Below are 57,671 nucleotides of genomic sequence, written 5' to 3'. Positions count from 1 at the left end.
TTCCGCTCGCACCGATCCGCGGGCATCCATCGCGGTAAAAGTTGCGCGCGCATCGAGGTGCCGCGCACGACACGCGCTCTTTCGCGTCGCCGTGACGCCGGCAAAAAACCAATAACACCGCCACGCGGGTCAACGATCGAACGTCGTGGCCTACAATAAACGCAACCCCTCGGGCAGCTTGCAGCCGCGCCGCGCGCAACCCTGCAAGCCCGCTTCGGCTCGCGATACCCGCCGGCTTCGCGTGCTTCACCTGCCGCCGCGAGTGGCCGAAGCCGGACGAGCCGAGCCCTGAATCACCACGTTTCGACGCGATCTCTTCTGGAGCGCAGCATGCCCTTTCCGGCACAAGATTACGGTTGCGCCGGCTGGCGCGGCGAGATGGCCCGCCGCATCAGCGAGTTCGACTGGCGCGCGACCAGCCTCGGCGAGATCGGACACTGGCAACGCAGTCTGACTTCGACGGTGCAGATGATGCTCGCGTCGCCGGTCCCGCTCGTGCTGTTGTGGGACGTGCCCGGCTACATGATCTACAACGACGCGTACGCGGTGTTCGCCGGCGGCCGCCACCCTTACCTGCTCGGCTGTCCCGTCGAAGGCGGCTGGCCCGAAGTCGCCGAGTTCAATCGCAACGTGATGACGACCTGCCTCGCGGGCGGCACGCTGTCGTATCGCGACAAGGAACTCGTGCTGCTGCGCGACGGCAAGCCCGAAGAAGTGTGGATGGATCTGTACTACAGTCCCGTCGCCGGCGACGGCGGCGCGCCGGCCGGCGTGATCGCGATGGTCATCGAGACCACCGGCCGCGTGCTCACCGAGCGCAGCCGCCAGCGCGCCGAAACGGAACTGCACGAAACCAACGAGCGTTTGCAGCTCGCGCTGAACACCGGCGCGGTGCTCGGCACCTGGGTGCTCGACGTGCATAGCGGCAAGGTCAGCGGCGACGAACGCTTCGCGCGCACCTTTTCGTTCCCGCTCGAAGAAACCACGAAAGGCGTGTCGCGCGGCGCCGCCACCTCGATGATTCATCCCGACGACCAGGCGCTCAACGACCAGCTGACCGCCGAGGCGATCCGCACCGGCGAGCCGTTTCGCGCCGAGTACCGGATTCGCCGCCCGAGCGGCGGCTACGTGTGGGTGCAGGCGAACGGCCGCTGCGAATTCGACGCCCAGGGCCGGCCGACCCGTTTTCCCGGCGTGCTGATCGATATTCACGAGCGCAAGATCGCCGAACAGTCGCTTGTTCAGTTGACCGAAACGCTCGAACAACGGGTCGCCGATTCGATCGCGGCGCGCGCGCTCGCCGAGGAACAGTTGCGTCAGGCGCAGAAGATGGAAGCGATCGGCAGTTTGACCGGCGGCGTCGCGCACGACTTCAACAACGTGCTGCAGGTGATCAACGGCAATCTGCAGATGCTGGCCGCCGACGCCGGCGACCAGCCGGTCACGCGGCGGCGTCTGGCGGCCGCGACCGAAGCGGTCAAGCGCGGCGCCAGGCTCGCCGCGCATCTGCTCGCGTTCGCGCGGCGCCAGCCGCTGTCGCCGACCGTGCTCAATCCGCGCCGCCTGTTGAACGGGATGAGCGAGATGCTGCACCGCTCGCTGGGCGAGACGGTGCGCATCGATACGGTGGTCAGCGACGATCTGTGGAACGTGCAGGTCGACCGCAATCAGCTCGAAAACGCGCTGCTCAATCTCGCCATCAACGCGCGCGACGCGATGCGCGCCGACGGCGTGCTGACGGTGCGCGCGACCAACCGCCGGCTCGACGCCGCGTTCTGCCACGACAAGCCGGAACTGTCGCCGGGCGAATACGTGGAGTTCTCGGTCGCCGATACCGGTTCGGGGATGCCACCCGAGATCCTGCAACACGTGTTCGAGCCGTTCTTCACGACCAAGCCGGACGGCCACGGCACCGGGCTCGGTCTGTCGATGGTGTTCGGCTTCGCGCGCCAGAGCGGCGGCTATGTCGCGATCGAAAGCGAAGTGGGCCACGGCACCACGGTGTCGCTGTTTTTTCCGCGCTGCCGCGAAGCGGAGACGCCGGAGCCGGTCGACGGCCCGGCGACCTCGGTCGGCGGCGGCGAAACGATCCTCGTGGTCGAGGACGACGCCGACGTGCGGCTGACCGCGGTCGAAATGCTCGCGCAACTCGGCTACAAGGTGCTGACCGCGTCGAACGGCGACGCGGCGCTCGAATTCATCGACAGCGACGTGCCGATCGATCTGCTGTTCACCGACGTGGTGATGCCCGGCAAGCTCAAAAGCGTCGAGCTCGCGCAGCGCGCGGCCGTACGCACGCCGCCGGTGCCGACGCTGTTCACGTCCGGCTATACGCGCGACGAAATCGTGCACCACGGCAAGCTCGACGCGGGCATTACGCTGCTGTCGAAACCGTACCGGCGCGACGATCTCGCGCGGCTGGTGCGCAACGTGCTGCGCGCGAGCCCCGCGCATGCGGCCCCGGCCGCCGGGGTGCGCGACGCGCGCATCGCCGCGTGCGTGCCGCCCGCCGCTTACGACGGCACGCGGGAACCGGCGACGGCAGCGGCCGCGCCCGCGCAGCGCAGCGAGCCGGCGCCGCGCGAAACCGCGCGCGTGCTGCTGGTCGAAGACGATACCGAATCGCGCGAGGCGCTCGCCGAACTGCTCGGCGCGCTCGGCCTCGTGTGCGACGCGGCCGGCAGCGCCGAGGAAGCGCTGCCGCTCGCGGCCGCGCAGCATTACGACGTACTGCTTACCGACCTGACGCTGCCCGGCATGTCCGGTGCCGAACTCGCCCGCGCCGTGCGCCGCGAGCAGCCGTCGATACGCGTGCTGCTGGTGTCGGGCTACGGTCGCAGCGCGGAGATCGGCGAGACGATTCCTGGTGCCCGGCTGCTGGGCAAGCCGCTCGATCTTGGCCAGTTGCGCCGCGAACTCGCGCAATGGCTCGACCGCCTCGAAGCGGCTTCGTAGGTCTGCTTAACAGACGCAGGGTCAGCCGGCGCGTTTTCATGGTTCACGCAGCACGGTTCGGAAACCGATGTGAACGGTGCCGAGCGTCGGGTCCTGCGGCTGCCGCGACGACGGCCGGTAGCGCACGCAGAAGTTCGGCGCGCACAGGAACGAGCCGCCCTTGATCACGCGCGCCGGACGCTCGAGCGTGTCGACCGGTTGCGATACGGTCACCACCAGCGGGTTCTCCGCCTCGTCCTTCGGATGGCGGTCCTGATACGCGTCCCGGGTCCACTGCCAGACGTTGCCGACCGGATCGAACATCCCGTAGCCGTTGGCCGGAAAGCAGCCGACCGGCGCGGTGCCCTTGTAGCCGTCGCGCACCAGATTGCGCGCCGGAAAATCGCCCTGCCACGTGTTCGCCATATAGCGGCCCTGCCCGCCCGGCGTATTGCCCCACGGATAGGTGTCGCCGTCGAGGCCTCCGCGCGCCGCGTATTCGTACTCGGCCTCGCTCGGCAGATCGCGGCCGAGCCACTTCGCGTACGCCTGCGCGTCGGCGTAGCTGACCTGCACGACCGGATGGTTGTCCTTGCCGGCGATCGAACTGCCGGGACCGAACGGATGACGCCAGTTCGCGCCCGGCTGGAATTTCCACCAACGATACGCGTCGTCGAACTGCTCGGTGCCCTTCGGCCACACGAACACGACTGAGCCCGCCACCAGTTGCTCCTTCGGCACGCCCGGGAATTGCGCGGGATCGCGCGCGCGTTCGGCATCGGTCACGTAGCCGGTCGCCTTCACGAAGCGCGCGAATTGCGCATTGGTCACTTCGTGCCGGTCGATCAGGAAGCTGTCGAGCCGCACGCTGCGCACGTTGCGCTCTTCCGGATAGCCGTCGTTCGAGCCCATCTGGAAACGGCCCGCCGGAATGCGGATCAGGCCCGCGCGATTCGCGGCGCCGTTGCGCGCGGGGCCGAAGCCGGCGGGCACGCCGTTGTACGCGGTGCATAGGCGGGGGCCGGCGGTGGGGTCTTCTGCGGCGGTGGCGGATGCGGTGGCCGTCGCCGCCGTATTGGCCGCAACAGGAACCGCTGTCGCGGTCCCCGCGTCAGCGGCGCCGGCCGAAGCCGGCAGCCACGCCGCCAGCAGCAGCGCAGGCATCAAACTCGACACCCGCGCCACCGCCGCCATAGCACCCGGCGCGCGAGCGCGCCGCCGCTTACCGGTTGGTTTCGAGTTCATCTTCGTAGTAATGCGTAGCGTTGCTGTAGCCCGGACGCTCGCCGAGATGCGGGATGTCCTGCACGCCGTTCTCCGTCTGATACGCGTTGTAGTCGGCGAGCAGTTCCTTCATCTTGGCCGGATAACGCTTCGCGACATCATGCAGTTCGGACCGGTCGGCGCTGACATGGAACAGCTGCCACTCGCCGGTGCCCCACGGCTTGTTCGCGTACGAGATCTTCCAGTCGCCCTTGCGCATCGCGCGACGGCCGTTCAGCTCCCAGCCCTCGGTGAACTCCCCCTTATGCACGGTTTTGCGCTGACCGCTGAGGAAATCGAGCATCGACGTGCCCTGCATCCGGAACACCGGCCGGCCGTTGTACTCGCCGCCCGGTTGCGCGACGCCGGCCAGTTGCAGGATGGTCGGCGCGACGTCGGTCACGTGCGCGGGCACCCGGCTGATCTGGCCGTCGTGCGCGCCGTGCGGCAACACGATGATGTTCGGCACCGCGATCCCGCCTTCATACGCGAACGCCTTGTAGAGCCGCAACGGCGTCATGCTGACCTGCGCCCAGCCCGGCCCGTATTCGACGAACGAACCCGCGCGGCCGGTATTGGCGATGCTGTTGTCCGCGTGACGCTTGATCCACTCGCGATTCGCGGCTTCGTCGAGAATGCTGTTGCCGTCCGCGCCGTTATCCGACATGAAGAAGATCAGCGTGTTGTCGTACTGGCCGGTTTCCTTCAGATGATCGACAAGGCGGCCGATCTGCGTGTCCATCACATCGATCATCGCCGCATAGACCGCCATCCGCTTCGACTCGATCTGCTTTTGCACCAGCGACAGGCTGTTCCATTGCGGCCACACTTCGTCGCCGGTGTAGGCCTCCATATCCTTCGGCACGAGGCCCATCGCCTTCATTTTCGCGAGACGCTGCGCGCGGATCGCGTCGTAGCCGGCGTCGTATTTTCCTTCGTACTTCTTGATAGCTTCGTCCGGTGCCTGCAGCGGCCAGTGCGGCGCGGTGTACGCGACGTACGCGAAGAACGGCTTGCCGTCGTCCTTATGACTGTCGATATACGACAGCATCTTGTCGGTATAGCCGATCGTCGAATAGAAACCTTCCGGCAGATCGATCAGCTTGCCGTTCTCGCGATACATCGCTTTCGGCGTCTTGTCCGCGTCGTTGGTGATGATGCCGACCTGGCCGAAATGGCTCGCGCCGCCCTGCACCATCGCAAACGACTGTTCGAAACCGCGCGACGCGGGGCCGTATTCCTCGGTCAAGCCGAGGTGCCATTTGCCGACCATGTAGGTGTGGTAACCGGCGTCGCGCAGCAGTTGCGGAAAGGTCACCACGCTATGCGTCATATACCCTTCATAGCCGGCCGCGCTGCGCTGCGCCGGCGTCAGCAGTTCGGCCATTCCACCGAGCCCGACGCGGTGATTGTCGACACCCGACATCAGCATCGCGCGGGTCGGCGAACAGAACGGCGATGCGTAGAAGTCGGCCATCCGCACGCCTTCGTGCGCGAGTTTGTCGAGATTCGGCGTTTGAACTTCGCCGCCGAATGCGCCGATATCCGAATAGCCGAGGTCGTCGGCGACGATCAGCAGAATGTTCGGACGTTTGCCTTGGTTTGCCGTCGCGTTGTGCGCGGCGTTCGTGCTGGTGCTGTTTGTACTATTGCCTGCCGCGAGAGCGGATCCCGTCAGCGCGACCGCGCAGGCGAGCGCGCAACGGGTGAGTAGTGTCTTCATCTCCATCTCCTTGCTTTTTCGATTTATCTGCTTGTTATAGGTAATGCTGTACGAATTTTGCGGTGAAGCCGCGGCACCGTCCAACACCGATTCAGACTGATTTCATACCGTACGGGTATGCCGGATCATGACGGTTGAAGGTGCCGCCGGCCGGCGCGAATTGCGCCGCTTAGATCGACCTGAATAACGGGCTTTTCGCGAGCGCGTCGGCGCCGTCGGCGTTGCTCAAAAACTTCTCCGTGTAGATATCGCGTTCGAACAGTTGGCCCTGCATCAATGCGCGAATCGACGCTTCGATCATCACCGGCGGTCCGCACAAATACGCTTTGTGGCCGCGAAAATCGCAGCCGAAATGCGCTTTCGCCGCGTCGTGAACGAAGCCGCGAAAGCCGTCCCAAGTACTCCCCTCGGCTTCGTTCGACAGCGCCGGCACATAGGCGAAATTCGCGTGGCGTTGCTCCAGTTCGAGAAACTCGTCGTGGTAGTACAGTTCCGCGCGATCGCGCGCGCCGTACACCAGCGTGATCGGCCGCGTGTCGCCCTGTTCGAGCAGATCGAGCAGCATCGAACGCGGACTCGACAGACCCGAACCGCCGGCAATCAGGATCACCGGTTGCGGGTCCGACGCCCGCACGAAGAAGCGCCCGAACGGGCCGGTAAAACGCAGCGCGTCGCCCGGCTTCAGCGCTTCGTGCAGATAGCCGGTGCCCTTGCCGCCGGGCACGCGCCGCACGTTCAACTCGATCAGCGTCGCCGAACCGGGCTTGCCGGCCAGCGAAAACGCGCGCGGCATGTCCTCGCCGGGAATCCGCACGTTCACGTACTGGCCCGCCTGAAACTCGATGCCCGCGCCGTCCAGTTCGACGAAGATGCCCTTGATCGTCGGCGTCAGGTCGACGCTGTCCTTCACGCGGCCGGTGAAGTCCTGCACCGGATAGTGACGCGCGTCCGGGTCTTCGTCGATATCGGCTTCGATCGTCAGATCGGATTGCGCGGTCGCGCAGCACGCGAGGCACTTGCGTTCGTCGCGCTCGAAATCCATCAGCGCGAACGGCGACGCATTGCCGTGCTCGATTTCGCCGTCGACCACCTGCACCTTGCAGGTCGCGCACAGCCCGTGGCAGCACGCGTGCGGCAGCCACACGCCGGCGCGCAGGCAGGCGTCGAGAATGGTCTGATCGTCGCCGATCTCGATGCTGTGACCGAGCGGCTCGATGGTCAGCTGATAACTCATGTCAGCGTCTCCGTTTCTAGTTCCGTTTCCAATTCCGTTTCTATTTCCGTTTCTGTTTCGTCATTACTTCAAGCCGGGCCTAGCTGCACGAGCCGCCAATGCCGGTCAGCCCCGGCGTGCGAAAACGCAGCACCGCTTTGTGGCCGAGGCCGTTTTCGCCGAGCGTGCGTTCGAACGCCGGCGTGAAACGCTGGTTCGAACTGAACCATTCGATCTCGTCGAGCTTGACCTTGTTCCAGTCCGGATGCGCGGCGTAAATGCCCGGCAGCACGTCGTTCGCGAAGGTCGCGAACGTCATCGACGGCGGTACCGGAATGCAATGCGGCGCGCAGAACATCAGGTGATCTTCCCAGCCGACGAACAGCAGCCGGTTGCCGTGAAAATTTTCTTCGCGGTCCTTCATTTCACCTGTGTAGCCGTCTTTCAGCGCGATAACTGACATGTCGTGTCTCCTTCTGTATTGGGTCGGCGCGGGCGTGACGCTCACGCGGGCTGAGCGGCGGGCGTGGCGGGTGGCGTGGTAGGCGGCGTGGTCGCGGCCTGCGTTTGCGCTGCCTGCTGCGCCGCCTGCTCCGCGATTGCCTCGGTAGTGCCCTCGCCGCCGTGGCTCGGCTTGCCGGTCCAGCGCAGCCAGTTCTTGCGGTCCGGCGAATCCTCGAACTCGTGGCCGTCTTCACCGACGTTGATGTGGTAGTAGCGCAGCACTTCGGCGAGCGGGTTGAAATCCGCCGCGCTCGGGTCCGCATCTTTCTCGAAGCAGTTGCCCTGGTAGATCTGATGCACCGGCAACCACGCCTGCACGTATTTCTCCGGCTCGTTGTCGAAGATGTCCTTGCAGCCGTCCGAGCAGAAATGGAATTTGTTGCCGAGATAATCGCTTTCGCGGTAGCAGGTTTTGGTCGGGTCGTCCGGTTCGGTGAAAGCCATCGGAATCTGGCAGATCTGGCACAGCATCGGCAGCGTGTTGTTGTAGAAGCGCTTGCCCTCTTTCTGCTGCTCGCGCCAGTACTCGAAACGCGGGCGGTACAGCCGGTCGAACGTGGCCGGATATTTTTCGGCGAGCCAGTTCATTTCGTCGTCGGACGGGATCCACGTGTGCATCGCGGCCGCGTGCGTGTAGTTGTAGAAAATGCCCCACGCCTCGTGCGAAATGCGGTCTTTCTCTTTCGATGCGACTTCGTGATACTTCGGCATCCTGATGCCGTAGCGCTCCAGGTCATGGAACAGCGCGCCGCCGTTCTTCTCGAAGTAGGTTTCCCACGCTTCCTGCCACGACATGATCCGCTTCGGCAGCATGTAGTCCATCATCATCGCGACCAGCGTCAACAGCCGGTAGCCGCGCCAGAACCATTTGTCGATCCACTTCTGGATGATCGGCACGTTGCCCGGATCCTGTTCGAGCAGGAACTTGACCACTTCGAGGCCGAGCGTCATATGACGCGATTCGTCGGACTGCGCGGAAAAACCGAACGTGACCGTCGCCATGTCGCCGTTGAACGCGGCGCCCGACATGAACGGCATGAACAGCAGATTGGTCAGCACGTATTCGAACGAGAACGAGATCGCGGTCACGAACTCGAACGGGCCGGCGCTCATCGCGTCCTCGAAATACGACTTCGGCACCGACAGATACCAGACCCGGTCGTGCATGTGCTTGAAGTCGTGAAAGCCGTTGAAGAACTTGTTGTAGTGGCTGATTGTGTGAACCTGGGTCTGCGCGTGGCGCAGTTCGTCGATCGCCTGCATCTGGCACGCGATGCGCGCGCCGGCGCCGCGGAAGTTGCGCCCGGCCAGCGCGAAGCCGCGATGCGCCGCGTATTCGAGCGGGCTCACGCCGGTCAAGAACAGCTTCAGCGCGTTGATATAGCGCGGGTCGGTCACGTTGAACTGGCCGTTGTTCTGCTGGAACGCGTCGATGATCGCGTACAGCTTGCGTTCCTTTTCGCCCTGGTACTTCCAGTAAGCGTCCATCGTCAGACGGAACGGGTCTTCCCATTTATCCCAGTCGTGGACCTTGATCCCTTCGAAGCGGTCGTACGGGAACACTTCGTCCATCGGCTGATAGGTGGTCTCCCAGCCGAGACCGCGAGTCAGCATCGCGTAGTTTTCCTTGATGCTGAGTTTTTTCGGCGTTGCGTTCGGGGTGCTCATTTTTTGGTTCCTCGTCGGGGGCCGCTCAGGCCTTCCATTCCAGAATGAATTCGTCGTCGGTCTCGTCGATGTTGCCGCCGAGCGAGATCAGATTCAGTTGCAGTTCGCGCAGGTCGAAATCGCGGCCGATGCGCTCCTCGATCGACTCGCGCCGGATCACCAGCCGGCCGACCGCGTCGATCTTCACCATCGCCGGAAACGCATTGACGACCGCGTGCGGGTTGTCGGCCTCGATTGCCTCGATGATCGGACGCGAATCGTCGTTGGTCTGGAATGCGATGAATACGGAATCAGCCATGATTGGTCTCCTGGTTTTGCGGCTGCGCTTGCGGCTGCATTTGCGGCTGCACCGTCTCAATCGAAACGCCCTGCTTCTGCACCCGCGCAGCGAAACTCGCGGCCGTTTCCTGCAACGCGGCATCGCCGTCCTGCGCGCCGAGCGCCTCCACCGCGAGCGGCCGCAATGCGTCGAGCACCCGCGCGCGCCACTTCGCGATCCATTGCGCGAGCAACGCCGCGTTCTCCGCCGACTCCGCCGCCGCGGTCTTCAAAGTCGCATCGACCCAGCGGCTCGTTTCGTCGAACCAGCTGCTCGCGAACTCGTTCACCATGCCGAGGGCCGCGCCGTATTCCTTCGACAGCCGCTGATCGATATGGCGATATACGAGCGGATACAGCAGCCCGTCGAGCACGACGTTCTGCGCGACGTAGGTCTCGAACCAGTCCTTCACGACCATCGTGTCCTCGACCACGCGGCGCAGCCCCTGCCACATCGGCTCATCGAGCCACTGCGCTTTGCCGTCGACCAGCGAGCTGCCCGAATTGCCGTCCAGCAGCAGCCCGAGCCGCGACAGGTACTGCGCGATGCCGAGCCGGTCCATCGAATGAAACATCGTCGCCTGAGTAATCGCGGTACCCCAGCCATAGCCGGTCACGAAGCAGTTATTCGTATTGGCCGCCCATTCGACGTGGCGCAGCGGCACCATCAACGCGGCGATGCGCGCTTTCGCGTCGTCCGGCAGATCGGCCAGCAGGCGCCGCCGCGTGACGAACTCGAGGTTCTTTTCCATCGCGTCCTGCTGACGCGCGCGGGTGATCGTGTACGCGCCGTAGTAGTACTGGCGCGGATCCTTGAACGCGTACCAGTCGTTCATCCGGATCGCCGTGCGGCCCTTGTCGTACAGCGCGAATTCCGGTTGCCACAGCGGCCGGTAATGGAAGTTGTCTTCGGGCTGCAGCTCCAGCGTCGCTTCCTGATAGCGCGACGCCGGCTTGTCCGCGCCGAGCCGTCTCGCGACATGCGAGAAGGTCTGACGGATCTGCTGGACCGAAGAGGTCTTGATGTCGATCTGCATGGGGTATCTCCTTCGTTTCCTTCGTTTGTTCTACGGGGCTCGCGCCCTTCGGTGCCGCTTATTCGCTGACGCCCGGCTGGCCGTAGCGCCACTTCAGCTGTTCGAGATCGAGCGCCGCCGCTTCGTCGTCGCTCAGTTGCAGCACCTGATGAGTCGCGCAAAAGGACGCGTAATCCGGCGCGCTCATCACGAGCTCGACGCTCAGGCCCGGATCGCCGATCGAAAAATCGAACTCGACGAAGCCGTCGTCGCGGCGTTCGCGCACGCGCACATAGCGGCGCGTCACATCGAAACTGCGCGGCGCCGGTTCGGCGTGGGGTGAATGCGAGGACATCGCCGTCTCCTTGGTGTTTTTGCGGGGTCGCCAGGCGCGTCGGGAAACGCGCGGCGCCTGCTTCTGTTTTCACTGCATGCTTTGATCGAAAATCGCTGCTGCGCGCCTATTAATGCAACCGCTATGCCAATGCGGCGCGAAAAGTCTCGCGACGCACGGCAACAAGCGCACAATCCCTTGTGAATCAACGGATAAGCCACACGCAAAAAATGGCGAGGCAAAATCGGGGCGGCGCGCGGGCCGGTTTGCGCTAGATCAAATGATCGAAAGCGGCCCGCCGCGCGCATCGCGCGGCCGATCAAATCGGTATCAGGGAACACCCGGAGCCTGCCGGCGCGCGATTGGTCATGCAGTCGCACGCGCGACATTGCATACTGACGGCCCGGCACCGGCCGGCAAAAAATCAGACAAGTGGTGGAGACGAATTCCGATGGTCACCCGAAGCAAGCCCGCCGAAAATCCGCGCATGTCGATGGTCTCGCCGCAGGGCGCGTGCGTGGACAGCCTGCGCTATCCGGACATCGCGGACCTGATGTCGCGACTGCATTTCTCGCCCGGCGACGGCCGCATCTGGCTCGGCGACCAGCGCATGCTGCTCGTGCATACCGGCTCGGTCGGCGTGATGCGCCGCGAGCTGATCGACAGTCTCGGCATCGACGCGGCGCGCGGCCTGCTCACGCGGATGGGCTACAACTCCGGCGCGCGCGACGCCGAGCTCGCGCGCAAGGTGCGCCCCGATAGTTCGATCACCGAAATGTTCGCGGTCGGCCCGCAACTGCACATGCTCGAAGGAATGACGGTGGTCGAGCCGGTGCGGCTCGAACTCGACGTCGAAAAAGGTCACTACTACGGCGAATTCGTCTGGAAGAACTGCGCGGAAGACGAGGAACACGTCCGCATCTACGGGATCGGCGCGGAGCCGGTGTGCTGGACGCAGATCGGCTATGCGTCCGGTTATACGAGCGTATTCATGGGGCGGCCGATCGTCTATCGCGAAGTGGAGTGCCGCGCGCTCGGGCAGTCGCAATGCCGGATCGTCGGCAAGCCGGTCGAGGAATGGGGCGACGAAGCCGCCGACGATCTGCGCTTCATGCAGGCGCAGTCGTTTACGCACGGGCTTTCGGTGGCCGCGTCGCGGCGCGACAGCGGCCAGGCGGCGAAGCATGCCGGCAAGCGCGCGACGAACAGTGAACTCAAGCGCGCGCCGCAACAGGACGCGAACGAAGCAAGCACCGCGCTGCTCGGCGACAGCCGCCCGCCCACCCCGACCGCGTTCGGCGACGACAACATGGTCGGCGCGTCGCCCGGCTTCAACGCGGTCTGCCATATGATCCGGCGCGTCGCGACGACCCGCGCGACCGTGCTCTTTCTCGGCGAAAGCGGCGTCGGCAAGGAAGTGTGCGCGCGCACGCTGCACCGGATCAGCGCGCGCAGCGACGGCCCGTTCGTCGCGGTTAACTGCGCGGCGATTCCGGAGGCGCTGGTCGAGTCGGAACTGTTCGGCGTCGAGCGCGGCGGCTTCACCGATGCGACGCAGAGCCGTCCCGGCCGCTTCGAACGCGCGAACGGCGGCACGCTGTTTCTGGATGAGATCGGCATTCTCAGTCTGACCGCGCAAGGCAAGCTGCTGCGCGCTTTGCAGGAAGGCGAGATCGAACGGGTCGGCGATACGCAGACGCGCCGCGTCGACGTGCGGGTGATCGCGGCGACCAACCTCGATCTGAAGGACGAAATTCGCGCGGGACGCTTTCGCGAGGACCTGTATTTCCGTCTGAACGTATTTCCGATCCGGGTGCCGTCGCTGCGCGAGCGGCGCGAGGATTTGCCGGTGCTGCTCAATCACATGCTGCACAAGTACCGCGAACGCCATGCGCGCGACGTGACCGGCTTCACCGGCCGCGCGCTCGATGCGCTGCTCAACTACGGCTGGCCCGGCAATATCCGCGAGATGGAAAACCTCGTCGAACGCGGCGTGATTCTCGCGCCGGACGGCGGCGCGATCGATATCGGCCATCTGTTCACCAGCGGCGAAACGATCGACGCGCAGATGTTCGGCCTCGGCAGCAACGGCTCGCTGACGCCATCGGGCTCGCTGCTCGATCAGCAGGCGGGCGGCGGCGGCGAAGTGGAACGGGTGGTCAGAAAGGTCAACGATCTGCTGATGGGCGCGAGCGGCGAGATCGATCCGACCTCGCTCGACGATATCGAAACCGCGCTGCTAAAAAGCGCGGTGCAACGCGCGCAGGGCAATCTGTCGGCGGCCGCGCGCACGCTGGGGATTACGCGGCCGCAGCTGGTTTACCGGCTGAAAAGCCGCGGACTGCGGGTGTAAAAAAAGCGGCGCTGAAATTCAGCGCCGCTTTTCGAGCCTCTTTTCAGCGCCGGCGGAAACACACGCCGCCCGCGCGCTACTCCTTGCCGCTACGCCGAAACACGTCGACCAGCTTGTCGACGATCCGGTTCAACTCGCTGCGCTCGTCGGCCGACAGCATCGACAGCATTTCCGTTTCCAGCGACTGGCCGAACTGATCGGCGGTCGTACGTAGCCGCTTGCCGGCCGCGGTGGACCAAAGCTGGAAATGGCGCGCATCGTCGGGATGGATCGAGCGCCGCACCAGCTTGCGTTCGATCAGGTCGGCGACCAGCTTCGAGAGCAGCGTCTTTTCGATCAGCGTCTGTTCCTTCAACTCGGTCGCGGTAATCCCCTCCGCGTGGCAGATCACCCGCAGCACCCGCAGCGACCGCACATCGAGCCCGACCGCGGCGCGGTATGAAGCATTCGCACGACTGATCATCTCGTTCTTGAGCAGATCGAGCTTGAAGGTCAGAAAGTAATTCCACTCGATGGAACTGCTCACCGGCGCATCGCCGGCCGTCTCCGCAACAAGCGCTTGCGCGTGGTCCCGCGCCGCTTCCTGCCCAACCTCCGGCAGCGCGGTCGCCGCCTTCCTGCCGACGCGGCGCTTGGCGTTGTTTTTTTGCTCCCCCACTGGCGTCCCTGCTCGCATCTGTTCGCGTCCTGTCTGAAGACTTTACTTAATTGCCCGCCTCACGCACCGGCGCGCTTGCGCGGCCATCGCCACGCTCACGCGGCCGCGCCGGCATCTGATCGAGGATGATAGCCCAGACCCTGCGCATTGTTCGATTACTAGGGAAAAGCATTAGTTGAAAACTGCAACTAATGAATTATTCTTCGACTCGACCCGGCGCCGGCTGTCACGCAGCGAGCGCCGCACCCATTCATCACCAGGAGGATTGGCGGTATGCAGATGGACAGCGATTTGAAAGCTCTGGGCGAACAGATGCGCGCGTGGCGCAGGGACATCCACCAGCATCCGGAACTCGGATTTCACGAGCATCGCACCGCGGGTCTGGTCGCGAAGCTGCTGGCCGACTGGGCAATCGACGTGCAGACCGGGATCGGCGGCACCGGCGTGGTCGGCACGATTCGCGGCACGCGCGGCGACGGTCCGTCGCTCGGTCTGCGCGCGGACATGGACGCGCTGCCGATGAGCGAAAAAGGCACGCCCGCGCACCGCTCGACTCACGACAACGTGTTCCACGGCTGCGGCCACGACGGCCATACCGCGATCCTGCTCGGCGTCGCCAAACACCTCGCCGCCAATCGCGATTTTCGCGGCACCGTGCATCTGATCTTTCAACCGGCCGAGGAAACGCTGCGCGGCGGCTCGGCGATGATCGACGACGGCCTGTTCGAGCGCTTTCACTGCGACGAAGTCTATGCACTGCATAACAACAACCAGTTGCCCGCCGGCAAGATCGGCGTGCGCAGCGGCGCGATCCTGTCGGCGTGCGACCTGTTCCGGATCAACATCAAGGGCGTCGGCAGCCACGCGGCGATGCCGCACAAGTCGATCGATCCGTTGATTGTCGGCACCACGCTGGTGCAGTCGATCCAGAGCATCGTCAGCCGCAACATCGATCCGCTCGATACCGCGGTGGTCAGCATCTGCAAATTCCTGTCCGGCACCGCGATCAACGTGATTCCCGACACCGCGCTGCTCGAAGGCACGGTGCGCACGTTGTCGGTGAAGGCGCAGGAAACCACGCTCGCGCGACTGCGCGCGATCTGCGAAGGCGCGGCGGCGATGTACGGCTGCGAAGTGAGCTTCGAACATCTGCAGACCTCGCCGCCCACACTGAACACGCCCGCCGAAACCGACACGGTGCGGCGCGCGGCGGAGCAGGTGCTCGGCGCGGACAACGTGATCGTCGACGTCGCGCCGCTGATGGCCTCGGAAGATTTCGCGTTCATGCTGCAGCAGCGCCCGGGCTCATACTTCTTCCTGGGCCACGACGGGCTCACCTGCCACCACCCCGAATTCGATTTCGACGACGACACCGCGCCGACCGGCGCGGCGGTGTTCATCGAGATCGTCCGGCAACGGCTCGGTTGAAGCGGCAACATCGGCGGCCGCCACCCGCGGCCGCATCTAAAGCAATCGATCAGAGGGGAACAGCTATGAACGGAAAACCGACGCCGTCGCCGGCGATGGTGCGCAAAGTAGTCATCGCTTCGGTACTCGGCAATGCATTCGAATGGTTCGACTTCGCGATTTACGGGCTGTTCGCCGTGATGATCGCGAAGCTGTATTTCCCGAGCGGCAACGAGTTCGCGTCGATGCTGCTGACGCTCGCGACGTTCGGCGTCGGCTTCGCGGTGCGCCCGCTCGGCGGCGTGCTGCTCGGCCTGTACGGCGACCGCGTGGGCCGCAAGAAGGCGCTGTCGCTGACGATCGTGCTGATGTCGATCGGCACCGGCATGATCGGCATCCTGCCGACCCACGAGGCGATCGGCATCGCCGCGCCGATCCTGATGGTGCTCGCGCGATTGATCCAGGGCTTCTCGGTGGGCGGCGAATTCAGCGGCGCCACCACGATGCTGGTCGAGTTCGCACCGGAAAACCGCCGCGGCTTTTTCGGCAGCTTCCAGATGTGCTCGCAGGCGCTGGCGTTCTCGCTCGGCGCGCTGGTCGCGTATCTGCTGACCGTCAACCTCACGCCGCAGGCGCTCGAATCGTGGGGCTGGCGCCTGCCGTTCCTGCTCGGCATCCTGATCGGACCGGTCGGCTGGCTGATCCGCTCGACCGTCGACGAATCGCCGGAATTCGTCGCCTACACGCAGGAAGTGCAAAGCGGCAAGGTCAAGCGCGTGAATACGCCGCTGCGTACCGTGTTCCGCGACTATCCGCGCGCGGTGCTCGGCACGCTCGGGATGTCGGTGGTCGGCACCGTGTCCGCGTATGTGTTCGTGTTCTTCCTGCCGATCTTCGCGAAGAAGCAACTGGGCATGTCGTCCACCGACGTGAACCTGAGCACCTTCATCGGCACCCTGGTGATCCTCGTGTTCTGCCCGCTCGCCGGCTATCTGTCGGATCGCTACGGCCGCAAGGCGGTGCTGCTGCCGGCGATCGTCGGCTACAGCATCGCGTCGTACGTGCTGTTCAAGCAGTTCGTCACGCTGCCGAGCTTCGGCACGCTGCTCGCGGCGCAGGTCGGCGTGTCGTTCTTCATGAGCTTCTTCTGGGGCCCGACGCCGATCGTGCTGACCGAAGTGTTCCCGGTCAGCGTGCGCTCGACCGGCGCGGCGGTCACCTACAACCTGGCGGTACTGATTTTCGGCGGCCTCGCGCCGTTCGTGAATACGTGGCTCGTGCACGCGACCGGCAGCAATCTCGCGCCGATCTACTACGTGCAGGTGAGCGTGGTGATCGGTCTGATCGGCGTGCTGCTGTTGCCGTCGATCGCACGCCGCACCGCGGCCGGCTTCGCAACCTGAAATGAAACATGTCCCCGGCAGCGCGGCAGTCCATCGATTCCGGCGCCGGGGACAAACGATGAAACGTCGACGCTAACAGCATCCGCCACGCGGCAATCCGCCGTTAAACCGCCCAAACCACGCTCAATTCCGGAATTAGTAGCCCCCCCCCAAACCGTAAGATCGTGATGTACCCCTTAGTGAAACGTTGGGCGGCATGCTAGACCTTCCTCTTTCCGATGACGCGTGGGCACGCGTCAGTCACCTGTTCCAGCCGCCGCCGAACAAGCGTTTTGGACGGCCGGCGCGACCGCCGCGCGAGATTCTCAATGCGATCCTGTGGGTGCTCACGCGCAACGAGAAATGGCACCGGCTGCCGACTACGTTCCCGCCGTCGCAAACCTGCTACATCAAATGGCTGCAATGGCGGCGCGCCGGTTTGATGAGCGCGATTCTCGACGCACTGGAGTTGACCGAGCAGCTCGCCGCGTTGCAGGCGCCGGCGGGCGCCGTGGCGACGCTGGCAACGCCGGACACCGCGGAACAGCCGGCGCCCGCCGATTCCGACGCGTGAATTCGACGGCAAGGCGGCATATATTGATGTTAGGGATCGAAACCCGCGACGGCGTTGCCCGATCTGCCCGGGCCCGCCGCGTGCGGGTATGATGCGGGCGCGGCGCAGCGCGGCCGCCGTTCCGATCCCGCATTTTCGCCACGAGAACCATCATGCCTGCCCAACCCGACCAAGCCCCCGGCGCGCATAACCCGCCGGACAAGCGCAAGACGCTGTCCCTGACCGCGCGCAATCTGCTGATGGTCCTCATCGGCGTGATCGTGTTCGTGATCGTCGCGGGCATCGTGCTGTACAACCCGATCATGTACGGCGACCAGATTCCGAACTTCGGCATCATCCTGATGATGACGGTGCCGGTGATCGCGGGCGTCGCGTTTCGGGTCGGCCTCGACGCGTGGCTCGACCGGGAGTGAGCGGCGTGCCGGGTGAACCGCGGCTTGCGACGAAGCTGGCCACGCCGTCACGCCTGCGCTTCGACCGGCAACACGACCCACACTTCGAGCCCGCCGCCGTCGCGCGGATGAAACTGCAGGCCGCCGCCGTGCAGCCGCGCGATCCGCTCGACAATCGATAAACCTAGCCCCGTGCCGCCGCTATGCGCGCGCGCATTGGGTCCGCGCTGAAACGGCGCCTTCAGCTTCTCCAGCTCCGCCGCCGTCAGCCCCTTGCCGCGGTCGCCGACCGCGACCGTCACCGCGCCGCCGCTCGCCCACGTGCGCACCGCAAGCCCCGCTCCGCCATAGACGATCGCGTTCTGCATCAGGTTCATCAGCAGCCGCATCATGCCGATCGGCCGGTACCGCACCGCCGGCAGCGCGCCCAGCGACAACTCGAACTCGTGGCCGAGCCCCGCGAAATCGCCGGCCAGCCGTTCGATCAGCGCGTTCAGATCGCCGGGCTGCGCCTGCTCGCGCTCGCCGCTGCCGGCGTAATCCATGAACTGCTGCAGGATCGTTTCGATGTGGTCCAGATACGATTCGGCGGCCACCACGAAACTGCTGTCGGCGCCCGCCGGCAACGCCATCGCCATCGACAGCCGCAGCTTGGTCAACGGCGTGCGGATGTCGTGCGAAATGCCGGCGAGCATCAGCGCGCGGGTCGCCTCGGCTTCGCGTAACGCGTGCGTCATCTGATTGAAAGCGGCGCCGACCGCGGCGATTTCGGCGGGGCCGTCGGTCGGCAGCGGTTCGGGCATGTCGCCGGCGCTCACGCGGCGCGCGGCGCCGGTCAGCTCGCGCAGCGGTTCGTTCAGATGCAGCTGGATCGCGTAGCCGGCCAGCGCCGCGAGCACGCCGAGCCCGAGCGACAGGAAGATCGCGGCCTCCAGACCGCTGCCCTGCGCGTCCGCGGGAATCGGCAGCGCGATCCAGTACGGCGCGCCGGTCGACTCGGCGGTGCCGGCGGCCGGTGCATGCATGCGGATCCACAGACGCTGCGCGCCCTCGGTCTGCCAGCGGGCCGGCATGTCGGCGGGCAGATGCGCGCGCAGGCTGTCGAGAAACACGCGGCGCTGATAGCCGCGATACGCGCGCAACAGGTCGTGCGGCGGCGCGTCGTTCGCTTCGGGCGGCAACTCTTCGCGCGCATCGAGCCGCGCGCTGAGCGCCGCGCGCGACGCGGGCGGCGTCGCGGCGAGCAGGTTATCGAGCGTGGTCACGTAGCTCGCGAACACGGCCGCCGCGCGCTCGACGCGCGGACGCTGCACGTAATGCAGCAGCACCACGATCGAGGCGACCTGGCTCAGCATCACCAGCACGATCAGCAGCGCGATGTTGCGCGCGAGCAGCGTACGCGGCAGCAGTCTGCGCCACGGCGACCGCGTCATGATTCGACATCGGCGGCGAGCATATAGCCGACGCCCCATACGGTCTTGATGAAACGCGGCTTCGACGGATCGGCTTCGACGATCTGGCGCAACCGCAGCACCTGCACATCGATGCTGCGATCGAGCGCGTCATGGTCGCGGCCGCGCGCCCGCGCGAGCAGGTTGTCGCGGCTCACCGCGCGATTCGGCGACGACGCCAGCGCGACCAGCAGCAGCATCTGCGCCGAATGAATCTCGAGCAGCTCGCCGGCGCGTGTCAGCTGCTGCTTGCCGACATCGAGCGCGAATTCGCCGAAGCGCACGCTTTGCGAAGTGACGGTCGGCTCGCCGGCGGCGATCTTCTGCCGCCGCAGCAGCGCGTTGATGCGCGCGACCAGTTCGCGCGGCAGGAACGGCTTCGCGAGGTAATCGTCGGCGCCGGTTTCGAGGCCGGCCGCGCGATCGAGCGGATCGCCCTTGGCGGTCAGCATCAGGATCGGCAGCGTTTGGCCCTGCGCGCGCAGTTGCGCGCAGATTTCGAGGCCGTCTTCGTCGCCGATCATCAGATCGAGGATCAGCAGATCGAACGGCTCGCGCTCCAGATAGCGGTACAGGCGCTTGCTGTCCTCGGCCGCGCGCACGTCGAAGTCGTGGCCGCGCAGAAAGCGCAGCAGCATGTTGCGCAGCTCGACTTCGTCGTCGAGCACGATGATCCTGGCAGGACGTTCCATGCGGCGGCTCCTGGGTTGGTCGCGAGCGCGGGCGCTACGACGCCGAGTATGAACGCAAACGCGGGAACTGTGCCGGGCGGCGGCGCGCTCATGAGCGCGACTACCAGCGCGATAGCGACCGCGCGGCGCCGTGCGGCCTCGCCCGCTACGATCCCGCCGATCCCCGCGCCGCTCAGTGCGCTGCCCCGCGTTCCTGCATGAACGCCGCGATCTGCGGCAGCGTCACGTAGCCGAGTTTCTGCGTGTCGATTTCGTCGAAATGACGCGCGAGCATCGGCATGCCGGTGGCGGCCTGCTCGCGGGTGAGTTTGCCGTCGTGCGTGGTGTTCGCGTTTGCAAAGCGCGTCTGCAACTGCTGCTCCATGCGCTCCATCCGCTGCGGGGTCATCCCTTGCGGCGCGGCCTGCGCGAATGTGACGGTGGATGCGCAGCACAGCAGCACGGTGGCGAGCAACTTCTTCATGACTGACTCCTTCGATGGGGTCATCGCCGTCGCCTGCAATTGCCGCGATCCGTTTCGATGACAGGGCGAATTCTTGGCCATGCGCCGTCGCTGTGCAATTGAACAATCATGTCGAGTTATGTCATGGCCGCGGGCGCCGCCGCGTGACATCGAATGACATCGAATGAAATGAGTTTGCCGTTCTATTTCGCAAGCGTGCTGCGTATCGTTCGTTCTGCCGGCGCTATCCGCGCCTTCGATCCCGAACGCGCCGCCCGCGCATTCCAGTCGCGCACCACAACGGACCAGAATAAGTAAAGCTTGCAGGCATTGCCGCTTCTTACGCGCTGCGATGTGCCGAAGTTGCGGGTCGAATCGGCGCTTTCCGCCACGGAGTCTGGCTTCAGCCGCCCTCGCCAAGCTTGGAACGATGATTGCTTTTGAATAGGATTCGCGCGGGCTCACCCCCAACCTTCCCGGAACCTACCCATGAGTTACCAAGATATCGACAAGGAAATTGCCCACCTCGAAGTCGTATTCGGCCTGATTTCTCCGCGCGACCGCTTTCCGCTGTCGTACTGGCAGCGGCGCTTGCATGCGCTGATGTCTTCATCGTTGATGCCCGCGCAACGCGAACGCGTCGCGCGTCTCGAAGCGATGTTGCGCTCGGCCGGTTCGCGGCTGAGTCAGGTCGCTGAAACGACGCGGTCGGGCTCGGCTTTGAGTGCGGGTGTGTGATGACGCTGTAATCGACATGAGGACGCCGCGCGGGGCGTCCGAACTCCGAACGGGTGGCCACCGGGCAGCGCCGCTCACCCCATCAAAACCCGCACCCCCAACGCCAGCACGAGCGCCGGCACCATCACCAGCACACCGACCTTCAGGAACTTCAGAAAGCTCACGTCCTCGCCTTCGCGGCGAATCGCGTTGAGCCATAGAATCGTCGCCAGCGAGCCGGTGATCGACAGGTTCGGCCCGAGGTCGACGCCGATCAGCAGCGCATCGATCACGCGTTCGGGACTGTGCGCCTGCATCACGGTCGAACTCGCGATCAGCCCCGCCGGCAGGTTGTTCATCAGATTGCTGCCGAACGCGATGATCGCGCCGGCCCACCCCGCCGCGGCCATTTCGTTGCGCTCGGTCGCGCGCCGCAACTCGCCCGCGAGCGTGTTGATCACGCCGGTGTGATCGAGCATTTCGACCAGCACGAACAGCGCGGCGACCAGCGGCAACACGTTCCAGGAAATCTCGCGGATCATCGGCAGCGGCGATTTGCGCTCCTTGAGCAACACCACCAGCGCGGTCAGCGCGCCCAGTATCGCGGTCGGCATGCCGAGCTGGATGTCGTACGCGGACACCGTCAGCAGCACGCCGGCGGTCACCGTGATGCCCGCGAGCGCGACCTTGCCGCTCGCCGACAGCTTCACCGCTTCGAGATTCGCTTCGCAGACGCCGGCCAGCGCGTCGCGCTGGGTCCAGCGCAGCATCACGAACGTCGCGACGATCGACAGCAGCGACGGCAGCGCAAAACGCGCCATCCAGTGACCGAGCGGCGGCGTGTGATTGCCGTACAGCACGATGTTGGCCGGATTCGAAATCGGCAGCACGAAGCTCGCCGCGTTGGCGACGAACGCGCACACGAACAGCAGCGGCAATGGCGGCGTCTTCGCCTTCTTCGCGGCCGCGAACACGGCCGGCGTCAGCACGACGGCGGTCGCGTCGTTGGACAGAAACGCGGTGATCACCACGCCGAACAGATAGACGAGCACGAACAGCTTGCGCGGCGAACTGCGCGCATGATTGACCGCCAGCACCGCGACCCAGTCGAACAGCCCCTCGCGCCGCCCGACCTCGGACAGCAGCATCATGCCGAACAGGAACAGATAGACATCGGTGCCCTTGCCGATCGCCTCGAACGCGAGCGGCAGCGGCAACAGCCCGAGCACCACCAGCAACACCGCGCCGGCGACGGCCCATACCGCTTCCGGCCATTTGAACGGCCGCGTGATCACGCCCGCGGTCGCGGCGGCGGCAATACCCCAGGAAAGGAAAACGGAATTCACGACGTCGGCCCGGATAATGGGTTATGTTGGCGCTCGCGCGAGGCACCCGCGAGCTTGTTGTTCGGGCCACAAATTACCACAGCGCCAGGTCGCGCGCGAAAGCCTTTCAATTGCATTAGCGTCACGGCCACAACAATCTGTTCCCGCGTGCCCGCCTAGTCGGTTTTATTTGGCATCCCTACTATCCGCATTCCCACGCGGCCTTTTCCAGCAACGGACCAACACGATGCAAACACAAGCTTCCGCGCGCTATCACGGCGCAGCCATCGCACTGCACTGGCTGATCGCCGCGTTGATAATCTGCGGCTTCTATCTCGGCTGGATCATGACCGACATCCCCGGCTTCACGCCGACCAAGCTCAAGTACTTCTCGTGGCACAAGTGGATCGGCGTGACCGTGTTCGCGCTCGCGCTGCTGCGCGTGCTGTGGCGCGCGACCCACCGCGCGCCGCCGCTCGATGCCGCGACGCCCGCATGGCAGAAAGCCGCCGCGCATGCGGTGCACGGCGTGCTGTATCTGCTGATGCTGGCCATTCCGCTGTCCGGCTATTTCTATAGCTCCGCGGCCGGCATTCAGGTCGTGTATCTCGGCATCGTGCCGCTGCCGACCGTCATCGGCCCCGACCAGGCATTGAAGGCCACGCTGCGCACGGTCCACGTGCTGCTCAATTACACGCTGCTTGCACTGGTCGCGATGCATGTACTGGCCGCGCTCAAGCATCAGTTCATCGATCGCGACGGACTGCTCGCGCGGATGGTGCCGTTTCTGAAATGAATAACAAATGTCACATTGGCTACGAGTCGTTGGCAATCAAATTCCTCGCGGTGAGCAATGCAACCGCGCGGCTCGGATAGGATGCGTACCACTATGAAAACACCCTTTTATCTCTCCGCCCAGCGCGCGGCATTGGCTTCGGTCGCGGTACTCGCAATGCTCGGCGCGAACCTCGCGCATGCCGACGTCGACCTCGCGAAAAGCACCGTGATCGCGACCACCAAACAGATGAACGTGCCGGTCGACGGCAAGTTCAGAAAGTTCTCCGCGCAGCTGAACTTCGATCCGGCCAAGCCGGCCGCGGGCACCGCGAACATGTCGATCGACACCGCCAGCTACGACCTGGGCGCCGACGACTACAACAAGCAGGCGCAAGGCAAGGAATGGTTCGACAGCGCCGCGTTCCCGACCGCGACCTTCGTGTCGAGCGCGATCGCGCCGGCCGGCGGCAACCAGTACAAGGTGACCGGCAAGCTGACGATCAAGGGCAAATCGCAGACCGTCGTCGTGCCGGTGACGATCGCAAGCCAGGGCGCCACGCAGACCTTCGACGGCGCGCTGCCGATCAAACGCACGCAGTTCGACGTCGGCACCGGCGAATGGAAAGACACGTCGGTAGTCGCCGACGAAGTCGTCATCAAATTTCATCTGGTCGCGGCAAAGAAGTAACGTCCGCGCAAGCAACACCGTCTCACCCTCTGATATCTGGATATCGACAATGAAAAAAACCTTCGTTCTCGCCGCGGGCGCACTCGCCGCCGCACTGTCGTTCAACGCGATGGCCGCCGACACCTACGTGCTCGACCCGTCCCACACCGCACCGAGCTTCGAGACCGACCATATGGGCGGCGTGTCGGTGTGGCGCGGCAAGTTCAAGAAGAGCAGCGGCACGGTGACGCTCGATCGCGCGGCGAAGACCGGCACGCTCGACGCGACGATCGACCTGAACTCGGTCGATATCGGCAACGACAAGCTCAACAAGGAACTCGTGTCCGAGCAGTTCTTCAACACCGGGAAATTCCCGACCGCGACCTACAAGGGCACGCAGATCCGCTTCGACGGCGACACGCCGGTCGAAGTGATCGGCACGCTGACGATGCATGGCGTGACCAAGCCGGTCAATCTGAAGATCGAGTCGTTCAAGTGCATCCAGCACCCGATGCTCAAGCGCGAAGTGTGCGGCACGGAATCGACCGCGACGTTCAATCGCGACGACTTCGGCATCGACTGGGGCAAGTCGTATGGCTTCAATATGAAGACCACGCTGCATATTCAGGCTGAAGGGATCAAGCAGTAATCAGACAGTCAACGCGTTATCGCGCGGTTGCGGCGCTCGGGAAGCCGCCGCAACCGTGTCGCGCAGTTCCGCTCTCCAGCGCTCGCCGCCTTTCCGACCTCCCCCGCATTCCGCCGACTTTCGCAGCCCGGTCACGCCTGCGCGACCACGCCACGGCCGCAGCGAAACGCTCCTCGGGTTACTCACTCCCGCGCCCTTGCCACAAGGTACTATTACGCCTTGGCGCACCGCCGCGCCCGCACCACGCGCCGCAGCGCCTGCCGCCGCGAGAGCGTCAACCACCGCTACCCAGTCACCGCCGCAACCGTCACACCGCCCGTCATGACCGCCCCACTCCGCCGCATCGCGCACCTCGACATGGACGCGTTCTACGCGTCCGTCGAACTGCTGCGCTATCCGGAGCTGCGCGGCCGCGCGGTGGTGATCGGCGGCGGCCGCAACAGCGCGCCGGAGATTCTCGCGGACGGCAGCAAGCGTTTCGCGAAGCTGCGCGACTACGCGGGCCGCGGCGTCGTTACCACGTCGACCTACGAAGCCCGCGCGCTCGGCGTGTTTTCGGCAATGGGCATGATGAAGGCGGCCGCGCTCGCGCCCGACGCGATCCTGCTGCCGACCGACTTCGACTCGTATCGCCACTACTCGCGCCTGTTCAAAGCAGCGGTCCGAACCTTCACCGAGCGCGTCGAAGATCGCGGCATCGACGAAATCTATATCGATCTGACCGACGTGGCGGGCGAGCCGGCCGACATCGGCAGCCGCATCAAGCAGGCGGTCAACGAGGCCACGGGCCTGACCTGCTCGATCTGCATCGCGCCGAACAAGCTGCTCGCGAAGATCGGCTCCGAACTCGACAAGCCCGACGGCCTGACCCTGCTGACCCCGGCCGACATCGCGCTGCGGGTCTGGCCGCTGCCGGTGCGCAAGGTCAACGGGATCGGCCCGAAGGCCGCGGAAAAACTCACCGCGCTCGGCCTCGCGACGGTCGGCGATCTCGCCGCCGCCGACGCGGGACTGTTGCAGGACAACTTCGGGCGCAGTTATTCGGCGTGGCTGATGCAGGTCGCGCAAGGTCACGACGAGCGGCCGGTGGTGGTCGAATCGGAGCCCAAATCGATCAGCCGCGAAACCACCTTCGAGCGCGATCTGCATCCGCGCCATGACCGGCCGGCGTTATCGAGTGCGTTTACGGGGTTGTGCGTGCGCGTCGCCGACGATCTCGTGCGCAAGGGCTACGTGGGGCGCACGGTCGGCATCAAGCTGCGTTACGACGATTTCCGCACCGTCACGCGCGATCTGACGCTCGACGAACCGACCGCCGACGCAACCGAAATCCGTCGCGCGGCGACCGAATGTTTGCGCAGAGTGAAGCTGGATCGCAAGCTGCGCTTGCTGGGTGTGAGGATCAGCACGTTGACGTCGGCCAGCGAGCAGGCGCTGAAGCCGCGCCTGCCGGTTCAGGCCGACCTGCCCTTCACGAGCGACGAATAAGCGGTATCGGCGAACACCCCGCCGCCTTCGCGCGCGCATTCACACTTGCACGCGCGGCCGCCGCGGGGTGTTCGTCCAGGCCCAAACCCTTCAACGTCCGCCGCTCAAGCCGGATCGGCTACCGACGCCGCGCTGATCGCGTTACCGGAAGGCGTACGGCGCACCTTGATCAGACAGACCGCCAGCATCGCAATCGCGCCCGGAACCGCAATCGCGAAGAAGTTCTGCTGCAGCGGCAGCGACTGGCTCACGAGGATGCCAATCACGATCGGCGCCAGAATCGCACCGCTTCGTCCGACACCCGATGCCCAGCCGATACCCGTCGAACGCGCGGCATTCGGATAGAACTGGCCGGCGAACGCGTAGGTGACGATTTGCGTGCCGATCGTCGACGCGCCGGCGAGACCAACGAGGAAGAACAACACCGGGGTGGGCACCTTGAACCCCAGCAGGCTGATCGACACCGCGGCCAGTCCGTACATCACGATCAGCACGTGCTTGATGTTGAAGCGGTCCGCGAGCCATCCGCCGCCGATTGCGCCGATCATCGCGCCGAAGTTCAGCACGAGCACAAACGTGAGCGCGGAACCGAGGCTGTAGCCCGCCGTTGCCATCAGTTTGGTCAGCCACGAACTCAACGCGTAGACCATGAACAGGCACATGAAAAACGCGATCCACAGCATCACGGTGCTGGTGCCGCGGCCATCGGCGAACAGTTGCCGGATCGGCGAGCCGGCTTTCGCGCTCCTATCGTGAAGCGCGAAGCGGTCGCCCTGCTGCGGGACATAGGCCGGGTCGATTTGCGGAAGGATCTGTTTCAGCTTCGCGTCGCGCTGGTTGTTCACGAGGAAAGCCAGCGATTCCGGCATCAGCTTCCAGATGAACGGCGCCAGCAACGCGGGAATACCGGCGGCGAGAAACACCGACTGCCAGCCATAACGTTCGATCATCGCTTTGCCGACCAGCGCCGCCAGCATGCCGCCCACCGAATAGCCGCTGAACATCAGCGTGACCATCAGGCTGCGGATTTTGCGCGGCGAATATTCGGTCATCTGCGCCACCACGTTCGGCATCACGCCGCCAATTCCGAGGCCCGCGAGAAAGCGCGCAATACCGAACGTCACGGGATTGCTGGTCAAGCCCGCCACCGCGGTGAAAATGCTGAACAGCAACAGACAGATGACGATGGCGGGAACGCGCCCTATGCGGTCCGCGATAGTGCCGAGAAAAACCGCGCCGAGCATCATGCCGAGCAAAGCGGAACTCACCATGAAGCCGGCGCTGGTTGCCGCGACGCTCATGTCGCGCATGATCGACGGCAGCGCAATGCCGACGACCGCGAGATCGTAACCGTCGAAGATGATGATCAGCGCGCACCAGAACAGCAGCAACAGATGGAATTTACCGAAGCGGGCTTCGTCGCAAAGCTTTTGAACATCGAGGTGGCGCATGATGTCTCCTTTCATGCATGGTTTAAGCTCGGATGCAAATGAGCGCGGCTCCACGCACCGATGGCGTGAACCGGAATCAAGATTTATCTGAATGCGCGAACCTGACCGGCGCGGTGCAGTCGTGGATTTATTCGTGTAATAGCGGGCTCAGGATAGGCGAAGCGCGGAAGCAGCGTCCAATACTGTTTAAGTGTCGCTTGATACCCTGATGAGATGGAACATCCGCTTAATATCGAGCGGAATGTCACGCGCGGCTGGGCGGATTATTTTATTTAACGTTCGCGCGAACCATATTCTCAATGCGCTTAATAAATTAAAACGCGTCGATATTGCGCCGACGGAACAAGTCCGTGGTCAGGAAATCGGCGGCCTGATGAATTCAGGCAGACTTGCCTTTCGCGAGTGCCGAATAGGCGGTATCGGCGGCCACATTCGTGTTGGCAGTCGCACGCAGCGGCGGCACGTCGCCCGCCCCCGCCGACAAAGGCGCGGCCACCGAGAACGAAAACGTATTGATGCCGTTCGCGCTCTCCGCGGACACGGTGCCGCGATGCATCTCCGCGATCGCCTTCACGATCGCGAGGCCGAGCCCGTGATTCTCGCGGCTATTGGTGCGCGAGACTTCCGCGCGATAGAAGCGGTCGAACAGATGCTCGAGAATTTCCGGCGCGATCGGCGCGCCCGGATTCGCGACGATCACCCGCACCTGGTCGCGCATTTCGCCCTCGCCGCGGGCGATCGTCACGCTGATCGTCGCGCCCGGCTCGCAATGCTGGATCGCGTTCATCAGCAGATTGGTGCACGCGCGGCCGAATAGCGAGCGGTTCACGCGCGCGAACGCGTCGCCGCGCAATTGCGCATGCACGCGTGCCTCTTCGAGCGGAATCTCCAGAAACTCCAGCGTATGCGCGACTTCCGCCGCGAGCGACGCGTCGATCAGCCCGGTCGCGCGTTCGCCCTGATCGGCGCGCGCGAGGAACAGCATGTCGTTGATGATCGCGCGCATCCGCTCGAATTCCTCGAGATTCGATTGCAGCGTGTGGCGTAGATCCTCGACCGAGCGGTTGCGTGTCAACGCGACCTCGGTCTGGCCGATCAGGATCGTGACCGGCGTGCGCAGTTCGTGCGCGACGTCCGCGTTGAACGATTCGAGCCGGCCATACGCGCCGTCGAGCCGTTCGAGCGCGCCGTTAAAAGAGTTCGCCAGATCGTTCAGTTCGTGCGGCAGCGACGCGGTATTCAGCCGCTGCGAGCGATTGTTCGGACTGACCGCCGACGCATCGCGCGTGAGCCGCGTGAGCGGCGCGAGGCCGAGGCGCGTGACCGAATAGCTGAGCAGCAGCACCGCGAGACTGCCGAGCGCGGACAGCGCGGCGAGCGCCGAGCCGAACACGCGCATCGTGCGCAGATTCGGCGAATAGCTGACGGCGACCTGCAACTGCATCGGCGGACGCTCGCCGTTCGGCCGCACGGTGACCGTCGAAGTCAGCATGTCCGCGCCGCCGCCGGCCGGCGCGATGCGCGTATAACCGCCGGGCCAGCTCTTGACGACCGTGCCTTCGACCGGCCTGCCGAAGTTGAAACCCGGATCCATGCTCGACACCGAATACACGGTGCTGCTGTCGTGCGGCGTCATGTCGGTGAGCTTTTCGCGCACCATCCGCCATTTGTCCGGCGTGACCGCGTGATAGACGATGATGCGGGCGATCTGCGTGCGATCGTCGAGCGACTCGCGCAAGTGATGTTCGAGCTGCGTACGCAGCACCAGAAAGAGCCCGGTGCCCACCAGCGTGAATACGAACAGCGCGACCAGCGCGAACATCGACGCCAGCCGCCGCGCGATCGAACGGTTCATGACGATTCAGCCTCTTCGCGTACTTCGAGCACGTAGCCCATGCCGCGCACGGTATGCAGCAGTTTCGACGGGAATGGGCCGTCGAGTTTCGCGCGCAGTCGTTTGATCGCGGTTTCGACCACATTGGTATGGCTGTCGAAATTGACGTCCCACACCAGTTCGGTAATCGCGGTCTTCGACAGAATATCGCCCTGGCGGCGCGCGAGCACGCTGAGCAACTGGAATTCCTTCGCGGTCAGATCGAGCCGCACGCCGTCGCGGGTCGCGCGCCGGCCGATCAGATCGACGAACAGATCGCCGACCGAAATCAGTGTGGATTCCTGAGAACGCGTGCGGCGCGCGAGTGCATGCAGCCGCTCGACCAGTTCGAGAAACGAAAACGGTTTGGTGAGGTAGTCGTCCGCGCCTTCGCGCAGGCCGCGCACGCGGTCGTTCACGTGATCGCGCGCGGTCAGCATGATGACCGGCGTCGACTTGCGCATGCGCAGCGCCTTCAGCACGCTGAAGCCGTCGCGCTTGGGCAGCATCACGTCGAGGACGATCACGTCGTAATCGAATTCGGTGGCCAGATGCATGCCTTCCTCGCCGTCGAGCGCGACGTCGACGACCCAGCCCTGCTCTGTCAGACCGGAGCGTAAGTAGTCGACTACCTTGTGCTCGTCTTCAACGATTAGCAATTTCATGCGCGTACCTTTCTGTGCATTATACGAAACGCCCCGTTTTTCTCAGGCTGCCGCAATGGCCGCCGTGCGCTCGCGCGGCGACTCCATTCAGCGCGCCGGCGCGGGCGTCCGCGCGGGCTCGGCGCTGGTCGCCGCCGCGGTTTGCGCCCCGCTCGCTTCAGGCGCGACACTCGCCACATTTGCCGAATCCGCCGCCACGTGAGCCGCATTCGCATCGTGCGCGTTCGCGGCACTGCCCTCATCCCCACCCGTCCACCCGCCGCCGAGCGCCTTCACCAACCCCACCGACAACGTCAACTGCTGGCCATGAATCTGCACTTCCTGGCGCTCGCTCGTCAGCAGCGATTGCTGCGCGTCGATCACGTTCAGATATGCGACGAGGCCGCCCGAATAGCGATCGTTCGCGAGCGACAGCAGGCGCCGCGCATCGTCGACCGCCTCATGCGACTGCCGTGCCGCGCCGTCGAGCACCGACAGCCCGGTAATGCCGTCCTGCACCTGCTGGAACGCGGCGAGCACGGTCTGCCGGTAGTTCGCCTCGGTCGCCTTGTAGCCCGCGCTCGCGTACTTCACGTTGGCCGCGCGCCGCCCGCCGTCGAACACCGCCTGGCTGAGCGTCGCGCCGAGCGTCCACATCAGCGTCGGCGCGCTCAGCAGATTGGCGAACTGCGTGCTCTCCCAACCGATCCCCGGCGTCAAAGTCAGGCTCGGAAAAAACGCGGCTTTAGCCACGCCGATCTGCGCATTCGCGGCGGCCATCGCGCGTTCGGCCGACGCCACATCGGGCCGGCGTTGCAGCACGTCGCTCGGCACGCCGAGTGCAATCGCCGGCGCCTTGATGTCGAGCACCTGCGGCGCGATCGCGAACTGCGGCGCCGGCACGCCAACCAGCGCGGCAATCGCATGCTCGTATTGCGCGCGCTGATTGAGCAGCAACTGCGCCTGCACGCGGGTCGAGTCGAGTTGCGATTTCTGCTGCAGCACGTCGAGCCCGGACACCGCGCCGAGATCGTGCTGCGCGTTCACGTAGTCGAGCGCTTTCTGTTGCAGCTTGACCGACTGATTCAACACGTCGATCTCGGCGTCGAGTTCGCGCAGCGAGAAATAATCGGTCGCGACATCGGTGCTCAATACGAGGCGCGCGTTCGCGAGATCGTCCGCCGATTGCTCGGCCGACGCCTGCGCCCCTTCCACCTGCCGACGAATCCGGCCGAACAGATCGGTGTCGTAGCTGATCGTCGGCCCGAGCTGGATGTTGTTCTGCACCGTCGACTGGGTCGGCGTCGCGTAGTTGGTCAGCGGCCTGTCGTGCGAAATCCGGAAGCGCGACGCCGACGCGGCGAAGTCCACTTCGGGCACGCGCTGCGCGCTGACGTTCGCGAGCGTCGCCCTCGCCTGCTCGTAATGCGCGCTCGCGGCCGCGAGCGTCTGGTTCTGCGCGAGCGCCTGAGTCTCCAGCGACGCGAGTGTCGGGTCGGCGAAACCGCTCCACCAGTCCGGCGCGAGCGGCGCATGCGACGGCGCGGCGACCCGCCAGAACGAATCGGTGTGCCACTCGGGCGGCACCTCGGCCTGCGGACGCTGATAGTCGGGGCCGACCGTGCACGCGGACAGCAACGCGACGCCGGCCAGAGCGGTGAGCGCGAACCTCACGACGCCCCCTTGCCGCTCTTTTGCGGCTGCACCTGCACGTGATCGCCGTCGGCGATCGAATCGCTCGGGTTGATGATGATCCGGTCGGTCGGCTCGATCCCGCTTTCGATTTCGAGCGTCTGTCCAAGGTCCTGCGCGATCACGACCTTGTGCAGATTGACCTTGCCACTAGCATCGACGACCGCGAGGCGCGGACCTTCCGCGCGGAACAGCAGCGCGTTGCCCGGCACGGTCAGGTGCGCATGCGCGGTGGCCGGCACGGCGACCTGCACGTACGCGCCGGGGCGCAACCGGTCGTCGGGATTGGGCAGCGTCACCTCGATCTGCAACGACCGCGTCGGCACATCGATCGCGCCCGACATGTGGGTGATCGTGCCGTGGAACTGCTGGCCCGGCAGCTCGGCCTGGGTGACCACGACCTTCTGCCCGACCGCGACGTTCTGCGCGTACGCCTGCGGCAACTGCACATAGACCCGCAGCGGGTCCGACTGCGCGAGCGCGAACAGCGCACGGCTGGTGCCGCTGCCCGCGTCGATCAGATCGCCGACATCGACGTTGCGCTGCGTGACCACGCCGGTAAACGGCGCGACGATCCGCTTGAACGATTCGAGCTGCTGCAAGCGCTTCACGTTCGCATCGGCGGCGGCCAGATTCGCGACGTCCTGCGTGTACGTGCTCTGGCGTTCGTCGAGTTCCTGTTGCGATACCGCATCGCGTTGGCGCAACTGCTGCCAGCGCTCCAGCGAGCTTTTCGCGAGCGCGAGGCTCGAACTGGTCTGCTGCCGCTGCGCCAGCGCCTGCGCAAGTTCCTGGTCGATTTCGGGCGTGTCGAGTTCGGCGAGCAGTTGACCCTGCTTCACGCGCGCGCCGATATCGGCGTACCAGTGCAGCAGATAGCCGGTCGAGCGCGCATAGATCGGCGACTCGACATAGCCGCGCAACGTGCCCGGCAGCAGCGAGCTGCCGCCGCTGTCGGTCTGCGTCGGCAGCACGATGTGCACGTATTGCTGCGCGTTCTGCTGCGTGCTCGCCGCGACCTCGCGGCTTTGCATCACGTTCGCGATCACCGTGCGCAGCGCGCCGAGCGCCAGCAGGATCAGCACGATCAGGACTGCGATCTTCGCGCGCTTCCATTCGCGGTGGCGCGGCGGCAGCAGGTGCTCGCCTTCCTCGGTTTCCCGCGCGGGGATCGCCAGCGATGCATGAGTTTTTTCTGTCATCTCAATCAACCATCGTTTAACTTTTGTGCGGGCCGCCATCGCCGTTGCGACGCCGCGCGAGCCACGAATGAATGCCGGCGAACACGACCGGCACGAAAAACAGCGTGGACACCGTCGCGAACAGCAGGCCGCCGATCACCGCGCGGCCGAGCGGCGCATTCTGCTCGGCGCCTTCGCCGAGCCCGAGCGCCATCGGGATCATGCCGATGATCATCGCGAACGCGGTCATCAGCACCGGCCGGATCCGGCTCGCGCCCGCTTCGAGCGCGGCGGTCAGCGCCGGCGCGCCGGCGGAGAGCCGTTGCCGCGCGAACGCGACCATCAGAATACTATTGGCGGTCGCGACGCCCATCGTCATGATCGCGCCGGTCAGCGCGGGCACGCTCAGGTGCGTGCCGGTCAGAAACAGCATCCACACGATGCCGGCGAGCGCGGCCGGCAACGCGCTGACGATGATCAGCGGATCGATCCACGACTGGAAGTTCACGACGATCAGCAGATACACCAGCACGATCGCCATCGCGACGCCGAGCCCGAGGCCGATGTACGAGCTGCGCATCGTCTGCACCTGGCCGCGCACGGTGATCGTGCTGCCGCGCGGCAGCGATGCGCGCGCCTGATCGACGAGCTTGTCGACCTCACGCGCGACGCTGCCCAGATCGCGCTTCTCGACGCTCACGTACAGATCGATCACCGGCCGGATGTTGTAGTGCGACACCTCCGCGAACTGGCTTTTCGGCGCGATCCGCACGAGGTTGCCGAGCAGCTGCGACGGCCCGCTCGACGAACTCGACACCGGCGTGCGCAGCAGATCGTCGATCGACGCGACCTGGTACTGCGGCGTCTGCACCTGCACCTTGTACTCGACACCATTGCGGTTGTTGATCCAGAAGCCCGGCGACGTCTGCGAGCTGCCGGACAGCGACACCAGCACGTTCTGCGCGACGTCGTTCGCGCTCAGCTTCAGCTGCTGCAAACGCGTGCGGTCCATATGCAGATCGAGCACCGGTTCGTCGAGCTTCTGCTGGATGTGGGTATCGACGGTGCCGGGAATCAGCCGGACCTCTTTGAGCAGCTTGCGGGCGACGTCGAAATTGCCCTGCTGATTGGCGCCGGAAATCTGCACGTCGACCGCGGCGGGCAGCCCGAAGTTGAGAATCTGCGTGACGATGTCGGCCGGCTGGAAGAAGAACTCGACGCCCGGGAAGCGCTGCGGCAGGATCGTGCGCAGCTTGTCCATATAGACCTGCGACGGCTGGTGGCCTTCGTTCAGCGCGATCTGGATTTCGCCGTCGAGCGTGCCCATCGTGCCCGAGTTGCTGTACGACAGGTTGATGCCGCTATACGGCAGCCCGAGGTTGTCGAGGATCGTGCCGAGATCTTTGGCGGGCACCACTTCGCGAATCACCTGCTCGACTTCGTCGGCGAGGCGCGCGGTTTCCTCGATCCGCGTGCCGGTCGGCGCGCGCATATGCAAACGGATATCGCCCGCGTCGACGTTCGGGAAAAAGTCCTCGCCGAGCGCGAACGCGAGGCCCATCGACAGCACGCAGAACGCGAGGAACAGGCTGCCGAACAGCTTGCGGCGCACCAGCAGGCTGCTCAGGATCATGATGTAGCCCGCGCGCATCCGCTCGAAGCCGGCGTCGAAACGGTGATAGAGCCGCATGAACAGATTCGGCTTCGCACCCTCCTTCGGCTTGTGCGCGTGGCCCATCAGCAGCATCGCGAGCGTCGGCACCAGCGTACGCGACAGGACGTACGACGCGAGCATCGCGAACACCACCGCCTCCGCGAGCGGCACGAACAGATAGCGCGCGACGCCGGTCAGGAAGAACATCGGCACGAACACGATACAGATACACAGCGTCGACACCAGTGCCGGCACCGCGATTTCGCCGGCGCCGTCGAGAATCGCGTCGTGCAGATTAGTGCCTAAATGCAGGTGCCGTTCGATGTTTTCGATCGTCACGGTGGCGTCGTCAACAAGAATGCCGACCGCCAGCGCGAGACCGCCGAGCGTCATGATGTTGATGGTCTGGCCGAGCGCGTGCAGCGCGAGCAGCGACGCGAGAATCGACAGCGGGATCGAGATCGCGATGATGCAGGTGCTGCGCCAGTTGCCGAGAAACAGCAGGATCATCGCGGCGGTGAGCGCGGCGGCGACCAGCGCCTCACGCACCACGCCCTGCACCGCCGCCTTCACGAACACCGACTGATCGAACAGCGCGGTGATCTGCAGATCGGGCGGCAGCGCGGCGCGCGCGCCCGGCAACAAACCCTTCAGCGTATCGACGATCGACAGCGTCGACGCATTGCCGTTTTTCAGAACCGACATCAGCACGCCGCGATGGCCGTTCTGCCGCACGATATTGGTCTGCGGCGAGTAGCCGTCGCGCACGTGCGCGACTTCGCGCAGATAAGTGGTCGCGCCGTTGACGGTGCGCACCGGAATATCGTTGAGCCCTTCGATGGTCTCCGGCGAACCGTTCATGTTGACCGTGTATTCCTTCGGGCCGATCTTCGCGGTGCCGGTCGGCAGAATCAGGTTCTGCGCGTTGAACGCGTTGACCACGTCGGTCGGCGTCAGCCCTTTGGCGAGCAGCGCGCGGGTGTCGAGGTCGACCGAGATCAGCCGCGACTTGCCGCCGTACGGATACGGCACGGCCGCGCCCGGAATCGTCACCAGTTGCGGACGCAGGAAGTTCAGCGCGGTGTCGTTCAGATCCTGCTCGGAGAGCTTCGGACTCGACAGGCCGAGCTGGATCACCGGAATACTGGAAGCCGAGTAACTGATCACCAATGGCGCGGTCGCGCCCGGCGGCATCTGCTTGAGCTGCGCCTGCTCGACCGCGACGGTCTGCGCGATCGCGGTCTGGATATTCGCATTGGGCTGCAGAAACACCTTCAGGATCGCGATGCCGGGCAACGACTGCGACTCGATGTGCTCGATGTCGTTGACCGTGGTGGTCAGACTGCGCTCGTTGACCGAGGTCATCCGGTTGGCCATGTCTTCGGCCGACAGACCGGTGTACGTCCAGATAATGCTGACCACCGGAATATTGATTTCGGGCAGCACGTCGACGGGCGTGGTGAACAGCACGAAGGGCGTCGCCAGTACGATCAGAATCGCCATCACGATGAACGTGTATGGCCGCTTAAGCGCTACGTTGACGATCCACATTGAAACGGGCCGGAGAGGAGTGCGGGAAAGGAGGAATGTGTAATTCTGCCCGTATGCTAGATCGGTAGGACCAACGCCTGCATGGCACGAAAATGGCGAAATTGTCAGGAAGGTTTTTGTAAGTATTAATACGCTTTTATGCGTCCGGCGAAATGCGCGGCGATTGCAAACCGGCAAACGTTTGTTGAATAAAATTAGCCGCCGTTAGTGCAATACCTGCGAAACTCGAACGGGCCGCGTGGCGGAAATATTAGGAAACATGCTTTCAATCAGATTCACGAAAAACGACATCCGCGCCACGCCAGGCCTTCAACGGGGGCGGGCACATTTTCTGCTGACGGCTTCTCCGAATAAGCGATGTACTGTGGCGACGTGCTGCGAGCAACGCACCGGTACACGATAAAGCCAGGGACAAACTCATGCGCGGCAACGAACAAGGCGGTCCAACCATTCCCGACGACTGGTGCCGGCGCTGGGTCAGCTCGGTCAGCGACTACGCGGTGATCGGGCTCGCGCCGGACGGCACCGTGAGGACCTGGAACGTGGGCGGCGAAAGCATCCACGGTTTCAAGGCCACTGAAGTAATCGGCCAGTCGTTCGAGATTTTCCACACCGAAGAAGACCGCCGCCAGGGCAGCGCGGCCGCCGCGCTCGACGTCGCCCGCCGCAACGGCCGGGTCGAATCCGAGGGCTGGCGGGTGCGCAAGAACGGCTCGCGGTTCTGGGCCAATGTGGTGATCACGGTGCTGAGAGACGACCACGGCAACGTGCTCGGCTTCGGCAAGATCGTGCGCGACATGACCGACAAGCGCCGCGCGCACGAAGCGGTCGTCGAAAGCGAACGGCGCTTCCGGATGCTGGTCAACGGCGTCACCGACTACGCGATCTTCATGCTGTCGCCCGAAGGCATCGTCACGAACTGGAACGCGGGCGCGCGCCGCATCAAAGGCTACGACGCCGACGAAATCATCGGCTCGCATTTCTCGCGCTTCTACACGCCGGACGACGCGAAGGCGGGACTGCCGCAACGCGGGCTGTCGATCGCCGCGCGCGAAGGCCGCTTCGAGGCCGAAGGCTGGCGCGTGCGCAAGGACGGCCGGCGCTTCTGGGCGCATGTGGTGATCGATGCGATCCGCGACGAACAGGGCGAGCTGGCCGGCTTTGCAAAAATCACCCGCGACATCACCGAACGGATGGAGGCGAGCCGCGCGCTCGAACAGACCCGCGCCGCGTTGTTCCAGGCGCAGAAGATGGAAGCGGTCGGCAAACTGACCGGCGGCGTCGCGCACGACTTCAACAACGTGTTGCAGGTACTACGCGGCAATCTCGAACTGCTCGACAGCCGCCATCATCGCGACGCGTGGACGCGCGACCGCGTGTACAAGGCGATCGACGCGGTCGAGCGCGGCTCGAAGCTCGCGTCGCAACTGCTCGCGTTCGGCCGCCAGCAGCCGCTGCAACCGGTCGTCATCAACCTCGCGGCCGCGCTGCGCGGGATGGACGATCTGCTGCGCCGCGCGCTCGACGAGACCGTGTCGATCGAGACGGTCGTCGCGGGCGGACTGTGGAATACGCTGGTCGATATTCATCAGCTGGAAAACGTCGTGCTGAATCTGGCGATCAATGCGCGCGACGCGATGCCCCAGGGCGGCAAGCTGACGATGGAGCTGTCCAACGCGATGCTCGACGACGACTACGTCGCGTCGGTGCCGGAGCTGGCCGCCGGCCAGTACGTGCTGCTGGCCGTGACCGACACCGGCACCGGAATGCCGCCCGACGTGAAGAGCCGCGCGTTCGATCCGTTCTTCACAACCAAGCCGGAAGGCCGCGGCACGGGCCTCGGTCTGAGCACCGCGTACGGCTTCGTCAAACAGAGCGGCGGCCATATCGGCATCTACAGCGAGCCCGGCCACGGCACCACCATCAAGATCTATCTGCCGCGCTCGACCGGCGAGGCCGTCGAACCGCCGCCGCGCGCGCGCGGCGCGGTCAAGGGCGGCACCGAAGTGATCCTGGTCGTCGAGGACGACCGCAAGGTGCAGTCCACCGCGATCGACACGCTGACCGGGCTCGGTTACCGGGTGCTGAAAGCCGACGATGCGCAGGAAGCGCTGACCGTGCTGCGCAGCGGCGTCGATGTCGATCTGCTGTTCTCCGACGTGGTGATGCCGGGACCGCTGCGCAGCCCCGAGATGGCCGCGCAGGCGGTGCTGCTGCAGCCGAACATGAAGGTGCTGTTCACGTCCGGCTATACGCAGAATGCGATCGTTCACGGCGGGCGGCTCGACCCCGGCGTCGAATTGCTCAGCAAACCTTATAGTCGCGAGCAGCTCGCCCGCAAGATCCGTCAGCTGCTCGACAAGCGCGGCGCGGCGCTGGCCGCGATGCCGTCGGCCACCGCGCCCGCCGCCACGCCGGCCGCGAACACGCAGGCCCTGCGCATCCTGCTGGTCGACGACGACGCGAATCTGTCCGACGCGGTCAAGGAACAGCTCGCGCTGATCGGTCACGCGACCCGCTCGACGACCTCGCCCAACGATGCATTGCAGTGGCTCGCCGGCGAACCGTTCGACGTCCTGATCACCGATCTGAAAATGCCGGGCATCGACGGCATCGAGCTCGCGAAGCGGGCGGCCGCGTGGCAGCCGTCGCTGTGCGTGGTGTTCTCGTCCGGCTATGAAATGCCGCTGCTGCCGGAAGTGCCGTTCAGATGGGCGGCGTTGCGCAAGCCGTTCGCGATCGACGAACTCGGCGCGGTGCTGCGGGGGTTTCAGGATTGAGGCGGCGGCAGCGGCGGCGACGCGATGTGTGCCGCCGCGCAAAACGGCAACTGTATCTGTGAGTTTCGGCCAGCGGCGCGCAGAATCGCTCGTTCCACCCCGCCCTCGCCTCCATCATGATCGCCAGCCCGCTGCTCACCGCCGATGTCCTGATCGCCTACAGCGCCTATTTCGTCGGCACCGCGAGCCCGGGGCCGAGCAATCTCGCGATCATGTCGCTGGCGATGAGCGCCGGCCGCCGCGCCGCGCTGGTGTTCGCGCTCGGCGTGGTGTCGGGCTCGTTCTCGTGGGCGTTGCTGGCGTCGCTGGGGTTGTCGGCGGTGCTCGCCAGCTATTCGCAGTGCCTCGTCGCGATCCGGATCGCGGGCGGCCTGTATCTGCTGTGGCTCGGCTTCAAATCCGCGCGCTCGGCGCTCAGCGCCCAGCCGCCGGCGGTGCGCGCGGCACGCGTCGACGAACCGCTCGGGCGGCTCTATCTGCGCGGTCTGCTGCTGCATCTGACCAACCCGAAGGCCGTGCTCGTGTGGATGTCGATCGTGTCGCTGGCGATGTCGCCGGTGCATGGCACAACCCATGTGATGCCGGTGGTGCTCGGCTGCATGGCGATCGGCGCAACGGTGTTCAGCAGCTACGCGGTGCTGTTTTCGACCGCGTCCGCGCGGCGGATCTACGCGGCGATCCGGCGCTGGCTCGACGGCTCGCTCGCGGTGATGTTCGGGATCGCCGGGCTGAAGCTGCTCACCTCGCGCAACTAGCGGAGCCTTCGGCGGTCAGCGTCAGCGGTCAGCGGTCAGCCGGTCACGGCGCCCCCTTCACCTGCTCGTGCGGCTTCTCGACCCCGGCCGTGCGCAGCGCCTCGTGCAGCGTGCCGAAAATGCAGCGCTCCTCGATGATCGGCGTGATCCCATGCCGGTCCATATCCGAGCGCAGATAGCGGTTCACGCGCGCGAACACGATCTCGATGCCGCTCCGCTTTAACTGCGTGCACAGGTCGCCGACCGAGCGCGCCGCCGAATAGTCGAGATCGGTGATCGCGCTCGCGTCGACCACGAACCAGCGCACCGGATGCGGCGCGCGATCGATCAGCCGGCGCGAATCCTCGACGAAAAAATGATCGTTCGCATAGAACAGATCGGCGCCGAAGCGATAGACGATCAGCCCCGGCGCGGTCTCGATGCCCGGCACCGCCGGCACAGGCACCCACTGGCCGTCGTTATCGGGCGCGAGCAGCATCGTGTGCGGACGATAGCTGTGGCGCACATGACGCAGCAGCGACCACGCGATCGCGACCAGGATGCCGTGCTCGACGCCGATCAATACGACGGCCGCCGCGGTAATCAACGCGAGGGTGAATTCGCCGGGACTTTCGCGGCGAATCGCGAACAGCGCGCGCCAGTCGACCAGACCGACCGCGATCGTAAACACGATGCTCGCCAGAATGCAGTGCGGCAGATACTGCAGAAAACGGCTGAAAAACAGCAGCACGACCACCACCACCAGCGCGAACACGAGCTGCGCGAACTGGCTGCGGGTGCCGGCGCGATCGCCCATCGCGGTCTGCGTCGGGCTGCCGTTGACGACGAACGCCCCCGATACCGCGGCCGCCGCGTTGGCCGCCGCGATGCCGAGCAGGTCGGCGTTGGTGTCGATCGGTTCGCGATAGCGCTCGGCGAACACGCGGCTCGCGGCCGCGCTCTGCGCGACGATCATCACGAAGCACGACGCGGCCACCGGAATCAGATCGAGCAGTTGCTGCCACGTCACGAACGGAATGCGCAGCGGCGGCAGCCCGCCCGCGACCGGCCCGAGGATCGAGATGCCGTGAGAGGCGAAACCGAGAACGTCACTGGCCGCGATCCCGGCGACGACCGCGAAGAGCGGCACCGGCAGTCGCGGCCACCAGCGTTTGCACAGAAGAATCGCGGCGACCACGGCCACAGAAATCGCCAGCGTCGGCAGATGAATCCGCGAGGCCGAACGCACCACCAGCAGCAATTGCTCGACGCTCGTCGCCTCATGGCCGGACACGCCGAGCATGTCGCCGAGCATCGCGATGCCGACCTGCACGCCGACCCCGGCGAGAAAGCCGACCAGCACCGTGCGCGACAGGAAATCGGCGAGAAAGCCCAGCTTGAAGATGCGCGCGATCAGCAGCAGCGCGCCGGTCAGCAACGCGACCATCGCGGCGAGCGTCGCGTATTCGGCGCTGCCGGCGGGGGCCATCGTCGCCAGACGGCTCGCGAAAATGGTCGCGGTCGCGGAGTCGGCGGCGACCACCAGATGCCGCGACGCGCCGAACAACGCGAACGCGATCAGCGGCAGAAACACCGTGTAAAGCCCGGTGACCGCCGGCATCCCGGCGATGCGCGCGTAACCGAGCACCTGCGGAATGTCCATCGACGCGAGCTGCACGCCGGCCAGCGCATCGCGCGCGGCCGCGGCCCGGTTCAACGGAAGAATGCCCTTCAGCACGTTCGCGCGTGCCGCGAGCTTTTGCAGAGAATCATGCATACGCGATGCCGCCCCAAAACCCGGTGTATCGCGCATCGTGCCGCGAGTCGGCACGCAAAGGCAAGACCTGATCGCGCCGCGAACAGGCTATTGAGAAAACGGCAAATAAGAAAGCCAATCGAAAGAGAATCCGCCGGTTGCCGGTTTGAACCTGACAACCAGCTACGCGCCGCTACCGGCGCATGCAATTCTTTCCGGTAAGGACCGGCAACCAGAATCGCTCTTTGGAATTCAACGCTTGAACTGCCCCGTCTGCGGATCCACGTGACGCGCAAAACCGAACAGCGCGGCAATGCAGATAGGACAGGCAATCAGAAACACGGCCAACATCTTTCACCTCGTAACAACTTGTTACCGGCAAGTCTAACGATTTTTAACGCTAGTTAAATGAGGGAAAACCGCAAATCTCTATTGCGAACAATTACAACTGGCTTAAAAAACGCCTAATTCGCGTGAATTAGATGAGCGCTTCTAGCGGTCGCCACCACGCGATGTGCGTTTCAGCGCCGGCACCGGCCCGACCGATTCGCGCATCGTCACGCTGACCGGAAACTCGCGGAAGATTTCCCACGTCGTTCCATAGCACTGATTGACGAGCCAGCGCACCGCGTTCTGCGTGAGTTCGGCGGTCGGAATATGCACCGACGTGAGGCCCGGCGCCGTGTAGGCGGCCGAGTAATCGTCGTCGTAGCCAATCACCGAAATGTCGTCCGGCACCGACACGCCCGCCTGATGAAAGCGCGCGAGTACGCTGAGCGCCATCGTGTCGTTCGCGCAAAAGAGGCCGGTCACGCGCCGCTTCGACTCGAGCAACTGCTGCGCGGCCGCGTAGCCGCCCTGCGGAGAAAAGTCCGATTGAATCAGCGTGACGTCCTCGCGCGCGATGCCGGCGCGCGCCAGTTCGCCGAAAAAGCCTTCGATCCGCGCCTGGTTGTCCGACGCGGTGGCCGGCCCGGAAATCACGCCGATCTCGCGATGGCCGAATTCGAGCAGCGTGCGCGCCGCCAGTTCGCCGCCGTGCCGGTGGTCCGCGCAGAACGACGCGTCCGGCAACTGCTCGAACGCGCGATTGAGGAACACCATCTTCGGGTGCATCCGGTGCAGCATCGTCAGGTCTTCGTCGTGCAGGTCGTGACTCATCACGACCACGCCGTCGCAATCGCGGCCGATCAGAAAGCGCACCGCCTCGATTGCCTGCTCGCGCGGCGCGACTTCGCCGCAACCGGTTGCGACCACCACGTGACGGTGCACCGCGCGCAGTTCCGTATCGATCTGCGTGAGAATCGTGCCGTAGTAAGAGCCGAAAAACGTCGGCACGAACAGGCCGATGATGCCCAGCTGCTGGGTGGCCATCGCCCGGCCGATCGACGACGGCCGGAAGTTCAGCGCCTCGATCGCCGCCTTCACGCGGGCGGCGGCGTCGGCGGAAACCGGTCCTTTACCGGAAATGGCTCGTGAGGCGGTCGACATGCCCACGCCGGCCAGTTCCGCGACATCCTTCAGAGTTGCCACGCGGTTCTCCATCAAGCCTGGGGCTGTTTACATGGGGCGCAGCCTCGCGTTCGGGCGCGGCCGCGTCACAGACGCGCGCCGCCCGCTTCGTCGAACAGCGAGACGTGCGCGGCGTCGAGCGAGAACGTCACGGTGTCGCCTTCGGCAACGGCCGCTTTGGTCTGATCGATCGACGCGATCTGCTCGCCATGATAGTCGAGCCAGATCACCCGGTGGTTGCCCATCGGCTCCACCAGCGAAACTTTTGCGGCTTCGCCGCCCGGTGTGTTGACGGCTTCAGCGGCGCGTGCGCTGTCGTTTGAACCGGCGTTTGAACCGGCGTTTGAACCGGCGTTCGAACCGGCGTTCGAATCCGCACGTACGTGCACGTCTTCCGCGCGTACGCCGAGCACGCACGGCTGGCCGTGCTTCGGCGCCGCCGCCTCGTTGAACGCGTACGCCGACACGTCGAGCCGCAAACGCGGCGTGCGGAAATACGTGTTGCCGTCGCGCGTTTCCAGCGTGCCCTTCAACAGATTCATTGCCGGCGAGCCGAGGAAGGTCGCGACGAACAGGTTGGCCGGCCGCGCGTACACCTCGGCCGGCGTGCCGAACTGCTGGATCACGCCGCCGCGCATCACCGCCATTCGTGTGGCGAGCGTCATCGCTTCGACCTGATCGTGAGTCACGTAGATCATCGTCGCGCCGAGGCGCTGATGCAGCTGCTTCAGCTCGCGGCGCAACTCGGTGCGCAGCTTCGCGTCGAGATTGGACAGCGGTTCGTCGAACAGGAATACGTCGGCCTCGCGCACGATCGCGCGACCGATCGCGACGCGCTGGCGCTGCCCGCCCGACAGTTGCGACGGCTTGCGTTTGAGCAGCGGCCCGAGTTGCAGCATCTCGGATGCGCGCTCGACCCGCCGCGCGATCTCCGCTTTCGGCGTGCCGTTGATACGCAGTGCAAACGACAGATTGCGCTCGACGCTCATCGTCGGATACAGCGCGTACGACTGGAACACCAGCGCGATGCGGCGATCTTTCGGATCGGCCCACGTCATGTCCTCGCCGGCGATTTCGATGCTGCCGTCGCTGACGTCGATCAGTCCGGCGATGCTGTGCAGCAGCGTGGACTTGCCGCAGCCGGACGGCCCGAGCAGCACGACGAACTCGCCCGCGTTCACGTCGAGATCGAGATTCTCGATCACCGTGTTCGCGCCGAGGCGGATCGTCAGATTGCGGACCGCGACGTTGGCCGGCTGCGTGAGCGCCGCGCTCGCGTCCCTTGCGCTGGCCGCATCCGCGAGCGCGTCGATCGATGCATTCATCGTATTAGCCATGTTTGACATGCCCTACCCCTTGACCGCGCCGGAAGCAATGCCGCGCACGAACCAGCGGCCCGAAACGAAGTAGACCGCGAGCGGCACCATCGACGTCAGAATGGTCGCCGCCATGTTGACGTTGTAGAGCCGCTCGCCGGTCGTCGTGTTGATGATGTTGTTCAGCTGCACGGTCATCGGCAGATTCCTGGTGCCGGCGAACACGAGGCCGAGAATGAAGTCGTTCCAGATGCCGGTGACCTGCATGATCACCGCGACCACGATGATCGGCGTCGACATCGGCAGCATCAGTTGCAGGAAGATGCGCCAGAAACCGCCGCCGTCGATCCGCGCGGCCTTGAACAGCTCCTGCGGAATCGACACGTAGTAGTTGCGAAACAGCAGCGTCATCACCGGCATCCCGAAGATCGTATGAATCACGACGATGCCCGGCAGCGAGCTGAACAGATGCACGCTCGCGAGCACCCGCACCAGCGGATAGACCATCACCTGCACTGGAATGAACGCGCCGAGCAGCAGCACGCCGAACAGCAGGCCCGCGCCGCGCGGGCGCCAGAAACTGAGCGCGTAGCCGTTCACCGCGCCGATCGCAATGGAGAGCACCGTGCTCGGCACGACGATCCGCACCGAGTTCCAGAAGCCGACGCGAATGCCGTTGCAGTCGAGCCCGGTGCAGGCCGACTGCCACGCGGCGCTCCACGCGTCGAGCGTGAAATGAGTGGGAAACGCGAGCAGATTGCCGAGGCGGATCTCGCTCATCGGTTTGACCGACGTAACGAGCATCACATACAGCGGCAACAGGAAGAACGCGGCGGCGCTCAGCAAGAACAAATAAATGCCGATGCGCGCCGGAGAAAACGCCGAGCGGCGTGGCCGCGATTGTGCGCGCCCGGCCGGGCCTTTGAGCGAAGCATTGAGCGTATTCATGCTTTTTCCCCACGCAGCGCCGCGCGGCTGCGCGCATAGAAGAACGGCGCGAGAATCGCCAGCACGGTGGCCAGCAACACGATCGACGCCGCCGACGCGAGGCCGATGTTCGCGCGCCCGAACAGGTAGTCCATGATGAATTTGGCCGGCACTTCGCTGGCGGTGCCGGGGCCGCCCTGGGTCATCGCGACGACAGCGTCGTACAGCTTCACGACCATCACGAACAGCAGCACGAACGCGGTCGAGATCGACGGTCCGAGCATCGGCACGACGATGCTCGCGTACACCCGCCAACGCGGAATGCCGTCGATGCGCGCGGCCTTCCACAGCTCTTCGTCGATCCCGCGCAAACCGGCGAGCAGCAGCGCCATCACGAGACCCGACGCCTGCCACACGGTCGCGATCACGATCGTGTAGATCACCCAGTCCTGATCGACGATCCAGTCGAAGCGCGCATGCGTGAAGCCGAGCCGATGCAGCACCTGCTGCGCGCCGAGTTCCGGATTCAGAATCCACTGCCACACCAGCCCGGTCGCGACGAACGACATCGCATACGGATACAGAAACACCGTGCGCAACGCGCCCTCGGCGACCACCCGCTGATCGATGAAAATCGCCAGCAGCAAACCGATCACCATGCACGCGACGATGAAACACGCGCCGTAAATCACGATGTTCTGCAGCGACACCAGCCAGCGGTCGTTATGAAACAGCCGCGCGTACTGCGTGAGGCCGATGAAGTTGTCGGAAGGAAAGGTCCGCGAACTGGTCAGCGATACACGCGCGGTCCAGACCATCGTGCCCAGATACGCGAACACGACGGTCAGGAGCATCGGCAGCAAGGCCAGCCACACCGCGATCGAAAAACGCCGTTTCAGCGGTTTATGACGCGGCGATTGACCCGCCTTGTGGAGCGGTTTCGAACCATCGGCTGGCAGCTTGAGCGCGTGCATGGCGGGACCCTACTAGCTCTTGAGTGCGTTGGCGAAGGCTTTCTGCGCGTCGTCGACCGACTGGTTCTTGTTCCAGAAGTTCGTCACGACGTCGGTCAGCGCGCCCTGGGTATCCGGCGACAGCAGCATTTCCGGATTGGGCAACTGGCGCGACTTGTCCTTCATGATCGCGATGCCCTCTTTCGCGCACACGTCGAGGCTGTTCGCATCGACGTCGGGCCGGATCGGAATCGAGCCTTTCTTCGCGCTGAACGCGACCTGCGCGGACGGCGAAGTCATCACCGTGGCGAGCAGGTTCTGCGCCTTGATCGCGGTCGCGTTGTCGGTCTTCGGGAACACGAACACGTCGCCCGCGACCAGATACGGCGAGCGCGCGCCGAAGCCCGGGAAGCAGCCGTAATCCTTGCCCGCGGTCTGATTGGCCGCGACGAACTCGCCCTTGGCCCAGTCGCCCATGATCTGCACGCCGGCCTTGCCCGAGGTCACGAGCGCGGTCGCGTCGTTCCAGTTGCGGCCCGGCGAGCCCGGATCGACGAAATCGTGCAGCCGCTTGAACGACACCAGCACCTTCTTGAACGCTTCGGAGTTGACCGCGTTCGCGTCGTGATCGCGATACACCTTCAGATACAGGTCCGGGCCGCCGACGTTGGCGAGCACCGCGTCGAAGGTGATCTTTTCCTGCCACGGCTGGCCGCCGAACGCGAGCGGAATCACGCCCGCGCTTTTCAGCTTGCCGAGATCGGCGATGAATTCGTCGTAGCTCTTCGGTTCGCTTGCGATTCCCGCTTTCTGGAACACCGGCTTCGAATAGAAGTACCAGGCCGGCATGTGGATATCGACCGGCGCCGCGTAGTAATGGCCTTTCACGCGGATGCTGTCGAGAATCGACTGCGGGAAGATGCCGTTCCAGTTCTCCTTGCTGGCGACGTCGTCGACGTTATTCAGGAGTCCCTGGTCGATCAGGTCGTGGAACTGCTTGGACGTATTGAACTGCGCGGCGGTGGGCGGATCGCCGCCGACGATCCGGTTGATCGCGGTGGAGCGCGCCTGGTCGGCGCCGGCGACCGCGTTGTCGACCCACTTGCCGCCGGCCTTGTCGTACGCGTCGGCGAACTGGCGGATCGCCGCCGATTCGCCGCCCGAGGTCCACCAGTGAATCACGTTGGCCTTCAGCGGCTCCGCGTGCGCGACGACGCCGTACAGCGCCAGTGCGGCGGCCACGCCTCGTAAGACCATTCTGCTGCTGTTCATTCCGTCTCCTCCGGGATCACCGCCCGTGTGTCAAGTCGAAAGACTAACCAGCTCCACCCTTCGTTACCGCGTTATCGGCGCCGCTTCGCGCGGCGCTCGTTGTGTTGTTGTTCGCTGTGATGCGCGTTATTGGTGGCGTTGCTCTCAGGTTCGCGGCGCACGGCCGCGCGTTCTCACGCGAGCGCCTTGCGCTCCTTCAGAAACTTCGCGACCAGTTCCGCGCTGCGCTTGATCGTACGCTGCTGCGTGCCGTAGTCGACATGGACGATCCCGAAGCGCCGCTCGTAACCGAACGCCCACTCGAAGTTGTCCATCAGCGACCACAGGAAATAGCCGCGCACGTCGACGCCGGCCTTGATCGCCTGATCGACCGCGGCGAGGTGGCGCTTCAGGAACGAGATGCGCTGGGTGTCGTCGACGCGGCCGTCGAGCACCTTGTCGTCGGACGCCATGCCGTTTTCGGTGATGTAGATCGGCGGCAGATTCGCGTAGGTTTCCCTGAAACCGGTCAGCAGATCGCGCAAACCGTCCGGGTGCACTTCCCAGCCCATCTGCGTGCGCTCGACGCCGGCCAGCGGCACGTCCTTGAAGCCGTGCGCGCCGTCGCTCGCGACGTTGGTGCGGAAGTAGTAGTTGATGCCGAGGAAATCGAGCGGCGCGGCAATCGTCTGCAGATCGCCGTCGAGCACCAGCGGTTCGGTGCCCGGCCACAACTCGAACAATGCTTGCGGATATTCGCCCTTGAGCAGCGGATCGAGAATCCATGCGTTGTGCTGAACTTCGAACAGCTCGGCCGCGCGGCGGTCGGCGGCGCTGTCGCTGTTGGGCGTGCCGCGCCCGACGTTGGCGACGATGCCCACGTGCGCCTGCGGATCGTTCGCGCGCAGCACCGGAATCGCCAGACCGTGCGCGAGCAGCAGATGATGCATCGCCTGGGTCGCATAGCGCACGTTGGCCAGACCCGGCGCGTGATGGCCGTTGCCGTAGCCGAGGAACGCCGAGCACCACGGCTCGTTGAGCGTCATCCATGCATCGACGAGGCCATGCAGTTCGCGGCTCATCAGGTCCGCGTAATCGGCGAAACGGTACGCGGTCTCGCGATTGAGCCAGCCGCCGCGATCCTCCAGATGCTGCGGCAGGTCCCAGTGGTACAGCGTCGCGAAGGTCGTGATGCCCTTCTCTTTCAGACGCGTGAGCAGACGCTTGTAGAAATCGATGCCCTTGCGGTTCGGCGCGCCGCTCGCATCCATCACGCGCGGCCACGCGATCGACAGCCGGTACGCTTCGAGGCCGAGCCCCGTCAGCAGATCGACGTCCTGTTCCCAGCGGTGATAGTGATCGCACGCATGCTCGCCGGTGTCGCCGGCCAGCACCTTGCCGGGCGTCGCCGAGAAGGTGTCCCAGATCGACGGCAGACGGCCGTCCTCATGGATCGCGCCTTCGATCTGATACGACGCGGTCGCCGCGCCGAGCAGGAAGTCCTGGCGCCATAGCGACGAGTCTTCGGGCGGCGAGAACGGGTCGCTGCTCAGGTCGTGATGCGGCTGGTTCTGGGCGGGCACGCGGGCGGCGTCGATGACTGCGGATGCTTCGTTTTCCACGAATTCTCTCCTGCGCTGAGGTCGATGAAGCGGGGGTGGCGGAAGTCGGTGCGCTGCGATACGGGCGGCCCGAAAGCTGCCGCGGATTCATCAGTGGAAGCGCTTCCACACAGACCAGCGAAAGATAGCAGCGGGCAAATCTTTGCGGCAATGAGGGTTTGTCTGGAGCGCTGCTGGCACGCACGACCGGACGATGCGGCGCGCATTGGCGGGTGGAAAACACGCTTGAAAAGCGGCTTACGGCTTCGCTTTGCGCGGTTTTTGGGGGAGTTGGCGAGGTGGCGGTTGTGGTCGTGCGGCCAGCGCGTCAATCGAACGCCCCGGTTCGCACTTCGCCGTCCTGCAGATAGTGAGTGATCAGCACGCCGCCCGGCGTGACCGCCGAGCGCAGCAGTTTGAACGCGCGCGGCAGCCCGTCGTCGCCGAACAGCCGCTTGCCGCGCCCGAGCATCACCGGATAGATCACCAGCCGCAGTTCGTCGACGAGGCCGGCGGCGAACAGTTGCCGCATCGTGTCGCCGCTGCCGAACGTCAGCAGATCGGCGCCGCTCTGCTGTTTGAGCGCGCGGACCGCGTCGGCCAGCTCGCCTTGTAGCGCATGACTGTTCTGCCAGCCGAGGCTGTCCGGCCGATGCGTGGCCACGTGCTTGCCGACCCGGTTGAACAGATCGGCGATCGCCCAGTTGCCCGATTCGGCCGACACGCCGGGCCAGTACGACGCGAAGATGTCGTAGGTGCGCCGCCCGAGCAGCAGATCGAACGGCTGCGAGAGCAGGTCCTGCAGGTTGTCGCCGATCGCTTCGTCCGCATACGGGACGATCCAGCCGCCGTAGCGGAACTCGCCGCTCTCATCCTCCTGCGGCGCGCCCGGCCCCTGAATCACGCCGTCCAGACTGATGAACGCGGATACCGTGAGCTTGCGCATGATGTCCTCCGTTCGCTGTTGGTCGCTCTCCGCCTGCGCCCGATGCAAGCGCCGGCGCGCTCCGCCTCGCCCGTCGCGCTCGCCGGAGCCGCCGGCCGCGCGCCTAGTTGGCCGATACCATCAACCGCTGGCTGTTGGCGGCGTGCTGCTTGCGCAGCGTCAGGCGGTTCGACACGCTTTTCACGCCGCGCACGCCGCGTGCCGCATTGGCCGCGCGCGAAATCTGCCAGGTCTCGGGCACCGTGCCGGTCAGCGTGACGACGCCGCGCTGCACCCGGATGTGAATGGTCGAATCGTCCATGTCCGGCACGCGCTGCAACGCGCGGCGCACGTCGCGCACCACCGAGGTGTCGGCCCGCGTTCCGGGCGGCGAAGTCGGCCCGGCCACGCGCAGCAGCGCCGTGCCTTGCGGATTCGCCGCGCTTTGCGCATGCGCCACGCTCGCGCCGCTTGCGAGCGCGGCGATCCAGATCGCCACGCCGAGCCGCCCCGCAGTCATTATTTTCATGTTGGGTCCTGGGAAGAGTTGAGCAGAACGAACCTTCGAATCACACGCAAGCGGTCCGCGCGCTCATCCATACTAGAACCGCGAGTACAACGGCGCAATGTAATCGCCTGCTCAATCGCCCGATTGCATCCAATTACATCCGGTGTAATTGCCGCGCCTGTGACGCGCTCCTACTCTCCCCATACCGCGCCGCCATGTCCGGCAGCGCCCATCACCCGGAGATACCATGTCGAGCTACCCCCTTCACACGATCGAATCCGCCCCCGCGCAATCGAAGCCCGTGCTCCAGCAATTGCAGCAGGCGTTCGGCCTGATTCCGAACATCGCCGCCAGCATGGCCGCCTCGCCGACGCTGATCAACGGCTTTATCGGCCTGTTCGAGCGCGTGCACACGAGCAGTCTGAGCGAGCCGCAGATTCAGACGCTGTTGCTGACCAATGCGGTCGCCAACGCGAGCGAATGGCCGGTCGCGTTTCATACCGCGCTGGCGTTGCGGCAACACGTGCCGCCCGCCGACGTCGACGCAATCCGCCACGGCTTGCCGCCCGCCGACAGCGAACTGGCCGCGCTGTCGGCGCTGGCGCGCACGCTGATCGATAAGCGCGGCCACCTCGACGACGCGGATCAGCGTCGCTTCCTCGCCGCGGGGTTCAGCGCCGAGCAGCTACTGGAAGTGATCGCGGTGATCGCGGCGTCGACGATCACGAACTACACCAGCAGCGTGACCCGGCCGCCGCTCGAAGCATCGTTCGAGGCCTTCGCATGGCATGCGCCCGCGCAGTGATGCCGCGCCGCGACGTCCTTTCATCCGCCCAGTCGAGGGACCATCCGATGACCGCCTCCCGCACCGCTCCGAACGCACTATCGCGCGAACTCGGCGACCTGCTGCGCTACTGGCGCGACGTCCGTGGGATGAGTCAGCTCGATCTATCACTCGAGGCCGGCGTATCGCAACGACAGATCAGCTTCATCGAAAGCGGACGCAGCGTGCCCGGCCGGGACACGCTGCTGACGCTCGCGCAAACGCTCGACGTGCCGCTGCGCGAGCGCAACGCACTACTGCTCGCCGCCGGCTACGCGCCGCTGTATTCGGAGGCGCCGTGGAACGCGCGGGAGATGCACGGCGTCACCCGCGCGCTGGAACGGATGGTTCGACAGCACGAGCCGTTTCCGGCGATCGTGATGGACCGTCATTGGAACGTGCTGATGACCAACGACGCCGCGCCGCGCTTTTTCGGCTGTTTCGTCGACATGGCGGCGCGCGAGGGTCCGCGCAACATGCTGCATCTGATCTTCGATCCGCATGGGATGCGCCCTTTCGTGGCCGATTGGGATGCGGTGTCGCGCAGTCTGCTGCAACGGGTGTACCGGGAGTCGGTCGGTCACGCGATCGACGCCGGCACCCGCAACCTGCTCGACGAACTGCTCGCCTACCCGGATGTGCCGCGCGACTGGAAAGCGCACCACGGACCAGCGAGCGCGACGCTGCCGGTGATTCCGCTCGGCTTCGTCAGCGACGGCGTGGTGTTGCGCTATTTCTCGCTGGTGACGAGCGTGGGTGCGCCGCGGAACGTAGCGGCCCAGGAGCTACGGCTCGAATGCATGTTCCCCGCCGACGACGAAACCGAAGCGCGCCATCGCCAGTTGCTCGCCGCGCATGCGCCGGCGCGGTAACGCGCGGGCCGCCATTCGCCACGCTCGCCACGCTTGCCGCTCGCGCCGGCGACCCGGCCGCGCCGCACTTCAAGCCTTCGCCTTCGGCTCGAACGCGCCGCGATCGTAAGCGTCGCAATAGTCCTTCCAGTCGGCGCTCACCTGCGCTTCGCACTGCGTAGCGAGATCGACCAGCGGCAACTGCCAGTCGCGCCGGCTGCCGAATGCGATCAGGTCGTCGGCAATCGCGGAGTTCTGCCGGCCGCCGCTGCGCAGATGCGCCCACGCGCTCAGCTCGGCCATCGTGTTGATCACTTCTTCGAGACGCGGCAGCTTGCCGTCCCAATCGGCGAGCGCGACGCGGTCTTCCGACGGCTGCAAGCTACGCAGTACGTAGGAACGCTGATTGAAATCGACCGCGTGCAGAAACGCCTGCGAGACCGCCTGATTGCGCCGCTGCACTTCGACCACGCGCTGCGCTTCGCTCCGCCATTTCGGCTGCGCCGTTTTCACGTGCGGGGCCGCCGACGACGGCAACGCCTCCTTCAGATCGATCAGATAGTTGCCGTCCGGCGAGCCCTTGCCTTCGACGAGGATCACATAGCGATCGACGCCGAGACTGCCGGTGCCGGCGATGCGCCGCCCGACGTCGAGCGTGCGATAGAACTCGGGATTCGGCTCGCCCGCCGCGAATTGCTGCATGAATTGCAGCACCGCCGCGCGCTGCGCGTCGCTGACCGGCAGCGCTTTTTTGCCGTCCACTTTCAGCGTGCGGGTCTTGCCCTTGAGTACGGTGCGGCGGTCCAGATGCGCGGCGCGCGTGCGGCTCGCGAGCGCGTCGAACAGATCGCGCACCATCCCGGTCGCGGTCTCCGTTTCGATCCAGCGCGACTTGCCCTGCACGAGCGCGGCGCCGTACGCGTCGAGCGCGGTGTGGCACAGCGCGAGCGCCTGTGCGCGGCTCAGCTTCAGATCGCCCGCGCCGACCAGCACGCTGGTGAGCAACCGCACCAGTTCGTACGGCGGCGGCGCGAGACAGGCTTCGTCGAAATCGTTGTTGTCGAAGTAGATCAGGCGATTGTCGGCCTTGTAGCTGCCGAAGTTCTCCAGATGCATGTCGCCGCAGATCCACACCGGCGGCGCATCGTCGAGCACTTTCGCGCGCGGCAGCCGTTCGTAAAACAGATGACAGGTGCCGCGCAGAAACACGAAAGGCGAGCCGCGCATCGCCTTGTATTTCATCGCGAGCCGTTCGGGGTCGCGCCCGGCGTTGTAACTGGCGATGATCTTTGCGGTATCGGACATGGGACGGCTTCCATTAATGAGCGGCAAGCTTGCCGGATCAGCGTGTGACCATTGCGCCGGCCACGAATTCAATGCGCTCTCAGTGCGCGTTGAAGAGGCGAATCAATACGACCGCAGCGATTGCACCAGCGCCTGCAGATTGAGCGGCTGCACATGAATCATGCCGCCGCGCGGACTGTCGATATCGGCGATCAGCGTGAACGCGAGCGACACCACCAGCGGCACCACCAGCAGCAGGCCCTCGCCCGCTTTCAACGCGCGCGCGCCGTAGCCGACCAGCAGATTCGCGCACATCGCCATCACCGCCATCAAGCCCCACGCCGCATACGGGATGCGGTTCCACCACGCGGCCTGCGCATAGCCCTGGGTGTTCAGCACGTCGTTGACCGCGGTGACGACGAGCGCGGCGATCGGCGTCGGCTGCGCGGCCGCCGCGCTTTTGACGGCCGACCACATCCGGCTTTGCAGACGGGCCGACTCGGTATTGATGCGTTCGAGCGCCACCGGGTCGCGCGTCGTGTAGAACAGCATGCGCTGGTCCAGATAACTCGTCAGCGCGGCGCGCAGCGTGGCGGCCTCGGCGGCGGGCAGCAGATCGGCGCGCAGATATGCGGTGCCGATCGCGTTCGCCTCCTCTTCCTCGAAATGCTCGCGCTGGTCGTAGCGGCCGACCGCCATCGAAAACGTGAAGCCGATGATCAGCGCAAGCAACGTGAGCGTCGCGGCCTGGATCACGCCGAAGTCGTCGTGCGCGTCGTCGGCGATTTTTCTGAAGCGGCGCAGTAGCGTCGCGCCGATGCGCGCCGACCCCCACATGACGACGAACGAAACGATGAACACCAGTTCGGGATGATTCAGAACGTTTGGCATGGCGCGCGTTGTTGTTGTGCGTTGTTGTGCGTTGTTGTGGCGATAAGCGAACGGGAATGTCGCGTCAGAAACCCGTCATCAGAAAGTAACGGCCGTCGGCGCTGACGTTGTGACCGAAGCCGCACGCTTGCGGCGAGCCGTGCGTGCGCACGTCGAGCGTTTCGGGCGCGACGAGGCGAAATTCCAGCAGGCATTTGTCGTCGTGCTGGTCGTAGCGCGCGAGGTTGCCGATCTTCGCGGTCGCGTCGAGCGGTGCGTTGCTGTTGGTGTCGCTGACCGGCACGCGGGCGACGCCGTCGAAGAAGCGCACATACGCGGACAGGTCGCCGACATTCGCGCTCGGCTCGCCCTGCGCGTCGACCATCGGATAGACGAAGTCGCCGTCGATCCGGTACACGCCGTGGCGTCCTTTCACCGGCTTCACGTCGATGCTGTTCCACGCACCAAAAAACATATAACGGCGAAAGCGCGCGCCGTCGGCCGGCACACCGCTCATCAGGTCCTTATGCGCGATCGATTCGAAGCGCTCGCGCGCGGCGCCGACCGCGCGGCCGAGCAATACGTCGTGCGGATAGTCGTCGCCGCGCGCGAGCGCGCTGCGGTAGAACGCTCGCGCATTCGGCAGCGCGCCGAGCTTCAGTTGCACGTCGCCCTGATGCACGAGCGCCATCGCGACGCGCGCGCGGGCCGAACTCATGGCTTTGGGCGAATCGTTGTCGGCGGCCTGCAACGCGGTCGCCTCGGCGAGCGACGCTTCCATCGCGACCAGCGTTTGCGCGTCCTTGATATGCCCGGCCTCGAGCGCGGCCACGCCGAGCGCCGCGCACGATGCGTTGGTGCGGCACGGCACGTTCTGGCCGGCGAGCAACTGCCGGCGATAGAGGTCGGCGCGCGAGTCGGGGCGCTGCGCGGGGGCGGCCGCGCGGGCCGGCGCCAGCGCGACGGCGAGCGCCGCGAGCGCGGTGGCGGCCATGAGTACGGGAACCGCGGAGACGACAGCGTTTTTGAGGTTCATGAGCACCAGACGAGGGGACGTGGGTGTTGCGAAAGCCTGTTTCAAAACGCCGTTTTTTATAGCGGCCGATGCTGTTTGCGAGCGTCGATGCCGCGCTCGTGATGCTGACAGAAAAATGAGGATTGCGGGAGCCAACGCAAACCACTACACCCCCTCCTGCCCCCCGAACTTGCGCCGATACGCGCCCGGACTCGTCAACGCGATGCGCCGGAAATGCCGCCTTAGCGACTCCTCCGAACCGAAGCCGGCCAGCTCCGCGACGCGCGCCATCGGCAGCGCCGCCGACGCCTCCAGCAACTCGCGCGCAATCGCGACCCGCTCGCGCACCAGCCATTCATAAGGCGCCATCCCGGTCGCGTCGCGGAACTGCCGCTGCAACGTGCGCGGGCTCATCGCCGCGCGCTCGGCCAGCGAGCGCAGCGTATGCGGCTCGGCCGGATGGCCGCGCACCCAGTCCATCAGCTTCGCGATCCGCCCGCTGTCGTCGTGCGCGACCGGACGCGGCACGAACTGCGCCTGGCCGCCCTCGCGATGCGGCGGCACCACCAGCCGTTGCGCGACGCGATTGGCGACCGCGCTGCCGTGATCGCGCCGCACCAGATGCAGCAGCATGTCGAGCCCGGCCGCCGAGCCGGCCGACGTGATCACCTGACCGGCGTCGACATACAACGCATCGGACTGCACGCGCAGCCGCGGATAGCGCTGCTGCAATTTGTCCGCGTAACGCCAGTGGGTCGTCACGGTCTTGCCGTCGAGCACGCCGGCCGCCGCCAGCACGAACACGCCCGAGCAGATCGAGCACAGCCGCGCGCCGCGTTCGTAGGCCGCGCGAATCGCGGTGAGCAGCGCGGCGGGCGGCGGTTCGTCGGCGTCGCGCCAGCCGGGGATCACGATCGTGTCGGCGTCCGCGAGCAGCTCCAGCGTGTACGGCGCGGCCAGCGTGATGCCGCCCGCCGCGCGAATCGGCCCCGGCTCGCTCGCGCAGACCGCGAAGCGATACCAGGGCACGCCGAGTTCGGGACGCTCGAGCGCGAACAGTTCGGTCACACAGCCGAATTCGAAGGTGCAGAGCCGGTCGTAGGCCAGCGCGACGACGAGATGGTTTTGCATGGCGCGATGTTACCGGAGATTGTCGATTGCGCCACTTATCGGGCGGTGCCACGGCCGGCACAATCGGATCGACTGACACGCGCGCGTCGGACAACCTGTTCAACCTTGCCACTCTGATTAGCCATGACCATGACCGACCTTGCTGCCGCCCCCGCCACGCCCCTCAACCCCGTCACCGCGATCCCCGCCGCCGACAGCGCCGCCGCGCTCGCGCACTTCCAGGCGTCGCTGCAATTCGAAACCGATTGCTCCGACGTCCACGCCGCGCTCGCGAGCGGCAACCCCGGTTTCGTGTTGCTCGACGTGCGCAGCCCCGCGCTGTTCGCGCAGGGCCACGTGCCGGGCGCGCTGAATCTGCCGCACGGCAAGATCGTCGCGTCGAAGCTGAGCGGGTACGCGGTCGATACGTTGTTCGTCACGTACTGCGCGGGCCCGCATTGCAACGGTGCGGCCCGTGGCGCGGTGCGGCTCGCGCAGCTGGGGCGGCCGGTCAAGTTGATGGCGGGCGGCGTTACGGGGTGGATCGATGAGGGGTTCGGGCTGAACTGTGCGGATCCCGCGTAGGGCGTTCGCGGGATGAAAGAGAGGGGGCGACCGGTCCCCTGTCTTGAGAGACGGTTTTAGCGGTAGTCGGCTGGGGCGACTACCTTGGTGAGTTTCCGGACGCCGTCGAATTGGCGCAGGAATACAACGTTGGTCTTTCTGGTAGAGCTAGTCCCGAATGTGACTGCAACCAGCGCCACGTCATCGAGCATCATCGCCGGCCGGATCAGCATGTGGTCCATCCAGTCTTTTTCGTCGAAGTCCTGAACGTTGGTGAAGTACTCGGCGCCCTCTGCGAACTTGTTTGCCTTGTAGTCGCTCCGCAGCACATCAACCGTCGCGGGTGCGACGTAGCGCAAAACGTTTTTGTCCATAAGTGGATATTCCCTGTCTTCGGACAGATGCTTGATGAACCACGTGTAAAAGGCTTTGGTCGTTTGCTCCGGCGAGGCTTGCGGGGCCGGAAAAGCGGTTTAATTAAAGGCGAGATCAGAAGCAGCGCGAACGCGGTGAAGATATTTTTTCATCTGTATAAGCCGAGGCGCGACCTGATAGTCACGGTCATATCTGGTCACGAGCGGACTCTTTCGAGCTGATCGTTCCTCGCCGTGGGAGACTGGTATTGACCCAATTCGGACTCACGGATTTTCCCGTAGCGGCCATTCACTGAAGCCTCCGGAAGACCTTCATATGGATTCACGCGCGCATGTAAGGTAGAGAAAGAGCCAGCAAGCCAAGCCACTCGTCGCACCGATAGGTACAACGAGCCGGCTCACAACGCCGAACTCGGAATGTAGGTCGACGCGGTGATGCGGTAAAAAGGGGGTGTCAGGATTTCCGTGTTTAAGGCGGGTTGAGTAATTACACGGAAGGCCGAACGAAACGATCTGCGTAAAGA

General features: G+C 65.1%; 49 protein-coding genes and 1 pseudogene. 17 read left to right on the top strand and 33 right to left on the bottom strand.

Annotation, left to right across the window (positions count from 1 at the left end):
- The first annotated feature begins 330 nt into the window (after positions 1-330).
- Entirely contained in the window at positions 331-2,955 is a 2,625-nt protein-coding gene (locus tag BTH42_RS24775; protein ID WP_075303807.1) for a response regulator, read from the top strand.
- Positions 2,956-2,991: 36 nt separating this feature from the next.
- Here the strand turns inward: BTH42_RS24775 and BTH42_RS24770 are convergent, their stop codons facing one another.
- The 8 genes from BTH42_RS24770 to BTH42_RS24735 all read right to left on the bottom strand — a co-directional run bounded on the left by BTH42_RS24770 (position 2,992) and on the right by BTH42_RS24735 (position 10,994).
- Positions 2,992-4,098, bottom strand: a complete 1,107-nt coding sequence (locus BTH42_RS24770; RefSeq protein WP_083654907.1) for a formylglycine-generating enzyme family protein — start codon at positions 4,096-4,098, stop codon at positions 2,992-2,994.
- 58 nt (positions 4,099-4,156) lie between these two features.
- Complete coding sequence (locus BTH42_RS24765) at positions 4,157-5,920, bottom strand: arylsulfatase (RefSeq protein ID WP_075303806.1); 1,764 nt, start codon at positions 5,918-5,920, stop codon at positions 4,157-4,159.
- A 169-nt stretch (positions 5,921-6,089) separates the two neighbouring features.
- Positions 6,090-7,154, bottom strand: a complete 1,065-nt coding sequence (locus BTH42_RS24760) for an NADH:ubiquinone reductase (Na(+)-transporting) subunit F (RefSeq protein ID WP_075303805.1) — start codon at positions 7,152-7,154, stop codon at positions 6,090-6,092.
- Positions 7,155-7,233: 79 nt separating this feature from the next.
- Positions 7,234-7,596, bottom strand: coding sequence for a phenol hydroxylase subunit P4 (locus BTH42_RS24755; RefSeq protein WP_075303804.1), 363 nt, complete (start codon positions 7,594-7,596; stop codon positions 7,234-7,236).
- A 41-nt stretch (positions 7,597-7,637) separates the two neighbouring features.
- Positions 7,638-9,305, bottom strand: a complete 1,668-nt coding sequence (locus tag BTH42_RS24750) for an aromatic/alkene/methane monooxygenase hydroxylase/oxygenase subunit alpha (protein WP_083654900.1) — start codon at positions 9,303-9,305, stop codon at positions 7,638-7,640.
- Between the two features lie 25 nt (positions 9,306-9,330).
- On the bottom strand, positions 9,331-9,603 hold the full coding sequence (locus BTH42_RS24745) for an MmoB/DmpM family protein (protein WP_018433525.1): 273 nt from the start codon (positions 9,601-9,603) through the stop codon (positions 9,331-9,333).
- Entirely contained in the window at positions 9,596-10,660 is a 1,065-nt protein-coding gene (locus BTH42_RS24740) for an aromatic/alkene monooxygenase hydroxylase subunit beta (protein WP_075303803.1), read from the bottom strand. Before BTH42_RS24740 ends, BTH42_RS24745 begins: the two co-directional genes overlap by 8 nt.
- A gap of 58 nt (positions 10,661-10,718) precedes the next feature.
- Positions 10,719-10,994, bottom strand: a complete 276-nt coding sequence (locus tag BTH42_RS24735) for a phenol hydroxylase subunit (RefSeq protein ID WP_075303802.1) — start codon at positions 10,992-10,994, stop codon at positions 10,719-10,721.
- A gap of 430 nt (positions 10,995-11,424) precedes the next feature.
- On the opposite strand from BTH42_RS24735, the gene BTH42_RS24730 reads away from it, so the two are divergent.
- Positions 11,425-13,326 (top strand): sigma-54-dependent Fis family transcriptional regulator, encoded by a 1,902-nt coding sequence (locus tag BTH42_RS24730; protein WP_256702232.1) that lies wholly within the window; start codon positions 11,425-11,427, stop codon positions 13,324-13,326.
- 76 nt (positions 13,327-13,402) lie between these two features.
- Here the strand turns inward: BTH42_RS24730 and BTH42_RS24725 are convergent, their stop codons facing one another.
- Complete coding sequence (locus BTH42_RS24725; protein WP_256702231.1) at positions 13,403-13,984, bottom strand: MarR family winged helix-turn-helix transcriptional regulator; 582 nt, start codon at positions 13,982-13,984, stop codon at positions 13,403-13,405.
- Between the two features lie 273 nt (positions 13,985-14,257).
- Here BTH42_RS24725 and BTH42_RS24720 point away from each other — a divergent pair, with 273 nt between their 5' ends.
- From BTH42_RS24720 to BTH42_RS24705, 4 genes are all read left to right on the top strand, one after another.
- Positions 14,258-15,412, top strand: a complete 1,155-nt coding sequence (locus BTH42_RS24720) for a M20 aminoacylase family protein (protein WP_075303801.1) — start codon at positions 14,258-14,260, stop codon at positions 15,410-15,412.
- Positions 15,413-15,477: 65 nt separating this feature from the next.
- Complete coding sequence (locus tag BTH42_RS24715) at positions 15,478-16,794, top strand: MFS transporter (RefSeq protein WP_075303800.1); 1,317 nt, start codon at positions 15,478-15,480, stop codon at positions 16,792-16,794.
- A gap of 196 nt (positions 16,795-16,990) precedes the next feature.
- The gene (locus tag BTH42_RS24710) at positions 16,991-17,347 is read left to right on the top strand and encodes a transposase (RefSeq protein ID WP_075303799.1); all 357 of its coding nucleotides are present in this window, start codon (positions 16,991-16,993) and stop codon (positions 17,345-17,347) included.
- Positions 17,348-17,499: 152 nt separating this feature from the next.
- Entirely contained in the window at positions 17,500-17,760 is a 261-nt protein-coding gene (locus BTH42_RS24705; RefSeq protein ID WP_075303798.1) for a hypothetical protein, read from the top strand.
- Between the two features lie 47 nt (positions 17,761-17,807).
- Here BTH42_RS24705 and BTH42_RS24700 read toward each other — a convergent pair whose 3' ends face one another.
- From BTH42_RS24700 to BTH42_RS24690, 3 genes are all read right to left on the bottom strand, one after another.
- Positions 17,808-19,172: an ATP-binding protein gene (locus BTH42_RS24700; protein WP_075303797.1), complete on the bottom strand. Its 1,365-nt coding sequence runs from the start codon at positions 19,170-19,172 to the stop codon at positions 17,808-17,810.
- Entirely contained in the window at positions 19,169-19,882 is a 714-nt protein-coding gene (locus tag BTH42_RS24695; RefSeq protein ID WP_075303796.1) for a response regulator, read from the bottom strand. Before BTH42_RS24695 ends, BTH42_RS24700 begins: the two co-directional genes overlap by 4 nt.
- 172 nt (positions 19,883-20,054) lie before the next feature.
- Entirely contained in the window at positions 20,055-20,345 is a 291-nt protein-coding gene (locus BTH42_RS24690; RefSeq protein WP_075303795.1) for a hypothetical protein, read from the bottom strand.
- 153 nt (positions 20,346-20,498) lie between these two features.
- Here BTH42_RS24690 and BTH42_RS35600 point away from each other — a divergent pair, with 153 nt between their 5' ends.
- Positions 20,499-20,642 carry a hypothetical protein gene (locus BTH42_RS35600; RefSeq protein ID WP_178392236.1) on the top strand — a complete coding sequence of 48 codons (144 nt, stop codon included), beginning with the start codon at positions 20,499-20,501 and terminating at the stop codon, positions 20,640-20,642.
- A 171-nt stretch (positions 20,643-20,813) separates the two neighbouring features.
- Positions 20,814-21,062 carry a hypothetical protein gene (locus BTH42_RS24685; RefSeq protein WP_075303794.1) on the top strand — a complete coding sequence of 83 codons (249 nt, stop codon included), beginning with the start codon at positions 20,814-20,816 and terminating at the stop codon, positions 21,060-21,062.
- A gap of 74 nt (positions 21,063-21,136) precedes the next feature.
- Here BTH42_RS24685 and BTH42_RS24680 read toward each other — a convergent pair whose 3' ends face one another.
- Positions 21,137-22,387, bottom strand: coding sequence for an arsenic transporter (locus BTH42_RS24680; protein ID WP_075303793.1), 1,251 nt, complete (start codon positions 22,385-22,387; stop codon positions 21,137-21,139).
- A 226-nt stretch (positions 22,388-22,613) separates the two neighbouring features.
- On the opposite strand from BTH42_RS24680, the gene BTH42_RS24675 reads away from it, so the two are divergent.
- The 4 genes from BTH42_RS24675 to dinB all read left to right on the top strand — a co-directional run bounded on the left by BTH42_RS24675 (position 22,614) and on the right by dinB (position 25,947).
- A complete protein-coding gene (locus BTH42_RS24675) occupies positions 22,614-23,162 on the top strand; it encodes a cytochrome b (RefSeq protein ID WP_075303792.1) in 549 nt (182 codons plus the stop codon).
- A 93-nt stretch (positions 23,163-23,255) separates the two neighbouring features.
- Positions 23,256-23,831 carry a YceI family protein gene (locus BTH42_RS24670; RefSeq protein WP_075303791.1) on the top strand — a complete coding sequence of 192 codons (576 nt, stop codon included), beginning with the start codon at positions 23,256-23,258 and terminating at the stop codon, positions 23,829-23,831.
- Positions 23,832-23,880: 49 nt separating this feature from the next.
- Complete coding sequence (locus tag BTH42_RS24665; protein ID WP_075303790.1) at positions 23,881-24,459, top strand: YceI family protein; 579 nt, start codon at positions 23,881-23,883, stop codon at positions 24,457-24,459.
- A gap of 321 nt (positions 24,460-24,780) precedes the next feature.
- Positions 24,781-25,947, top strand: coding sequence for a DNA polymerase IV (gene dinB / locus BTH42_RS24660; RefSeq protein WP_075303789.1), 1,167 nt, complete (start codon positions 24,781-24,783; stop codon positions 25,945-25,947).
- Positions 25,948-26,051: 104 nt separating this feature from the next.
- On the opposite strand, the gene BTH42_RS24655 is transcribed toward dinB, so the two are convergent.
- The 6 genes from BTH42_RS24655 to BTH42_RS24630 all read right to left on the bottom strand — a co-directional run bounded on the left by BTH42_RS24655 (position 26,052) and on the right by BTH42_RS24630 (position 35,993).
- Positions 26,052-27,398, bottom strand: coding sequence for an MFS transporter (locus tag BTH42_RS24655; RefSeq protein WP_075303788.1), 1,347 nt, complete (start codon positions 27,396-27,398; stop codon positions 26,052-26,054).
- Between the two features lie 379 nt (positions 27,399-27,777).
- Complete coding sequence (locus BTH42_RS24650) at positions 27,778-29,253, bottom strand: heavy metal sensor histidine kinase (protein ID WP_075303787.1); 1,476 nt, start codon at positions 29,251-29,253, stop codon at positions 27,778-27,780.
- Positions 29,250-29,936 (bottom strand): heavy metal response regulator transcription factor, encoded by a 687-nt coding sequence (locus BTH42_RS24645; RefSeq protein ID WP_042328199.1) that lies wholly within the window; start codon positions 29,934-29,936, stop codon positions 29,250-29,252. Before BTH42_RS24645 ends, BTH42_RS24650 begins: the two co-directional genes overlap by 4 nt.
- 87 nt (positions 29,937-30,023) lie before the next feature.
- Positions 30,024-31,589: an efflux transporter outer membrane subunit gene (locus BTH42_RS24640; RefSeq protein ID WP_075303786.1), complete on the bottom strand. Its 1,566-nt coding sequence runs from the start codon at positions 31,587-31,589 to the stop codon at positions 30,024-30,026.
- On the bottom strand, positions 31,586-32,809 hold the full coding sequence (locus tag BTH42_RS24635; protein WP_075303785.1) for an efflux RND transporter periplasmic adaptor subunit: 1,224 nt from the start codon (positions 32,807-32,809) through the stop codon (positions 31,586-31,588). Before BTH42_RS24635 ends, BTH42_RS24640 begins: the two co-directional genes overlap by 4 nt.
- Before the next feature lie 16 nt (positions 32,810-32,825).
- A complete protein-coding gene (locus BTH42_RS24630) occupies positions 32,826-35,993 on the bottom strand; it encodes an efflux RND transporter permease subunit (protein WP_075303784.1) in 3,168 nt (1,055 codons plus the stop codon).
- Positions 35,994-36,412: 419 nt separating this feature from the next.
- Here BTH42_RS24630 and BTH42_RS24625 point away from each other — a divergent pair, with 419 nt between their 5' ends.
- Together BTH42_RS24625 and BTH42_RS24620 are read left to right on the top strand one after the other, a co-directional pair.
- Complete coding sequence (locus BTH42_RS24625; RefSeq protein WP_075303783.1) at positions 36,413-38,773, top strand: PAS domain S-box protein; 2,361 nt, start codon at positions 36,413-36,415, stop codon at positions 38,771-38,773.
- A 116-nt stretch (positions 38,774-38,889) separates the two neighbouring features.
- Entirely contained in the window at positions 38,890-39,528 is a 639-nt protein-coding gene (locus BTH42_RS24620; protein ID WP_075303782.1) for a LysE family translocator, read from the top strand.
- A gap of 43 nt (positions 39,529-39,571) precedes the next feature.
- Here the strand turns inward: BTH42_RS24620 and BTH42_RS24615 are convergent, their stop codons facing one another.
- The 9 genes from BTH42_RS24615 to BTH42_RS24575 all read right to left on the bottom strand — a co-directional run bounded on the left by BTH42_RS24615 (position 39,572) and on the right by BTH42_RS24575 (position 50,277).
- The gene (locus BTH42_RS24615; protein WP_075303781.1) at positions 39,572-41,284 is read right to left on the bottom strand and encodes a SulP family inorganic anion transporter; all 1,713 of its coding nucleotides are present in this window, start codon (positions 41,282-41,284) and stop codon (positions 39,572-39,574) included.
- 471 nt (positions 41,285-41,755) lie between these two features.
- Entirely contained in the window at positions 41,756-42,808 is a 1,053-nt protein-coding gene (locus tag BTH42_RS24610) for a substrate-binding domain-containing protein (RefSeq protein WP_075303780.1), read from the bottom strand.
- Positions 42,809-42,861: 53 nt separating this feature from the next.
- On the bottom strand, positions 42,862-44,121 hold the full coding sequence (locus BTH42_RS24605) for an ABC transporter ATP-binding protein (protein ID WP_075303779.1): 1,260 nt from the start codon (positions 44,119-44,121) through the stop codon (positions 42,862-42,864).
- A 3-nt stretch (positions 44,122-44,124) separates the two neighbouring features.
- A complete protein-coding gene (locus BTH42_RS24600) occupies positions 44,125-45,039 on the bottom strand; it encodes a carbohydrate ABC transporter permease (RefSeq protein ID WP_075303778.1) in 915 nt (304 codons plus the stop codon).
- Positions 45,036-45,992, bottom strand: coding sequence for a carbohydrate ABC transporter permease (locus BTH42_RS24595; RefSeq protein ID WP_075303777.1), 957 nt, complete (start codon positions 45,990-45,992; stop codon positions 45,036-45,038). Before BTH42_RS24595 ends, BTH42_RS24600 begins: the two co-directional genes overlap by 4 nt.
- A 12-nt stretch (positions 45,993-46,004) precedes the next feature.
- Positions 46,005-47,243, bottom strand: a complete 1,239-nt coding sequence (locus BTH42_RS24590; RefSeq protein WP_075303776.1) for an ABC transporter substrate-binding protein — start codon at positions 47,241-47,243, stop codon at positions 46,005-46,007.
- Between the two features lie 173 nt (positions 47,244-47,416).
- On the bottom strand, positions 47,417-48,844 hold the full coding sequence (locus tag BTH42_RS24585) for a GH1 family beta-glucosidase (protein ID WP_083654899.1): 1,428 nt from the start codon (positions 48,842-48,844) through the stop codon (positions 47,417-47,419).
- 307 nt (positions 48,845-49,151) lie between these two features.
- Positions 49,152-49,769 (bottom strand): dihydrofolate reductase family protein, encoded by a 618-nt coding sequence (locus BTH42_RS24580; RefSeq protein WP_075303775.1) that lies wholly within the window; start codon positions 49,767-49,769, stop codon positions 49,152-49,154.
- 103 nt (positions 49,770-49,872) lie between these two features.
- Positions 49,873-50,277 carry a BON domain-containing protein gene (locus BTH42_RS24575; RefSeq protein WP_075303774.1) on the bottom strand — a complete coding sequence of 135 codons (405 nt, stop codon included), beginning with the start codon at positions 50,275-50,277 and terminating at the stop codon, positions 49,873-49,875.
- A 226-nt stretch (positions 50,278-50,503) separates the two neighbouring features.
- On the opposite strand from BTH42_RS24575, the gene BTH42_RS24570 reads away from it, so the two are divergent.
- Both BTH42_RS24570 and BTH42_RS24565 read left to right on the top strand, forming a co-directional pair.
- Positions 50,504-51,061 carry a carboxymuconolactone decarboxylase family protein gene (locus BTH42_RS24570; RefSeq protein WP_075303773.1) on the top strand — a complete coding sequence of 186 codons (558 nt, stop codon included), beginning with the start codon at positions 50,504-50,506 and terminating at the stop codon, positions 51,059-51,061.
- Positions 51,062-51,108: 47 nt separating this feature from the next.
- Positions 51,109-51,951: a helix-turn-helix domain-containing protein gene (locus BTH42_RS24565; protein WP_075303772.1), complete on the top strand. Its 843-nt coding sequence runs from the start codon at positions 51,109-51,111 to the stop codon at positions 51,949-51,951.
- 69 nt (positions 51,952-52,020) lie between these two features.
- Here BTH42_RS24565 and BTH42_RS24560 read toward each other — a convergent pair whose 3' ends face one another.
- The 4 genes from BTH42_RS24560 to ftrA all read right to left on the bottom strand — a co-directional run bounded on the left by BTH42_RS24560 (position 52,021) and on the right by ftrA (position 56,230).
- On the bottom strand, positions 52,021-53,235 hold the full coding sequence (locus BTH42_RS24560) for a DUF2252 domain-containing protein (RefSeq protein WP_075303771.1): 1,215 nt from the start codon (positions 53,233-53,235) through the stop codon (positions 52,021-52,023).
- A 102-nt stretch (positions 53,236-53,337) separates the two neighbouring features.
- Positions 53,338-54,105, bottom strand: coding sequence for a hypothetical protein (locus BTH42_RS24555; protein ID WP_075303770.1), 768 nt, complete (start codon positions 54,103-54,105; stop codon positions 53,338-53,340).
- Positions 54,106-54,169: 64 nt separating this feature from the next.
- Positions 54,170-55,120, bottom strand: a complete 951-nt coding sequence (locus BTH42_RS24550) for a hypothetical protein (RefSeq protein WP_143752194.1) — start codon at positions 55,118-55,120, stop codon at positions 54,170-54,172.
- Positions 55,121-55,264: 144 nt separating this feature from the next.
- Positions 55,265-56,230, bottom strand: a complete 966-nt coding sequence (gene ftrA, locus BTH42_RS24545) for a transcriptional regulator FtrA (protein WP_075303768.1) — start codon at positions 56,228-56,230, stop codon at positions 55,265-55,267.
- 123 nt (positions 56,231-56,353) lie between these two features.
- Here ftrA and BTH42_RS24540 point away from each other — a divergent pair, with 123 nt between their 5' ends.
- On the top strand, positions 56,354-56,794 hold the full coding sequence (locus tag BTH42_RS24540) for a rhodanese-like domain-containing protein (RefSeq protein WP_075303767.1): 441 nt from the start codon (positions 56,354-56,356) through the stop codon (positions 56,792-56,794).
- Between the two features lie 56 nt (positions 56,795-56,850).
- Here BTH42_RS24540 and BTH42_RS24535 read toward each other — a convergent pair.
- A pseudogene (locus tag BTH42_RS24535) lies at positions 56,851-57,207 on the bottom strand (hypothetical protein); the annotation flags it as partial.
- Between the last annotated feature and the right edge of the window lie 464 nt (positions 57,208-57,671).

The sequence above is a fragment of the Burkholderia sp. SRS-W-2-2016 genome (genome assembly GCF_001931485.1).
Classification (GTDB): Bacteria; Pseudomonadota; Gammaproteobacteria; order Burkholderiales; family Burkholderiaceae; genus Paraburkholderia.
Note: the sequence above shows the minus strand (reverse complement) of the source record. Positions and strands in the feature narration are given on the sequence as shown.

Coding starts and splice junctions, on each gene's coding strand:
- BTH42_RS24630 (WP_075303784.1), bottom strand. CDS start 35,993: ATGTGGATCGTCAACGTAGCGCTTAAGCGGCCATACACGTTCATCGTG.
- BTH42_RS24690 (WP_075303795.1), bottom strand. CDS start 20,345: ATGAAGAAGTTGCTCGCCACCGTGCTGCTGTGCTGCGCATCCACCGTC.
- BTH42_RS24575 (WP_075303774.1), bottom strand. CDS start 50,277: ATGAAAATAATGACTGCGGGGCGGCTCGGCGTGGCGATCTGGATCGCC.
- BTH42_RS24615 (WP_075303781.1), bottom strand. CDS start 41,284: ATGCATGATTCTCTGCAAAAGCTCGCGGCACGCGCGAACGTGCTGAAG.
- BTH42_RS24590 (WP_075303776.1), bottom strand. CDS start 47,243: ATGAACAGCAGCAGAATGGTCTTACGAGGCGTGGCCGCCGCACTGGCG.
- BTH42_RS24565 (WP_075303772.1), top strand. CDS start 51,109: ATGACCGCCTCCCGCACCGCTCCGAACGCACTATCGCGCGAACTCGGC.
- BTH42_RS24595 (WP_075303777.1), bottom strand. CDS start 45,992: ATGCACGCGCTCAAGCTGCCAGCCGATGGTTCGAAACCGCTCCACAAG.
- BTH42_RS24675 (WP_075303792.1), top strand. CDS start 22,614: ATGCAAACACAAGCTTCCGCGCGCTATCACGGCGCAGCCATCGCACTG.
- BTH42_RS24720 (WP_075303801.1), top strand. CDS start 14,258: ATGCAGATGGACAGCGATTTGAAAGCTCTGGGCGAACAGATGCGCGCG.
- BTH42_RS24635 (WP_075303785.1), bottom strand. CDS start 32,809: ATGACAGAAAAAACTCATGCATCGCTGGCGATCCCCGCGCGGGAAACC.
- BTH42_RS35600 (WP_178392236.1), top strand. CDS start 20,499: ATGACATCGAATGAAATGAGTTTGCCGTTCTATTTCGCAAGCGTGCTG.
- BTH42_RS24715 (WP_075303800.1), top strand. CDS start 15,478: ATGAACGGAAAACCGACGCCGTCGCCGGCGATGGTGCGCAAAGTAGTC.
- BTH42_RS24650 (WP_075303787.1), bottom strand. CDS start 29,253: ATGAACCGTTCGATCGCGCGGCGGCTGGCGTCGATGTTCGCGCTGGTC.
- BTH42_RS24605 (WP_075303779.1), bottom strand. CDS start 44,121: ATGTCAAACATGGCTAATACGATGAATGCATCGATCGACGCGCTCGCG.
- BTH42_RS24555 (WP_075303770.1), bottom strand. CDS start 54,105: ATGCCAAACGTTCTGAATCATCCCGAACTGGTGTTCATCGTTTCGTTC.
- BTH42_RS24770 (WP_083654907.1), bottom strand. CDS start 4,098: ATGCCTGCGCTGCTGCTGGCGGCGTGGCTGCCGGCTTCGGCCGGCGCC.
- BTH42_RS24570 (WP_075303773.1), top strand. CDS start 50,504: ATGTCGAGCTACCCCCTTCACACGATCGAATCCGCCCCCGCGCAATCG.
- dinB (WP_075303789.1), top strand. CDS start 24,781: ATGACCGCCCCACTCCGCCGCATCGCGCACCTCGACATGGACGCGTTC.
- BTH42_RS24685 (WP_075303794.1), top strand. CDS start 20,814: ATGAGTTACCAAGATATCGACAAGGAAATTGCCCACCTCGAAGTCGTA.
- BTH42_RS24700 (WP_075303797.1), bottom strand. CDS start 19,172: ATGACGCGGTCGCCGTGGCGCAGACTGCTGCCGCGTACGCTGCTCGCG.
- BTH42_RS24625 (WP_075303783.1), top strand. CDS start 36,413: ATGCGCGGCAACGAACAAGGCGGTCCAACCATTCCCGACGACTGGTGC.
- BTH42_RS24775 (WP_075303807.1), top strand. CDS start 331: ATGCCCTTTCCGGCACAAGATTACGGTTGCGCCGGCTGGCGCGGCGAG.
- BTH42_RS24745 (WP_018433525.1), bottom strand. CDS start 9,603: ATGGCTGATTCCGTATTCATCGCATTCCAGACCAACGACGATTCGCGT.
- BTH42_RS24735 (WP_075303802.1), bottom strand. CDS start 10,994: ATGTCCTCGCATTCACCCCACGCCGAACCGGCGCCGCGCAGTTTCGAT.
- BTH42_RS24620 (WP_075303782.1), top strand. CDS start 38,890: ATGATCGCCAGCCCGCTGCTCACCGCCGATGTCCTGATCGCCTACAGC.
- BTH42_RS24540 (WP_075303767.1), top strand. CDS start 56,354: ATGACCATGACCGACCTTGCTGCCGCCCCCGCCACGCCCCTCAACCCC.
- ftrA (WP_075303768.1), bottom strand. CDS start 56,230: ATGCAAAACCATCTCGTCGTCGCGCTGGCCTACGACCGGCTCTGCACC.
- BTH42_RS24580 (WP_075303775.1), bottom strand. CDS start 49,769: ATGCGCAAGCTCACGGTATCCGCGTTCATCAGTCTGGACGGCGTGATT.
- BTH42_RS24730 (WP_256702232.1), top strand. CDS start 11,425: ATGGTCACCCGAAGCAAGCCCGCCGAAAATCCGCGCATGTCGATGGTC.
- BTH42_RS24760 (WP_075303805.1), bottom strand. CDS start 7,154: ATGAGTTATCAGCTGACCATCGAGCCGCTCGGTCACAGCATCGAGATC.
- BTH42_RS24655 (WP_075303788.1), bottom strand. CDS start 27,398: ATGCGCCACCTCGATGTTCAAAAGCTTTGCGACGAAGCCCGCTTCGGT.
- BTH42_RS24610 (WP_075303780.1), bottom strand. CDS start 42,808: ATGGAGAACCGCGTGGCAACTCTGAAGGATGTCGCGGAACTGGCCGGC.
- BTH42_RS24710 (WP_075303799.1), top strand. CDS start 16,991: ATGCTAGACCTTCCTCTTTCCGATGACGCGTGGGCACGCGTCAGTCAC.
- BTH42_RS24665 (WP_075303790.1), top strand. CDS start 23,881: ATGAAAAAAACCTTCGTTCTCGCCGCGGGCGCACTCGCCGCCGCACTG.
- BTH42_RS24740 (WP_075303803.1), bottom strand. CDS start 10,660: ATGCAGATCGACATCAAGACCTCTTCGGTCCAGCAGATCCGTCAGACC.
- BTH42_RS24755 (WP_075303804.1), bottom strand. CDS start 7,596: ATGTCAGTTATCGCGCTGAAAGACGGCTACACAGGTGAAATGAAGGAC.
- BTH42_RS24750 (WP_083654900.1), bottom strand. CDS start 9,305: ATGAGCACCCCGAACGCAACGCCGAAAAAACTCAGCATCAAGGAAAAC.
- BTH42_RS24645 (WP_042328199.1), bottom strand. CDS start 29,936: ATGAAATTGCTAATCGTTGAAGACGAGCACAAGGTAGTCGACTACTTA.
- BTH42_RS24600 (WP_075303778.1), bottom strand. CDS start 45,039: ATGAATACGCTCAATGCTTCGCTCAAAGGCCCGGCCGGGCGCGCACAA.
- BTH42_RS24550 (WP_143752194.1), bottom strand. CDS start 55,120: ATGAACCTCAAAAACGCTGTCGTCTCCGCGGTTCCCGTACTCATGGCC.
- BTH42_RS24560 (WP_075303771.1), bottom strand. CDS start 53,235: ATGTCCGATACCGCAAAGATCATCGCCAGTTACAACGCCGGGCGCGAC.
- BTH42_RS24765 (WP_075303806.1), bottom strand. CDS start 5,920: ATGAAGACACTACTCACCCGTTGCGCGCTCGCCTGCGCGGTCGCGCTG.
- BTH42_RS24670 (WP_075303791.1), top strand. CDS start 23,256: ATGAAAACACCCTTTTATCTCTCCGCCCAGCGCGCGGCATTGGCTTCG.
- BTH42_RS24695 (WP_075303796.1), bottom strand. CDS start 19,882: ATGGAACGTCCTGCCAGGATCATCGTGCTCGACGACGAAGTCGAGCTG.
- BTH42_RS24705 (WP_075303798.1), top strand. CDS start 17,500: ATGCCTGCCCAACCCGACCAAGCCCCCGGCGCGCATAACCCGCCGGAC.